Genomic DNA, 57,671 nt, shown 5'->3' with positions numbered 1-57,671 from the left:
AGAAGCGTTCCATCCCCCCCTACTGACACTACAATATCAGGCTGGTTTTCATCATATTCTAAATGAAAATCTAATAAATACGTTTTCATTTTTTGCATAAGCGTATTTGATATTTGGTTGCCTTTTGATGTAATAGCAAATTTTATTTTCTCCACCTAATTCTCTCCCCCTATCCATCCAGTGTACAAAGCTGTTGCTGAGTCATACCTAAGATTCTTCCGCCGATTCTTTTTTTCGTGAGAAAATAGCCTGGGCTTCTTGAATCTCACCTCGTATTTGAGACATTTCTTCATCGAGCTGAGTAGCCGCTTCAGAAGCACGCTGAAGTCGCTTTTTGATATTCTCAGGAAATTTCCCGCTGTACTTATAATTTAAAGAATGCTCAATTGTAGCCCAAAAATTCATAGCCAGTGTACGAATTTGAATTTCCACTAAAATTTTCTTTTCACCTTTAATTGTCTGAACAGGATAACATACGACCACATGATATGAACGATAGCCGCTTTCTTTTTTATGAAGAATATAATCTCTTTCTTCAATCAATTCAAAGTCTGTGCGCTGACGAAGGAGCTCTACGACCGCTTTAATATCGTCCGTAAATTGACACATCATACGGAGTCCTGCAATGTCCTGCATCTCTTCCTCTAAGCGATCGAGAGAAATTCCTTTTCGAGTCGCTTTATCCAAAATACTGGCGATAGGCTTTACTCGTCCCGTCACGAATTCAATAGGTGAATGCGTAGACTTCATATCATACTGTGAACGAATTCCTTTTAATTTCACCTTAAGTTCTTCAACGGCTTGTTTATACGGTGCTAAAAATAAATCCCAATGCCTGATCATTAATAACACCCCCCTTTTTTCTCTCTGTTACTTATTTTCTTTATCTAAAAAAACTTCCTCTACTCTTGCTACCATCTCGTCTCCATAATTCACATTTCCTTCGATGTTACTGATGAGATAAGACAGCTCTTCTTTAACGGCTGATAGCTCAATTACTTCCTTATTAATTTCTAAAAATACTTTCATATCTTTATGTAAGACGTGCTTTAAATTCGCCCAAATATTATCACTAAGGCCAACATACATAAATTGATCATTAATATCTACAACATATACAAATGACATGTTATCTGAGTCAACAAGCATTTGTTTTGTATCTTCCAATTGTTCAATTTCCGTCTCAATAGGGTCTGCTTTTAAATGTAATTCATTTGATTTCATCACACAGGTAGTGATGTCAATTCGATTGTGCATAAATAAACTCCTTCCAACTATACAATTCGTTACTATTTTAACACATTCCAGGAACGTTTAATAAAGGTAAAACCTAAACAATCCGTATTTCTTCATTTTCCAAGTTCCCCATATGGATATTCCTGTTAGGAAATGTAGTTTTACTGTCTCAAAAAGTGTGATAAATTAAGATGGAAAGTGCCTTACCAAAAGACCTAAATTAAAAGGATGATTTCATTGAAACAAGAAATTGAAATTGAATTTAAAAATATAGTAACGAAAGAAGAGTTTGATCGTCTCCGCTCACATTTTCAATTAACTGAAAATCAGTTTATTTCTCAAGAAAACCACTATTTTGATACACCTGCTTTCTCATTGAAAGACTGCGGAGCTGCCCTGCGAATTCGAAGCAAAAAAAATAAATTCGTTCTCACGCTAAAACAGCCTCATCAAGAGGGCCTTTTAGAAACACATGAAGCATTAACAAATGAACAAGCTAAAGAATTGCTAGATGGCAGCGCCAAGATTCCGTCAACGATTCAACAGCTTATTACTGATTTACAAGTCGATAGCCATTCGCTAACTTATTTTGGCACTTTGCGTACAAGTCGAGCAGAAATTCCATATAAGAACGGGTTACTTGTACTCGATCATAGCTTTTATCTAGGTGCTGAGGACTATGAACTCGAATACGAAGTAACCGATGCCAATGAAGGGGCAAAATATTTTGAGCAATTGCTTATGGAGCTTGATATTAAAAAGAAACCAACGGAAAACAAAATTCGACGGTTTTACAAGCGAAAGTATACGTTAATGGATGGAGAATAAATTCATGAGCATGAATATTAACCATTACATGTCTTCCGTTCAATTTCCTGGAACTCAGCCATTTTCAGTTAACAACCAGCTGCCAACAGCTAACGTGATGCTTGGTACAACTTTACTCTCTGTATTTGCTCAGCTTTTTCAAGACTACGTCAATCAAGAGCCTCAAATGAGTACCAACCTTTACTTGCAGGCAGCGCAGATGTTTCCAGCTACAGCGGTTCAAACGCAATCCCAGCCATCTGTTTCTTCTTCAGATAAGGCAGCCGCTTCAACTGCTGCCTTATCTGCACAAAAAAACGAAACGGCAAAGGCCAGTTCTCAGGATGTACAAACGATAATTAATGAAGCAGCTGCACGCTACCAGCTGGATCCTAAACTTATTCGTTCTGTTATTAAACAAGAGTCAAATTTTAATCCCTCTGCCAAAAGTTCTGTCGGAGCGGCTGGGCTTATGCAGCTAATGCCAGCAACCGCTAAAGCTCTTGGTGTAGAAGATCCGTATGACTCCAAGCAAAATGTATTTGGAGGAGCCAAATATCTTCGACAAATGTTAGATAAATACGACGGAAACGTGAAATTAGCGTTGGCAGCCTACAATGCTGGACCAGGTAATGTCGATAAATACGGCGGAGTACCTCCTTTTCAAGAAACGCAAAAATATGTAAATAAAATTATGTCTTCTTATCTCGTGTAAAAGAGTCCAATCATTCGCGACTCGACCATGGAATGACTGTAGTTTGTCGAGGTTACACTATATAAATAGAAGGAAACGTTTGTGAAAGGATTCCTTTGTTTCTCATACTAAGTGATTCGCCACAGCATCATAGACTTTTCTTATGTAAAATTCCACTTTATCTCTTTTCCAGTAGAAGAAGTAAGCGGATAGTTTGAGTTAACGAAATGACACTGCTAAAATTAAGGAAAGTAAAAAACACCAAAGAGTTAAGACGTATATTTCTTATAACAAAGGAGTTATCAACATGAGAGAAAAAATCCACTCCCCTTACGAATTATTAGGCGGTGAACATACGATTTCAAAACTTGTTGATGCTTTTTATACACGCGTTGGACAACATCCTGAGCTCGCGCCAATTTTTCCTGATGATTTAACAGAAACAGCACGAAAGCAAAAGCAATTTCTGACACAATATTTAGGAGGGCCTTCGCTATACACTGAAGAGCATGGTCACCCTATGCTGAGAGCTAGGCATCTTCCTTTTGAAATTACACCGTCAAGAGCCAAAGCCTGGCTGACGTGTATGCATGAAGCAATGGACGAAATTAATTTAGAAGGCCCTGAGAGAGATGAACTTTATCATCGTCTTATTTTAACTGCCCAACACATGATTAATTCACCGGAACAGACAGATGAGAAAGGATTTTCACATTGAGTAATCTAAACAGCCAATACCCATCCTTGCATCAGCTTTGTCAAGGTTCAAATAAAAAACCGCTTGAAATCTATGTATTTGTTGACCCTCTTTGTCCAGAGTGCTGGGCACTCGAGCCTATTCTAAAGAAGTTACAAATAGAATATGGTCAGCTGTTATCCCTCAAGCATGTGCTTGGCGGAAACTTACAGCAATTAAATATTGGAGCACAGCAGAGATTTGAACATATTGCAAAATCGTGGGAGAAAACTGGAAGCCGCTCCGGCATGTCATGTGACGGCAACCTGTGGCTTGAAAACCCCATCGATACTCCTTACGCTGCATCAATTGCAATTAAAGCGGCCGGGCTGCAAGGAAAGAAACAGGGCATTCGCTTTTTGAGAAGACTTCAAGAAGTAGTATTTTTAGAAAAACAAAATGTTACAGAAGAATCTGTCTTAATACAATGTGCAAAACATGTGGGGCTAGATGTTAATGAATTTGTAAAAGATTTGCATTCAGATTACGCTGCGAAGGCTTTTCAATGTGATTTAAAAATCACATCGGAAATGGATGTCGATGAGATTCCAACTCTTGTGTTCTTTAACGAAAAAGTTGAAGAAGAAGGCATTAAGATATCAGGATACTATTCGTACGAAACATATGTACACATCATTAAAGAGATGTTAGAAATTGACCCAGATCCAGCTTGTCTTCCGCCTCTTCGTTCATTTTTAAGCTATTTTCAATTTGTTGCTTCAAAAGAAGTTGCAGTTGTGTATGGTTTATCATTAGAAGAGGCTGAAAAAGAATTGAAAAAACTTCAGCTTCAGCAGGTTGTTGAAAGAGTTCCTGTCAAATATGGAACCTTTTGGAGAAGTACTGAAAAGAGCTGTTAATTATTAAATGTTGATGCTTATCCTAAGCATCAACTACACAAAAAAGACTTGGCTTTCGCCAAGTCTTTTCGTTTGTCTTAAGACAACAAGGGGATGGGAGAAATTTTTCACGGTCAAACAAAGGGGTATATGTTTGTTTTGTGATAAACTTCACGATTAATACTATAGCAAATTATGTCGACTTTTGGCAACCCCTTTTTTCAATTTTATTCACTTTTTTATAAAAAAACTTCATAAACAGCCAGATTCACTCATATAGTACAACCAATTATGCTTTTAATAGAGGTGTTAACTATGAAAATTGCTGGAATTACTCTAGGGGTTGTGATTCTTTTGTTTTCTTTTTTATTCTATATTTTATCTCTTATGCAGCTTGTTCCTGTCATTATCGCAGGCCCTCTCTTATTTTTAGCTATTCTTATTATTTTTACATTGCTTAACAATCACAACAAATTTCGGGGATTTAAAAAATGAAGCAGGATACAGCTCCTGCTTCATTTTAATTTTATTGATTTAATAAACGTTCCATTTCCGTTAACTTCTCTTCAAATACGGCTAGCGCTTCTTCGATAGGCTGAGATGTTGTCATGTCCACTCCTGCTTTTTTCAACACTTCAATTGGATAATCAGAGCTTCCTGACTTTAAGAAACCTACATAGCGCTCAACAGCTGCATCTCCTTCTTCAAGGATTTGCTTGCTTAATGCCGCTGCTGCACTGAATCCTGTAGCATATTGATAAACGTAGTAATTGTAGTAGAAATGCGGAATACGAGCCCATTCTAACCCAATCTCTTCGTCAATTACTAAGTTGTCTCCAAAATATTTTTTATTTAAGTCATAATATAATTTTGTTAATAATTCAGGTGTAAGCGGCTCTCCGTTTTGAGCACGCACGTGCACATCGTGCTCAAATTCAGCAAACATCGTTTGACGGAATACCGTACCGCGGAACCCTTCTAAATAATGGTTAAGCAAGTACAAACGCTGCTTTTCATCATCAATCGTTTTTAGTAAATAATCGTTTAGAAGCGCTTCATTACACGTGGAAGCTACTTCTGCCACAAAGATTGAATAATCTCCATAAGGATATGGCTGCGTTTTTCTTGTGTAATAACTGTGTACAGAATGGCCAAATTCATGGGCTAGTGTAAACAAGTTATTTACATTATCCTGCCAGTTCATTAAGATATAAGGATTGGTGCCGTACGTTCCTGAAGAATAAGCACCGCTTCGCTTGCCTTTGTTCTCATGAACATCTACCCAACGATTTTCAAATCCTTCTTTTAACACATTAAGGTAGTCTTCACCTAGTGGTTTCAGACCTTTTAAAATATAATCTTTTGCTTCTTCATACGTTACTTCCATTTTTACGTCTTTTACTAAAGGCGTATAGAGATCATACATATGAAGCTCTTCAATTCCCAATACTTTCTTACGTAAATCAATATATCGATGCAATAAATGCAAATTATCGTTCACTGTTTTAACTAAGTTATCGTATACTTCTTCTGGGATATTATTTGTGCTAAGAGCTGAGTGACGAGCTGAATTATAGTGACGAACGCGGGCGCTAAAATTATCTTTCTTCACCGTGCCGCTTAATGTACTTGCAAACGTATTTTTAAATTTACCGTACGTTTCGTACACTGCTTTAAACGCTTCTTCTCGTACGCGGCGATCGCTGCTTTCTAAAAAACGAATATAGCGTCCGTGCGTAATTTCTACTTCTTCTCCATTTTCGTCTTTAATAGAAGGAAATTCTAAATCCGCGTTGTTTAACATTCCAAACGTGTTGCTTGAAGATCCTAATACTTCAGAAGCCTGAGCGAGAAGCGCTTCTTCGCTTTCTGATAAAATGTGTGGACGCTCGCGAGTAATTTCATCTAATGCATGAGCATATAACTTTAGCTCTTTATGTTCCGCCATGTATTGTTTAATTTTTGATTCTTCAATAGACAAAATTTCTGGTGTTACATAAGATAGTGCACTTGCAATTTGAGTATAAAGTGTTTTGATGCGATCATTTAACCCTTGATAAAAAGAATTAGTGGTATCTTGATCGTAGCGCATATGAGCATATGTATAAAGTTTACTAACGCGCATTGTGAGCTCGTCTTGCTCTTGAAGAGCGTCGTATAAAGTTTGAGCGGACTCTCCAAGTTTCCCTTTGAATTTTTCCATTTTTGGAATAAGAGCTTTTACTTCTTCAAATTCTTTTTCCCATGCGTCATCTGAAGCAAAAATATCTTCTAGTTTCCACGTATCTTCTACTTTTATCTCGCTTCTACTTGGTAACTTTTTTACTTTTGATTGTTCACTCATGGTCATCCCTCCATCTTTTTCTACCTGTCTATAACTGTTCGCTTTTTCTAAGGCGAATCCTTTTTATTTCTTTCGTTATTGTATGTTGTTTTAAAAGAATTAATCAAAAGTCAGTACGCTTTTGAAAAAAGGATTCTTTCTTAAGCGTACTGATTTTCAGTGGTTATGTCACTTCTTTTGCTTGATTTAACCACTTTTTCATCATCTGTCCATCTTCTAAAAAAGCATCGGATGTTTGCTTTGGAATCGTATAAGGCCTTCTGATTTTGTATAACCCAGAAGTTATAGACGTTAGTATTCCTAACCGGCATAATACCTCTATATACTCAAACAAGGGCTGTGCTACAACAACAGGGGCCATCGGCAAAGACCGAAACACAATATGCCTCTGATGAATTCTGTAGAGCCATAGCCTGCATAACTCTTTTTCTGTAACTAAATCCCCTACCTGCTTCTGCTGCATTAAATCAAGAAGCAGCCACGTTTGCCATATAGTAGCAGACGTTTCAATCATGTATAAAGAAGGCAGCGGCATGCCCGCTTCTGCTGGAATATGAGAAGGAGGAATATTGTTTTCATAAAGAGCGTGTAAAAAAGGCTGAAGCTTCTGATTAGGATAGAGGATATAATGCGTTCTCCATGCCTTCTTTTTCTTTACCCATGAAGAGAAAAATTGAGGCTGTGTATGTGTAGAAAAAAGATCATGAAAGGTATGCTCGTGAGGAGAGAGCACGACAAGCTGTGCATAACAAATTTGAGATGAAAAAGGCATAAGATGTTCAAGTTTCAACAGCTGATTAGTAGAAGGTGAAAAATAAAGAAGTGTGGGCGTATAATCGGAAAGAGTGAGAAACTGCCACTCTTGAAAAGAAAGTTGATACATATAAGTGGATAAGCGTTTCATTCTTTTTGCCCCCATAATCCAAAGAGGCATATAATTTCCTTTCTCATAATGAATAGAACGTTTGGTTAGCACTGAGGAAGATAAGGACGCACATTGAAATTCGATTGCATATTTTTGCGAAGGGGTATCTATAAGAAGATCTGGACGCTGCATAATGTCAGGAAGGTAACTTTCTAACTCGACTTCAAGATGAGAACTAAACCAGTGAAACAGCTTTCGCTTTCCGTCAAGATGATAATCTGTTTCACCTTCATGCTGAGCGACGCACGTTTTTTTCAGGTGAGCAAAATGAGGGATTTTTTTTGTACCTACCTTTAACTGTACAGGGGATTGACAAGAGGGACAGTAGAACTGCTTTTCTTTTTTCCACAGCTTAAGCTGTTCAAGCGAAAAGCGCTGAGCTAGTGAAATGAGGCCTTCTTCTGTTCGGGCAACTAACAATCGTACATTTCTCCTTCCTATAGTAGCGAGCTATATCCTTGTATTCGACATCTTTCTACTAAACCCTTTTCTTTCAGAAAAAAACCACATTGCAGCATACGCAATGTGGTTTACAGCGATTATAATAGCGGTGAAAGCAAACGAGCTGTTGATTCAAACAGCCGCTGTATAAATGGCCGCTTTTCAAAGTCTTTAAAGTGAAGCTCACTCGTTTCTTCTAAATCTTGCATATATTCATATACGAGCTTTTGGGTACTAGCTGTGCGATATAAAAAAGCATTTACTTCAAAATTCAGATGAAAGCTTCTCATATCCATGTTAGCTGTTCCAATAGAGGCAATTTCTCTATCAACAATCACAATCTTGCTGTGCATAAATCCTTTTTTATACTCGTAAATTTTCACACCTGCTTCTAGCAGCTCAGGAAAATAAGAGCGTGATGCATGAAAAACAATTTTTTTATCGGGCTTCTGAGGTACAAGAAGCCTTACATCTATACCGCTTAAAGCAGCTACTTTGAGAGAAGTAAAAATATCTTCATCAGGTATGAAGTAAGGAGAAGCAATCCAAATGGACTCTTTCGCAGACGTAATCATCGAAAAAAATAAGTGTTTAATAATTTCCCACTCACGGTCTGGTCCGCCGGCAATCATTTGAACACCGCCGCACTTTTCCATATCAATGTCAATTAAATCCGGCGATAGATACGTTTGAGTAAGCATCGTCTGTCCTGTCATATAATACCAGTCTTGCAAGAAAATAAGCTGTAATGAACGGACTGCCTCACCCTTCACCATCAAATGAGTATCTCTCCAAAAGCCAAAATGCCGACTTTTTCCGAGATATTCATCACCAATGTTCAAACCTCCTACAAATCCAATTGTTCCATCAATGACTACAATTTTACGATGATTACGGAAGTTGATTTTATTATTGAGAAATGGAAGTCTCACCGGCAAAAACGGAATCATTTCTACGCCCGCGTTTCTTAACTCATGAATATAATGCGGTGAAAGCTGAAAACTGCCCACGGCATCATACAAGAAACGTACATAAACTCCTTCTTGTACTTTCTGAATTAAAATATCTTTAATTTGTTCTCCTAAGTGATCATGTCGTACGATGTAATACTCTAAATGGATATGATGCCTTGCATGCTTTAAAGATTCCATAATTTCGTGAAATGTCTCTTTTCCATTCGTCAATGCGCGCGTATCTGAAGAAAAAGAAATGGGACTCTTGCCAAGCCTCACGGCTAGCTTCAGCATTTGCTTCCTACTGGTGCCCAACTGTTCAAAGTGATTTTCTAATATACCAGAATCTCTTTCCATCTTTAAAAGCACCTGTTCATCCAGCTTTGCTTTTTTAGCAAATAAACGCCGTTTTCGCGTATTGCGTCCAAATAACAAATAAAAAAAGAACCCTATTACTGGAAAACCGCCTAATACTACGAGCCACGTTAGCGTTTGGGTTGGATGACGGTTTTCTAATGAAATAACAAGACCGATGAAAACAACACTAATCGTAATTAAGATACTTAGCACGCCAATAAATTTACCGTCCCAATACCCTTTTGTAAAATAAAGCAAGGCAATAATACCAACAACAAAAATTAAAAGCTGTAATCTATTTTTCAACTTGTTTTCACCTATCCTAAAACCAATCTTTCATCATTCATAACAGGTCTCTATACTGTTATTATCCTCAAACTTGGTATTTTAACACTACACTTTCCCGTGTAGGAACCAGCCGCCTGCTTTTTCTACCTATACTGTTCGATATGAGCGGAGAGCTTTTCCAAAAAAGAGGACAAAACAAAGACCGATTTCATATACATGAAATCGGCTGCTATTATCGTAAAGGAAAATACTGTTTTACTTGTTCAAGTGCATTTTCACTGATTAATTCTTTTCCATATTCCATTAAACGATGAACTGTTACATTTGATTCATTTGCATATTCTAAAATGATACTTAAAATGTTATCAATTTCAGCTACAAAGTCTTCATCATCTGTAAACTCAACGTATAAATAATATTTCCCTTCAAACACGTACATGCTGTTGATGATATCATCTAACTCTAAATGGTGACTTAAGGAAATTAAATGTTCTAAGTCTTGAAAGCGTGCGACGAACTGTAGCCCTTCGTCTTCTATAATTTCTTCTTCAAAATCAGCTTTTTTATTTTGATTCGCTTGATGATCAAGCAACGCTTCAATTTTTCCATCTACAGGGATATCGATTTTATCATTTTCACCAACAGGTACTTCGAACTTTTGACCGTCTTTTGAAACTTGTGCTCTTGTTACGATAACCTCTAGCCCCTTCTCAAGCGCATGTACTTGAATCCAAAGAGGACCTTCTGCTACAAACTCTTCTTCTTGATGAATTTCGTCCATCATCTCCCAGAATAGCTCTTCACTGCGCTCACGGCTAAACCAAATTTCATTGCGATCAAATCCACGTTCTTCAATATCTACGTAAGTGACAAAGAATTTTACTGTGTTTTCATTAATGCGTTCGATTTCCATTATCATCTCTCCCTTCGGAAAAATCAGTGAAGGTAATCCGGCCATTTCGAACATTACCCCTAAACGATGAAGGGACTATTTTACCCCCGTGTTAAAGCAATATTACATGTACTTTCTCACTTTGTAAAGCATTCTAACTTGGGATATACAAGCATACACTATTTGAGTGAACCTTGTATATCTATTTTATGACAAAATGCGAAAGAAAGGAAATAAAAAATACTCTGACAACTCATAGCCACCTTACACCTTACTTTGTTATATACATAATCTCTTTACCCTATGAACGCTTTTTGTTAAAAATGAACACAGATAAAGCAATATGAGCTACTTATCCTTACATATTGGGAGGGAAGACTATTGGATTTAGAATTAATAACCTCCATTCTTCTTATTATCGGTATCGATATTGTATTAGGTGGAGACAACGCTATTGTTATTGCCTTAGCAAGCCGCAATTTACCTGAACATCAACGAAATAAAGCTATTTTTTTAGGGACTGGCTTAGCTGTGATCGTTCGCATTGTACTTACTATTTTAGCTGTTTATTTACTAACTATTCCTTACTTGCAGCTCATCGGCGGTTTTTTATTAGTGATCATTGCCTTTAAGCTTCTTGTATCAGAAGGTGACGATGCATCTTCAATTCGTGCAGGTGTGACGTTAGGCGCCGCTGTGAGAACGATTGTATTTGCTGATATTGTAATGGGACTAGATAATGTAATAGCTGTGGCAGGCGCAGCTCATGGAAATATTATCTTAGTTGTCACGGGACTACTCGTATCCGTCCCTATTATTGTTTGGGGAAGCAAGCTCATTTTGTATTTGATGGAACGGTTTCCCCTGCTTGTTTACGGCGGAGCAGCTATTTTAGCTTATACTGCTGGAAATATGATTGGACATGAAAAGAACTTACATTCATTCTTTGCAGACCATACATCTCTAGGAACATTTATTCCGTTTATAACAATTGCTCTTGTGCTGATAAGCGGCATGGCTGTTAATAGCTTTCGTTCAACTAAATGATAAAGAAAAGGCCATACTAAACATTTTTATTTAGTATGGCCTTTTCTTTAGTTTAATGAGCACAGCAGTCTTTTATTCATAAAACACTTTGTACACTTAAAAAATAATCTCTGTGAGTAAAAAAAGAATAGATGGTACGAGTAAGCAACCAAGACCTGTATAAAATGTAGCTGTCATGGCTCCGTAAGGTACAAGTTTTACATCTGTCGCCGCTAAACCAGCTGCTACACCGCTCGTCGTCCCCATAACTCCTCCATAGATCATTGCTGTACGAGGGTTGTTTAATTTGATTTTCTTAGCAAATATCGGTGTCAAAATCATAACTGAAATGGATTTAATTAATCCTACAGCTATACTTAACGCGATAATATCAGAAGAGGCTCCAATCGCAGTTCCAGAAACCGGTCCCACAATATAGGTCACAGCTCCTCCTCCGATTGTAGTCAAAGCAACGGGATCTCTATACCCAAAACAAAGAGCAATAATTACACCTAGTACAAAGGAATAGAAAACCCCAAAAAACAAAGCCGTAATCCCGCTGATTCCCGTTTTTTTGACTTCGCTAAAATTGGCACCGAACGCAGTAGCAATAATGGCAAAATCTCGCAGCATCCCCCCGCCCATTAAACCAATTCCTGAAAATAACTGTATATCAGAAATCCCTTTTTCTCCTCCTGTATTCACTCCACCGATATAAGCAAGGATTAACCCAAACATAATAGCAATAGCAGATCCGTGAACTCTTCCTTTTGTTAATTTATCTGATAAAAAATAAGCAATATACATGACAATCCCAATAATAGCAAATGCCGTAATCAGTCCGTTATTTTCTAATCCTTCTTTAATCATATTCATCATTTTATCTGCTCCTTAGGTAAAATAGAAAGCTCTATTTCTTGTTCATTCACCTTCGCTTTCTCTCCTATTCTGCTGATAAATGGTATGGATAAAAAGCCTACTACGACTACTACCACCCCTGCAAGAATCGCCATGCCTCCTCCATCAAGAGCAGCTACAACATTTTGCTGTGCAGACATCGCTACCACGATAGGAATATAAATTCCTCCCCAAAAAGCAATGCCTTCTTCGGATTTTACTTGGAGCTTATTTTTCTTCTTTAAATAATCCACCGCTAGTACAAGAAGAAGCATGGATACCCCTACTCCCCCAACGTTGGCTTCTACTCCCATCAGCCCTCCTAATGCGTCCCCTACAATTACTCCTATTAACATGCAAATAGACAGCAGCGCTACACCGAAGATTATCATATTACTTCCTCCCCAACCCATTATTGAAAGCGTTTACTTTATGGTTTAAAAATAGTGTAAAGGAAAAAAGTTGAATAACCTATGCATTTTTAGTTATATACTTATATCAAAAATGACATAATGCAGTTTTTCTCTACTGTTCATTTTAGATTTATTCGAAAAAGAAATAAAAACCATGACATTTAGTCATGATTCTTATATGTATTCATGAGGCATATCCGAGGGTAAATGTTTAAAATAATCAATCACAAACTGCCTGAAGATTTGTTGTAAATCCGTCACGTAGCCTCCATTGTTCCAAGTTAAAAAGATTGTACGTTCAAATGTTTCTTCTTCAATTTTTAGCAGTTTTACATCCTTTCCTGTAGAACCTCCCCACGTCACTTCAGGAATAAAACCTATTCCTTGCTTTGCTCTAATCAAGCCTCTCACTGTTGCTGGATCATCGCTTTCAAACGTAATTTGAGGTACAAAATTCTGTTCCTTACAAATCGCATCCGTTATTTTTCTTAGCTCTTTCCCTTTCTTTAGCACAATGAATTTCTCATTTTTAAGTTCATTTAACTTTACACGTGATTGCTTGGCTAAATGATGATCAAGAGGGACTGCAAGCAAAATCGATTCACGAAGTAAAGGAGTATGTTCAATCTGACGGGTTGTTAATGGAAAAGCTGAAATACATAAATCAAAATCAGGCTGTGAATAGCTATTAGTCAAATGCTGCATTAGCCGAAAACGCACCTGAGGATATTGCTCACGAAACCTGCTTAATAGCTCTGGAAGTAAATGTGAACTAGCTAACACAACAAGACGAATTTCTTCACATGGATCGTTCGACATATCCTTTAGCTCATGCTTTGCGTCTTCTAATGTTTTTAAAGCACGTTCTACTTTGGAACAGAACGCTTTACCGTAGCGATTTAATTTAATGTATTTACCGTTTCGATCAAACAAACGAATGCCTAGCTCTTTTTCCAACTGTGAAATCGTTTTGCTGAGCGCAGGCTGAGATACGTATAGCTCTTCAGCCGCTTTGCTGATATGTTCTAGTCTAGCAACTACTTGGAAATATTTTAGCTGTAAAAGCTCCAATCCGTTCACCACCACTTTTATATGTTTAATTACTCTCTTTCTTTATTAATTACATATATACTTCATTTTCCCTGCTATTTCGACAAAAAATAAGCAGCAGAGGCTATTTGGCTCCCTGCTGCTTATTTTTTATATACCAACTTCAAGCAAACGTTACTTGGTTGGTTTCGTATTTAAATCTTAAACAGACAAATATAAAAATTAACCATTCACAAGTCTTTGAGCTTCGCGAAGTTGGAAAGTACGCACTTTACGTGGTAAGAAACGACGGATCTCGTCTTCATTATAACCAACTTGTAGACGTTTTTCATCAATGATAATCGGACGGCGCAGTAAGCCAGGATTTTGCTGAATTAATTCATACAAATCTTGTAAAGGCATAGCGTCTACCTGAACGTCTAGTTTTTGGAAAGTTTTCGAACGTGTTGAAATGATTTCATCTGTTCCATCTTCTGTCATACGTAAAATTTCTTTAATCTCATCGATTGATAACGGCTCTGAAAAGATATTACGCTCTGTATATCCAATATCATTTTCCTCTAACCAAGCTTTCGCTTTACGACAAGATGTACAACTTGGTGATGTATATAATGTAACCATTTACTCCTTCACTCCTTCTATCATAATCGGTCATAACATTCAAAACATGAACTGTAAATCATGTTGTTTTATACAAACTTCAACGAGTGTAAATATTTAATGACTGATAATGAAAATCGATACTACTTTATAATTACTTTTAAAAAATAATATCTATTTGCATTATACTATAAACTTCATCGGAATGATATACTTTTTAAAGTGAACTAGTACATTAGTTCGTTCCTTCACTGTCATTATTTTCATTACCGATTTTCTTCATTATTTATTTACCACACTACTATTACGAATAAACCTGTAGATTAGTTTCATTTTTTTATTATTTTTTTCTTTCACAAATTCCTCGAACTTTTCAGTCACTAAAAAAGCCTTGCAGAAGAAATGACTTTTCTGCAAAGCTTTTGAGATAATCTCTTATTTATTTAATAGCTGATGTGTTTTTTCCTCGTCTCATTAAGATAGGATACAGTAAAAGCCCGATTACAAATAATCCAATACCTAGGAAAAATGTTTTTAAATCAGCTGTCCCTGTCTTAATCACCCATAGCGAATAAATAAGTGCTAACGAAGCAATAATTCCGTCTTTTACTCGCGATCCTTTAATCGTGTCGTACGTCTCACCCGTCACAATAAGCTTTAATTGATAAACTGTCGTCACGAAATAAGGAACTAAATAGGCAAGAGTAGCTACAACGATAGCGAAATTATAGGCTTGCGAAACTGTGCCTGAAATAGTCGCAAACAAAAACAACTGTGTTAAGCCATTTGTTAATGTTAGTGAGCGGGCTGGACTATTGTTCTGATTCGTTTTAGCAAACCACTGTGGAAACAACCCTGATTTTGCTGCTTGATAAGGAACTTCTGCACTAACAACAATCCATCCAACAGTAGAACCTAATAAAGATATAAGTGCTAAAATGGCCATTACGTAAGCACCTTTATGTCCAATAACCATTTCTAACGTATCTACCAAAGGCTTTTGAGACTGCTGAAGCTGAGCTGTCGAAAGAATCCCCATAGCTAGAAGCGTAATCCCCACATAGATAACCATTGAGATTAATAATCCAAGCAGCGTTGCTTTCTTTACTACTTTTTGTGATTTTGCACGATTAGATAACAGTACAGCTGATTCAATTCCGATAAATGCCCACAGCGTAGCAATGGCTGCTCCATTGACCTGACTTCCTAATCCTACATTTATACCCTTTGAATTAACAAATTCTGTACTAACGAGGTTGGATGCGCTAAATAGCGATAGCGCCACAACAATAAATAAACCGAATCCAATAATTTTAGCTGCCGTTGTGATAAAGTTAATATTACCGGCGCTATTGATATCTCGCTGCAAAATAGCTTGAATTCCCCATAATACAACAGAACATACTAAAAACGTAATAAATTTCCCAGCTTCTAATTGAAAATCTCCGACTGAAAATAAAATATCCTTACTCTCCATTACTGGAAAGAACGTTGTTAAATATCCCGCAAACGATATGATGACAGATGCTGTTGCAGCCCAGTTTGCTGCCCAATAACCCCAAGCCATGCTATACCCAGCTACTTTACCTGCTTTAGGCGATGAAAAAAGGTTCGCTGCATAACTTTGAGGCCCTCCTTTTAATTCAGGCTTTCTCATAACTAAGTTCCCGAACACAAGAGCAATCATGAACACGCCAAGACCTGTTGCAATCCAAGCAAGTGTTGAACCAATTGGACTTGATACGTTTGCTAAATTAGAAGGAAGCATAAATACTCCGCCGCCTACCATATTACCAACTACAAAGGCTGTTAAAAACCAAAGTCCCCATTTTTTGTCTTTCATTTGCTGTGTCTCCTTTTGCTTTCTAAAAGCTTAAACTTTTGACATAGAAAGCTCGATGCTAATCTATTAAAACATAGAAATTATTTATTTCTTCATTTGTTTAACAATATAATATATTAGCACACTAAAGCAAAAAGTGAAATAATAAATCCTTCATTTTCTTTTGGAAAAAAATGCGGCTGAGACATAACTCCATTCATCTATAGATGAACAGACGGGATATATGAGCTCGTGTGGATTGCGCTTGTGACACCGCTGTTCATTTCCATGCAAGACTTCACTTTCCGCGGGCGGGCGGTGAGCCTGTCTCGCTTTTCCCGCAGAAGTCTTCGCCTTGTCCTCCAATCAACAGCTAGAAGCCCCTACATACAGTAAACCTACGTTCACCCTACAAACAAAAAAATCCGAACGCGTTAGATTCTTAATCAAGAATTCAACGCGTTCGGATTTCCCTTCAACAAAAATAGGTTTGTCTCAGCCTTATTTTTTATCTTTTATGAAAACCTTTTGAATAGTAAATAATAACCAACAAAATAAACCATATCGGACCTACAATAAGGGCTATTCTTGTATCAGAGGAGAAACCCATCACCACTACTACCCCCGCTAAGAAAGCAAGAGCGAGATACGACGTATAAGGGAAGAACGGAAGCTTATATTTTAAATCACTTACCTGCTGATCACTTAATCCTCTGCGGAAGCGAATTTGAGAAAGTAAAATAATTCCCCATGTCCAAATCGCTCCAATAGTAGCGATACTTGTCACCCACGTGAACACCTTATCAGGAACAACATAGTTTAAGCCAACTCCGAGTAGCAGTACAACAGCTGAAGCAATAACTGCTGCACCAGGCACGCCGCCTTTTGTTAAATTGGCATAGCGTTTTGGTGCTTCCCCGTGCTGAGCTAAATTAAATAACATACGGCCTGTACTAAAAATCCCACTGTTACAAGAAGATAAAGCCGCTGTTAACACTACAAAGTTTATAATCCCTGCTGCAGCGGGAATTCCAGCTTTATCAAATGTTAAAACAAATGGGCTTCCTTGTGTTCCGATCTCTGGCCAAGGATAAATAGACATAATAACAAACAAAGCTCCGATGTAAAAAATCAAAATTCTCCACAGTACATTATCAATTGCTTTTGTTAACGTCTTTTCCGGATTTTTCACCTCTCCTGCTGTTACCCCAATCATTTCAATACCGAGGTAAGCAAACATAACCATTTGAAGTGATAGAAGAACACCTTTCATACCATTCGGGAAAAAGCCACCGTGATTCCATAAATTACTGATTCCTGTTGCAATGCCGCCATTTCCAATTCCAAAGATAATCATGCCTAGACCAAGCACAATCATAAGGATAATCGTTACTACTTTAATAAGAGAAAACCAAAACTCTAGTTCACCATATGCTTTTACAGCTAAAAAGTTAACGCCTGTCATGATAACGAGCGCTGCAAGTGCCCATATCCACTGGGGCACACCCGGGAACCAAAAATCCATATATACTCCAACGGCTGTAATTTCAGCCATACATGTAATAATCCACATAAACCAGTAGTTCCAGCCTGTTAAATAACCAGCGAGTGGTCCCAAATAATCGTTAGCATACTTACTAAAAGAACCGGCTACTGGATTTTGTACTGCCATTTCACCTAACGCTCTCATAATAAAAAACATAATAAGACCACTGATTCCATACATGATAAGAATACCAGGACCTGCTAACCGAATAGCGGATGCAGAACCTAAAAACAGTCCAACTCCGATAGCTGCGCCTAAAGACATTAAGCTAATATGTCTTTCCTCAAGTCCACGGCTTAATTCTTTTTCTTGCGTGTTCCCTTGCATAATTCTCTCTCCTAACATGTCCATTTCATTTAATAGCGGCTAATTAACTTATTTTTCAAACAAATAATTCTAGGCAGTGTATGTACTAAAAATCTGATATTGCAAGTTCCACACCTGCATTTTTACCGCTATCACATCTATAAAATACAATATTAAAAAAACTTCACTTTGTTCATTTTATCAAAAACCACAAAAAATGCGATAGTTTTTTGTGGTTTTCACAAATAAACTTACAATAAAAATATAATAAAAACCATTTTTTACATTATATGTTCTTATTCCGCTATAATTTTCTAACTATTAAGAATAATAAATCTATTATTTTTCCTTATTTTCAATTATAGATGCTTACTTTTCCCTAAAAAGGGTAAAGATAAGATAACTGTTTAAACACTATTATGAACATCATCATGAAAAGATCAGTAGGAGGGTGCTATGAATTGGTATGAAAAACTAAGTCAATATTTTCCCATTGAAGAAATGAAATCAAAGAAGCATATCGAAACGCTTTTACAAGAACGCAGCGATATTTATCATAAAAATGAAGGACCTCATCACGTATTAATGTACGTGGAAACAGACCAATTTATCTTTATTGATTACCTCTTTGTTTCAAAAGACGCTAGAGGTCAAGGGCTTGGCGGTAAATTAATTGATGAGTTAAAACAACATAACAAACCAATTATCCTAGAAGTAGAGCCTATAGACTATAAAGATTCAGACTCAGCAAAAAGACTGCATTTTTATAAACGTGCAGACTTTAAGCATGCTCAAACAATCGGCTATAACCGCCGCTCATTAGCTACAAATGAAGTTAATCAGATGGAAATTCTATACTGGTCTCCTACCTCTGAAACAGAGGAAAGCATTTTAAATAAAATGAAAAAAACGTACGAGTTAATTCATACTTACAAAGACAAAGAAATATATGGTGCGTCTTATCAGCCGGCAGATCAAGTATTAAAAATTGACAAAAATCGTAAAGACGGCGATATCTTAGCAGATTTATAAAAAGAAGGTAGGCATACGTCTACCTTCTTTTATATTTATGAATTATTATTCAATACACAACATTATTAATCACTTATATTCCTTTAGTTATAAGGTTTTAACATAGATATTTTGTCTTAAATATAAAATTCTGAAAATTTTTAATAGTATTTTCTAATCCTGTATTGTATAATACCTGTAAAGCGCTAATGTCACTTGTTCTTACATGTTTTTTCCAATTTAAAGTTTAGCGTTCTTTGATAACTAAATAAAAAACGACCTCGTTGTGAGATCGTTTTTGTTAGGTTGTATATGCGGCAAACTCTGCTTGAGAACAAGACACGTAGTGACCTGGAGATACTTCTCTAAGCTCCGGTTCTTCACCGTTATAATCATGGATACTTGGATCATAAATTTTGCGCTGACGCGTTTTTTCACTGTCAGGATCGGGAAGCGGAATAGCTGAAAGCAACGCTTTTGTATATGGATGAACAGGGTTTCGATAAAGTTCATCACTTGGTGCAAGCTCTACAATCTTACCTCTGTACATCACGCCGATGCGGTCACTAATGTATTTTACCATTGACAAATCATGGGCGATAAATAAATAGGTTAGTCCACGTTCACGCTGTAACTTCTTCATTAAGTTAACAACTTGAGCTTGTATAGATACATCCAAAGCTGAGATTGGTTCATCTGCGATGATAAAATCAGGTTCTACTGCCAGTGCTCTTGCGATACCGATACGCTGACGCTGGCCGCCACTAAACTCATGTGGATAGCGATTTGCATGTTCTTTGTTGAGCCCCACTGTTTCAAGAAGCTCGTGAACCTTTGCCATACGCTCTTTTCTCGTCTTAGCTAAACCGTGGATGTCAATGCCTTCTGCTATGATATCTGCTACCGTCATACGAGGGTTAAGTGACGCATATGGATCTTGGAAAATCATTTGCATTTTACGATTGAATTTTTTAAGCTCCGAGCGAGATTTGCGACCATGTACATTTTCGCCATTAAATAGCACCTCACCGCTAGTAGCGTCATATAAACGAATAATCGTTCTGCCTGTCGTTGACTTTCCGCAACCAGATTCACCTACAAGACCTAACGTCTCTCCGCGGAAGATGTCAAACGTCAGACCATCAACCGCTTTAATTGTTCCTTTACTTGTGAAAAAATGTTGCTTTAAGCCTTTAATCTCTAATAATTTATCTGTCATGTTATTCACCATCCTTCGCTACGAGTACAGGTGTACTGTATACATTATCAACTTTACGCATGCGGCGCTGAACTGAAGCAGGCGGCTCTACTTTTGGTGCATCGGGATGTAAGAGCCATGTTTTTGCATAGTGCGTATCCGATACTTTGAACATTGGAGGTTCTTGCTCAAAATCAATTTTCATTGCGTACGGATTTCGCGCTGCAAATGCATCTCCCTTTGGAGGATTCGTTAAATCTGGCGGCGTTCCAGGAATAGCAGCCAGCTCTTCTTCCGCCTCGTTATCTAAGCTTGGCATAGAAGCTAAAAGTCCCCACGTATACGGATGTTTTGGGTCGTAAAACACTTCATCCACTGTGCCCGTTTCAACAATTTGACCAGCGTACATAACGGCTACTCGATCTGCTACATTTGCTACTACACCAAGATCATGGGTGATAAAGATAATAGATGTATCCGTTTTTTTCTGAATGTCTTTCATCAACTCTAAAATTTGAGCTTGAATTGTTACATCAAGCGCCGTTGTTGGTTCATCAGCAATCAGTAATTTCGGATTAGAAGCAAGAGCCATCGCAATGACAACACGCTGTCTCATCCCTCCGCTGAATTCATGCGGATATTGATTCACACGCTGTTCTGGAAAAGGAATGCCTACAAGCGTTAATAACTCGACTGCACGTTTTTTCGCTTCCGCTTTAGATACTTTGGAATGCTTGATTACGACTTCACCAATTTGAGCTCCAACCTTCATTGTTGGATTTAAAGAAGTCATCGGATCTTGGAAAATCATACCGATATCCTTACCGCGAATAGCTTCCATTTCTTTATCCGTTTTCTTTGCTAAATCAATGCCGTCAAACAGCATTTCACCGCTTTTAATTCGGCCAGGAGGCATCGGGATAAGGCGCATGATTGTTTGTGAAGTTACACTTTTACCAGATCCTGACTCACCAACAATTGCTAGCGTTTCACCTTTATTTAAGTGGAAGTTAACGCCGCGAACAGCTTGAACTTCTCCGCCATATGTTTTAAATGATACAGCTAAATTTTTTACTTCTAATAAACGTGACATATGAGTTCACTTCCTTACTTACGTAGTTTTGGATCTAACGCATCTCGTAATCCATCACCAATTACGTTGAACGCTAAGATTGTTAAACAGATAAACAAACCTGGGAAAAATAAGCGCCAAGGATAGTATTCCAAAGCAGGTAAGCCTTCTGAAGCCATTGTCCCCCAGCTTGCAAGCGGTGCCGGAACGCCTAGTCCCAAGTAGCTTAAAAATGCTTCTGTAAAGATTGCTGAAGGAATCGTTAGTGTCATTGTTACTAAAATTGGACCTGTTGCATTCGGAATAAGATGTTTAAATAAAATACGCTTTGTTGTTGCTCCTAATGTTTGTGAAGCCATTACGTACTCTTGGTTTTTCAACTGCAATACTTGTCCACGTACAATACGGGCCATGTTAATCCAGCCGGTAATGGTCATCGCCAAGATCATCGTACCTAACCCTTGGCCAAGCATAACCATTAAAATAATAACCAGTAAAAGGTAAGGAACACCATATAAGATATCCGCAACACGCATCATTGTTTCATCCGTACGGCCGCCGCGGTATCCAGAGATGCTTCCCCAAACTACGCCGATGAATAAATCAATTAAAGCTGCTGCTAACCCGATAAATAATGAAATACGAGCGCCTTCCCACGTACGAGCAAAAACATCACGCCCTAATTCATCTGTACCAAACCAGTGCTCAGAAGATGGAGCCTGATTAGCATTCAGCAAATCATTGGTTGCATAATCATATTTCACCATCAATGGACCAAATATAGCCATAAAAACAAGGAGAACCATTAGTACTACACCAAACATAGCAAGCTTATTTTTGCGAAAACGAATAAAAACATCTTGCCAGAATGAAAGACTCGGTTTTTCAATCTTTTCTGCCTGAGCGTGGTCAATCCCTGCTGTTTCAAACATTTCTTTAGGAATTTTCGGAAGTTGCTGCATAGTTACTCTCCTTTCTTAGCACCTGTAAGTTTAATTCGAGGGTCAATGAAGCCGTATGCAATATCTACAAGCAAGATACAAAAAAGTAGTAAAATACTGTAGAACACCGTTACGCCCATAATCGTTGTATAATCTCGGTTTGAGATACTGAGTACAAAGTGTGAACCTAATCCCGGGATACCAAATATTTTTTCAATAACAAAGCTACCCGTTAAAATCCCTGCTACTAAAGGTCCCATATAGGATACGACTGGAAGCATCGCATTTCGCATGGCGTGCTTAACTGTAATAACGCCTCTGCTTAAACCTTTTGCTTTCGCTGTACGAATATAATCATTGCTTAATACTTCAAGCATACTCGACCGAGTTAATCGTGCGATAAACGCCATAGGGGTTGAAGCAAGCGCGAGAGCTGGTAACACCGTGTGTGCCCAAGATTCCCAGCGTGCAACCGGAAAAATTTGTAGTTTCATAGCCAGAACGTATTGTAATACCGCTGCCATGATAAAACTTGGAACTGAGATTCCTAGAACTGCAATAACCATCGCCGTGTAATCTTGCCACTTATTATGTTTTAAAGCAGCAATAACACCTAGTACTACGCCAATAGCAATCGCTATTAAAATAGCTTCCATCCCTAGCATGAATGAAACAGGGAATCCGCCGTTAATCAAATCATTTACCGTTTGGCCTTTATATTTGAAAGATGGACCAAAATCCCACTTTAAAATTGATGTTAAGTAATCAAAGTACTGATGGTACCAAGGCTGATCTAAACCGTAATACTGATTTAGATTTTTTTGAATTTCAGGGGGAAGCTGCTTTTCTGATGTGAATGGACCTCCTGGAACAGCACGCATTAAGAAAAAGGTCGCTGTTACGATCAGCCATAATGATAGAAACATATAAATAAGTCGTTTTCCTATATATTTGAACACCCTGACACACCTCCATATTTTTACAAAATTCGCGCACAAGAAAGAAAAGTATATGGAGCACCAGGCCCCATATACCCTTTGTCATAATTGATGTTACTTACTCAAAATGAGCCCACTTAATCTGAATGTCTCCAAGACCAGACATCACAACATCTTTCAGCTGCTTGTCTTGTACCCAAGCATTTGTGTAGAAGTAGATTGGTGCCACTGGCATTTCATCCATGAAGATACCTTCTGCTTTTTTCAACATTGCCTGACGTTTTTTAGGATCTGTTTCTTTTTGAGAGTCAATTAATAACTTTTTATATTCTGGATTTTCCCAGTTTGTATCATTGTTTCCGCCTTTTTTGTCACGGAATAACTCTAGGAAGTTGATTGGATCGTTAAAGTCTCCTAACCAGCCCATACGCCCAACTTGATAATCTCCTTGGTGTAACTTTTCAATGTAAACAGCCCACTCAGAGTTGTCTAACTGTACTTTAATACCAAGGTTTTTCTTCCACATATCTTGAACAGCTTGTGCAATTTTTGCATGTTTTTCATCCGTGTTGTATGAAACCTTAATTGCTGGTAGTTCTGAAGCATCTTTAAGGCCCATTTCTTTCAAGCCTTTTTCTAAATATTCTTTTGCTTTTTTCACATCATTGTCTTTGAAGTAGCCTTTTTTGTTATCTTCAAACATTGTTGGTGGTACAGCCGCCATCGCTGGAACTGAACCGTCTTTTGTAATTTGTTCTGTAATACCTTTACGATCAATTGCATAAGCTAATGCTTTACGAATGTTCACATTGTCTAAAGGTTTTTGTTCTGTATTAAACTTGTACCAGTAAGTACCTGCAATCTCTTGAATGTTTAATGAACCGTCTTTCTTTAATTCAGGAAGTGCATCAGCTGGTAATTGACCGGTAGGCATACCCGCCCAGTCTAATTCACCGTTTTTGAACATTGAAAGTTCAGTGTTGTTATCATTGATCATGTACATTTCAACTTTTTTAAGTTTTACAGCATCTTTATCCCAATAGTTTTCATTAGGAACTAACTCAATTTTGTCGTTATGTTTCCAAGTTTTAAGCTTGAAAGGACCGTTTGACGTATAGTTTTCGCCTGCATTTGTGTACCATTTTTCATTTGATTCAGCAATTTTCGTATTCACTGGGAAGTACGTATAGAAAGCTGTTAATTCTAAGAAATATGGCGTTGGGTTTTCTAATGTTACCTCAAGCGTTTTATCATCTGTTGCTTTAACGGCAACATCATCTAATGAACCTTTTCCTTCATTAGCAGCCTGTGCATTTTTAACATAGTATAATTGATATGCATATTGAGATTCGTTTTTAGGATCTAACGCCCATTTCCATGCATATTCGAAATCTTTTGCTGTTACAGGGTCACCATTTGACCATTTTGCATCGTCGCGAATCGTAAACGTATATTTAGTTTGATCATCGCTGACCTTTACATCTTTCGCCATGGCATTTTCAGGTTTTCCATCTTTACCAATACGAGTTAAACCTTCAAATGTTTGTAATAATACGTTTGATGACGTTGAATCATTAGCTAAGCCTGGGTTCAGTGAGAAAGGCTCAGTTTTAATGTTTACGCGAAGCTCTTGCTCTTTTTTCTTGTCGCCGCCATCACTGCTAGCATTTTCACTGCCACCAGATTCTTTGTTAAATCCACATGCAGCTAAAAACAAGCTCATTACAAGCAGCAAACTGAAAAGAATTGACAACCTTTTCTTCATTGCGTGTTACCCCCTATTAAATTTTGTTTGTGTGGCAACCATATTTTTTTGATATGCACTAATTTCTTAATCCTCTTTCAATACAAAATAATCAGTTATTTTTTCACGTAGTAGAGTGCTAAAGACCTCACTGCAAAATTATTCTTCTACCCTATGAAACTGTCATCAATTGTTTACATGCTGTAAATCCAATGTATGCGCTTAATATGTAGAAGACTCATTCATTACAAAATTCGCTAATTGAAACAAAACATTGGCTATTTTGTTTTTTCTGAAAAATTAAGAAATTGTAATACCTTTGTAAAAAATATGTTTGTTACGCCTATTATAAATATTTTAAAAATTTATTGCAATACTATTATTTAATGGTATTTTTTTGTCATGAGGGAAAAAACCTTATCTTATAAGGATTGTGCCTACTTGTCAGACGTCTAAAATCTTTTTTGTAGTATAGGTATTACAATAGTATTACAAAGATATTAGAAATACTAAATAAAAGATTTTTACCAAATCCTCCACCAAATTTTCATCAAGAAGTGCTTTAATTAAAAGGTTCTTGTCTTTTTTTGCCGAAGAAAAATTCCAGTAAATTGTCTTATAAAACTTTTTAGCGATAAGATGTTTAAATTCCTGCTTTTTCGCGTTATAATAACGAATAACTATATAATTAAAGCTGTGAAAAAGAGTAGTATGCAGAATTTTCATTTTTAGAGAGTTTGTGGCTGGTGAAAACAAACATTGAAACCTGCAGAATGGACTTTGGAGCTTTCAAGTGCAAAGCTTGAACGTTGATCTCAACGTTACATGAATAAAGATAGTTCACAATAATGTGTGCTAATTAGGGTGGCAACGCGGTCCATTCGCCCCTAGCTTATGCTAGGAGCGGATGGGCCTTTTTATGTTGTATACGTAAACTAGCATCATATATGTGCAGATGAAAGGAAGATTTGATGAAAACAATTTTTTCAGGTATTCAACCAAGCGGTACAATCACTTTAGGTAACTACATTGGAGCGATGAAGCAATTTGTTGAACTTCAACATGACTATAACTGTCATTTTTGTATTGTAGATCAGCATGCAATTACAGCGCCTCAAGACCGTTTAGCACTTCGTAAAAACATTCGCAGCCTTGCTGCTCTGTATGTAGCAGTAGGAATTGATCCAGCAAAATCAACTTTATTTATTCAATCAGAAGTGCCCGCCCACACGGAAGCAGGATGGATGTTACAGTGCGTAGCGTATATCGGTGAACTTGAGCGTATGACTCAGTTTAAAGATAAGTCCGCTGGAAAAGAAGCAGTATCAGCAGGATTATTAACTTATCCTCCACTAATGGCAGCTGATATTCTTTTATACAACACCGATTTGGTTCCAGTTGGTGAAGATCAAAAGCAGCATTTAGAATTAACGCGTGACTTAGCTGAGCGCTTTAACAAAAAATACAATGATATCTTCACTATTCCCGAAGTACGTATTCCAAAAGTGGGCGCACGCGTCATGTCTCTTCAAGATCCTACGAAAAAAATGAGCAAGTCCGATCCAAACCAAAAAGCTTTTATTACGCTCTTGGATGACGCTAAAACGATTGAAAAGAAAATCAAAAGTGCCGTAACGGATTCAGAAGGTATTGTTCGCTACGATAAAGAAAATAAGCCAGGTATTTCAAACTTATTAAGCATTTATTCAATCCTAGCAAATAAATCAATCGAAGACATTGAAGCAATGTACGAAGGCAAAGGTTATGGTGACTTTAAAGCTGACACAGCTAAAGTAGTAGGTGAAGCACTTGCTCCAATTCAAGAAAGGTATTATGAATTAGTTGATTCTAGCGAGTTAGATGATATTTTAGATCAAGGTGCCGATAAAGCAAATGCAACGGCTAATAAAATGCTTCGCAAAATGCGAAACGCAATGGGAATTGGCCGTAAACGTTAAAAAAAAAACGACTGCTATGCAGTCGTTTTTTTAATTCACTTTTGGCTCTTGTTCAATTTCCCAAAGTTTTTCAAAGAAAGGTTGTCCTTTTACTAAGCGCTCGCATAATAATTTATGTTTCGGTGACCACCCTGACTTCGTTTCATCGTATAGCTGATTCCATACGTCTTGAAACGGCATCTCTTGAATGTCTTCGTATTTCGTTGGATTCCACTCTGTGTACCAGTAGCGGATTTGAGCTGTATTTTTTGTTGTATGTAGCTGATCAAGTGCCATAAATAACAGCTGTTTTAGCTGACGTTCTTTACGTGTTAGCCCTCTCATCGTTTCAGGAGACGGCGAAAGAATATGATGCTCTTTTTTAGTTAGCTCGTCTTCACTGAACTTATATTCTAGCTCTTCTTGATCCGCAATCATCTCATAAACTAACTGTTCTTGTCTTGGAATTAAGCGGCTTTTTCGAATTGGGATATGATAGCCCATCGTATCAATTGCTAAAATATTCGTTCCATCTGTAACAATAAAACAATATTCAACCTGCGTGCGCTCATGATTTTTCCGAATGTATGCTTTCTGATAGACATCTTGTAGTAGTTGTTGAGGTAGCTCGGAAAGATCATTTTCAATGTAATGAAATAAAAGCGGATTTACTTTTAATAACGGTGCTTGATCGAGCAGTTCTACACAATCGTCTTTTCTCCACTCATGGAAATGACACACATTATAACCGTTTTCTTCGCCTTCAAACCAATTAACCCATACATCATGAAGATATAGCATAATTTACCCCTCACTTACTATCTGTTTGTTATCCATCAGTATAGGCAGAGAAAGGAATTTTTATTCCAAATGATGTTATTTTTCTAAAAATTAATTGTAAAATACCTTCGTTTTTGGTTATTATGCAAATGCACTTATTTCGAAGCTCAGACATAACGCCAGTGCTAATGATTGCTACAGGCTTCATGAACTATATCCACCCCTATAAGCAGAAAAAATCCGAGTTTCTTCTATAGTAATAGGTTTGTCAGGAGGTCTGACAAACCTAAAAAAACCTATCACACTTTTGTGATAGATTTTTAACGAAGAGATTTTGGATTTAAAGCATCTTTTAATCCTTCACCAATGAAGTTGATAGCCAGGATCGTAAATGTAATAGCTAAACCTGGCGGAACCCACATCCAAGGCTTATTCTGCAGCACATCTGATTCCCTTGCTTCTGTCAGCATATTCCCCCAGCTCGGCGTATCAGCCGGCACGCCAAAACCGATAAAGCTAATCGCTGACTCAAACACGATAAGGATGGCCATCTGCAAACTGGCTTGAACCACAATCGTTGAAAACACATTTGGCAGCAAATGTTTGAAGATGATTTTAAACGGGCTGCACCCAATGGAAACAGCTGAAAGCACATATTCATTTTCTTTTTCAGCCAACACTTTGCTTCGCACCAGCCGGGCCGTACTTCCCCAGCTTAGGAAACTAACAACTAGGATGAGCGTCCAAACGCCTGAGATTTTTCCAATTAGAATTGTATTTAACACTACAACAAAAACAATGAGCGGAAAGTTTAAGACAAAGTCTGTAAAACGCATTAAGAATTGGTCCACTTTGCCTCCGTAATAACCCGCAATCGAACCAATAAGAGTTCCGATTAAAATAACGAGTGTTGTACAAGCAACTCCAATCAGTAACGAAGTTCTTCCTCCATACAATGTACGTGCAAATACGTCTCGACCATTTGTATCCGTTCCAAACCAATGCTCACTGGAAGGCGCTGCATTCATCGCCATATAGTCGATACGTGTAATATCTGCTTTTGTAAGCAGCGGTGCAAAAATGGCAAGAAGCGTAATCACAATCATGAAAGCCAAACTTATCATGGCTAGTTTATTTTTCACAAACTTCTTTCGCGCAATCGCCCATGGAGAAAGGTTTTTAGGAGCTTTCATATTCACTTCTGGCTGTACATCTTTTTTCGTTACAATTTCCATACTTTCTCCTCCTAATCCAAACGAATACGCGGATCTGCTACGCCGTATAACAAATCAGCAACCAGATTCCCAACTAGTGTTAAAATTGAAAACAGCATTGTAAGCGACATCATAACTGAGTAGTCACGAGTTGCTACAGAGTCAACAAACAACTTTCCGATTCCTGGATACGTAAAGATTGTCTCTGTAATGATAGAACCGCTAATGATTGTTACAAGATCAAACCCTAAAAACGTAATAAGCGGAATCATTGAGTTGCGTAAGATATGAACATTATAAATTTTAGATTCTTTTGTTCCTTTTGCTCTAGCTGTGCGCACAAAATCTTTGCGACTGTTTTCAATAATATCATTGCGCAAAAATTGGGTATACTGCGCGGTCGACATCAAGCCAAGAATCAGTGCAGGTAATATAACGTGATGAATTCTACTTTGAATAAATTCCCATGATCCCTCTTTTAATCCTACTTCAACAGAACCGCTAAACGGAAACCAGCCTAACTGAAAGGAAAATAAATAAATGCCTACGATCCCTGCGATAAACGATGGAACCGCTAATGCAAAGTAATTATATCCTGCAATAAAGTTATCTGCTAAGGTATACGGTTTTCTTCCTGCATACATACCTAAAATAAATGCAAACACATACGTAATCAAAAGCGAAGTCAAAGCTAAAAAGATCGTATTAGGCATACGCTCTAAAATAATATCTAATGTCGGTAACTTATGAGTTGTTGACTTTCCTAAATCTCCTTGTGCCACTCCCTTTACCCAGTTCCAATATTGAACGTAGATAGGATCGTTATATCCTAGCTTATCACGCATTTCCTCAATGTATTTTGGATCTGTATTACTGGGGTTGATTTCTCCCCCAAAAGGGTCCCCTGGCATCATTTTTGCCAGGGAAAACACAACAAAGGAGATCAGAATCAACATTGGAATCATCCCTAAAATACGTCTTAGTGAGTATTGCAGCATCGTTGACTCTCCTTTACATGTAAAATACTTATTCCGTTACAGACCATTTCTCCGGATCTACAACTACCGTTGATGGATCTAGAGTTACGTTTTTCACACGCTTATTCACAGCATAAATATTGATATTTTCCCATAAAGGAAGTGCTGGCAGCTGCTCGTTAAAGAATTTTTGCCATTTTACATATACATCTTTACGGTGTTTATCATCAAATGATTTTTCACTCAAACCGTCTTTAAGCATTTCATCAGATTCCTTATTTACCCAACGGCCATAGTTCCATTCAGCATTAGAGCTCCATAATCCTGTAGGATCTGGATCTGAACCAGTGTCCCAAGAACCGAAGAACGCTTCTAACGCCTTATCGTCGTTATCTTTCATTTCATTGTACAAGTTAAATTCAACAAGTGAACCCGTTGCTAATTTTGTTTTAATACCAATATCATTCCATGCTTGCATAATAGCCTTCGCACGACCCTCGAAGTTGGCTGGACCAGCATAGTGACCAAATGAGATCGTAAATGGTTTTCCGTTTGGATCTTCTACAAAACCGTCATTATTCTTATCTTTATAACCAGCTTCAGCTAACAATTTTTTAGCTTTTTCTGGACTATACTTGTACTTTGTTAAATCTTTTTGGTCAGCAGCAATCCAGAATACAGACGGAATAACTGTGTTAGAAACAACCGCTTTGTCGTTCATAAATGCTTTTACCATTGCTTTTCTATCTATTGCGTAAAGCAATGCTTGACGAAGTTTTAGATCTTTGAACTTATCATAATCATCTACGTTTTTACCAGCGTTTTTATCACGATGTCCAAATCGTAGACCAATATACGAATAACTAGTTGATTTCCCTTCCAAAAAGTCTAAGTTTTCTGCTTTTTCAACTTGCCCTAAATCAGCTGGGCGAACATCCATAATGTCGACATCGCCTTTTTTCAATGCTCCGGCGGAAACAGATGGATCCAGTACTTTTACAACAACGCCATCAAGATGAGGCTTACCTTTCCAATAGTCATCATTGCGTTCCATCTGAACATATTCACTTGCTACCACTTTTTTCACTTTAAATGGTCCAACACCAATAGGCTCTTTACGAACTTGTTTGGACTCTGCAAGATCTTTTACAGCAATTCCTTCATAGTACTTTTTCGGCATTGGATACGGCCATAGATTGTCTAAGTTATTTACACGAACTTCTTTAAACGTTACTTTAAATGTTTGCGGATCTACCACTTCAACTCCGGAAATAGAATCCGCTTTGCCGTCATGATATTCTTGAGCGCCTTTAATATGCTCAACGTTTACATAGCGTGGACCTGTATAGTCTTTATCAGCAATCGTTTCATACGTATATTTAAAATCATCTGCAGTTAATGGATCTCCGTTATGCCACTTAATCCCCTTTTTTAATTTAAACGTGTAAGTTAGTTTATCACCACTCACGTCCCAAGTAGCTAAGTCAGATTTAATTTTTAATTTCTTATCATAAGTAAAAAGACCTTCATTGATAAATTCTAAGATTTGGCTATCATACGCACTACCATACAATGCGTACTCAAAAAGCCCTTCCGGCGCTCCATCAATCCCATACGTAATCGTTCCGCCATCTTTTGGCTTGTCTGTTTTTGCACCTTCAGTTTTTGCTTCTCCGCCTTCTTTATTACTAGAAGATGAAGAACTGCTTCCACCGCTACATGCCGCTAGAAAAAGCGATAGCACAAGCAAAATGGAAACAAGTGATAAAAACGATTTCTTTTTCATCATGACGTTCCCCCTATTTAACTAATAATCTGTTCGTATGTAGCTTTTACGAGTTATATAAATGGCAAGCTACTTGATGGCCAGGTCTCACCTCCTTTAAGGCAGGTTTCATTTGGCTACACTCTGCCATGGCATGTATACAGCGAGGATGAAACGCACAGCCTTTTGGCGGATCAATTGGACTTGGCACATCTCCCTGTAAAATAATACGCTGTTTTTTCTTTCGTGGATCTGGTTCAGGTATAGCCGATACAAGCGCTTGCGTATAAGGGTGCAACGGCTCTGCGTATAGACTTTTCTTATCAGCAATTTCCACTAAACCGCCTAGGTACATAACACCGATACGGTCACTCATATGTTTAACAACACTCAAATCATGGGCAATAAATAAAAAGGTTAGGTCGAATTCTTGTTGAAGTTCTTTAAGAAGGTTTAAAACTTGTGATTGGACAGAAACGTCAAGTGCCGACACCGGTTCATCAGCAATAATAAGTTTTGGACGAAGTGCAAGTGCACGTGCAATTCCAATACGCTGACGCTGTCCACCGGAAAATTCGTGAGGATATTTATAGTATGCATCTTCCGGTAACCCTACTTTTGTAAGTAGATTCATAACTTCTGATTTTAATTGATTGGTTGATTTTCCTGTAAAATTCCGAATTGGTTCAGAAATAACATCTCCAACCATTTGCATTGGATTGAGGGAAGCATAGGGATCTTGAAAAACCATTTGGAAATCTTGTCTAATTTTACGGAGAGAAGTTCCTCTTGCTTCTGTGATATCTTTACCATCGAAAATAATTTTTCCGCTAGTTGGTTCCAACAGTCTTAGAATCGTCCTTCCTGCCGTGGATTTTCCACAGCCAGATTCTCCTACCAGACCGAGCGTTTCTCCTTTTCGAATCGCAAAGGAAATACCGTCAACTGCTTTTACATCACCAATTTTCTTTCGAAAAAATCCCCCGTGAATAGGATAGTAGGTTTTTAAATGCTGAACTTCTAGCAATACATCTTTCACTGCTTTAGTCATTAGCTTGTCTTCACTCCTTTTGACGGATAGCTGTTTTCATACAGCAGACATGCGACGTCATGCCCCTGTGAATCCTCGCGAAGAACAGGCGTAACGGAACTGCAGTCTTCCATTGCATGAGGACATCGGTTAACGAAACGACAGCCTGTCCTCGGCATGTTTACAAGAGAAGGCACAATTCCTTTGATCGTATTTAATACTTCTACATCATCTTCCATGCGTGGAATTGAGTGAAGAAGAGCTTTCGTGTACGGATGTTTTGGGGCATAAAATAACGTATCAACATCTGTATGCTCAACAATTTTCCCGCCATACATGACAATCACTTCATCACACATCTCAGCAACGACTCCTAAATCATGAGTAATCATAATAATAGACATATCATTGCTTTCTTGAATTTCTTTTAACAATTCTAAAATTTGAGCTTGAACCGTAACATCCAGGGCGGTTGTCGGCTCATCCGCAATTAAAAGTTTAGGCTGACAAGCTACCGCCATGGCAATCATGACGCGCTGTCTCATTCCTCCCGACAGCTGATGCGGATATTCATCGATGAGCTTTTCGGATCTCGAAATACCAACGCTTTTTAAAAGCGCAATGCTTTTTTCACGCGCTTCCGCTTTCGATATATTCATATGGTTAAACAATACTTCCTGCAGCTGATACCCAATGGTTAAAACAGGATTGAGAGATGTCATCGGTTCTTGGAAAATCATTGAGATGTCTTTTCCCCGAACATCATTCATCTCATCCTCTGATAAGTGCGTAAGATTCTTTCCGTTAAATACAACGCTTCCGCTTCTAATTTGACTATTTACTTTAGGTAATAGCCCAATAACGGATAAAGACAATACGCTTTTTCCACAGCCAGATTCTCCTACAACTCCTACAATTCGCTTTCGTCCGACTTGAAACGACACGTCGTCCACAGCATTATGCCAGGAATCATTAATGGAAAAAGCAGTTTGTAAATTTTTCACTTCTAGTAAAGGTGTTGATTCGACGGGCTTTTTATCCATTTATAGTGCACACCTCATTTTTCTAAAAATTGTTATATTTGAATAAGATATTATTACAATTTCATTACAAAATCAATATATTTTGAAAATTAATTATATTTTTTATTTTTAAAATAATGATTTTTGAATATCTCTTCAGCACTTTAACGCATAAACCTCCTAATTTTTTGTTGAAAACAGGATAAAATTTACTATTTTTTATTTTGGGTATATAGAACTTATTTTTTTACAGTTGGAACGCAGATTTTTTTAAGATAGTATTGGTACTAAGAGGAAGCAGCTGGGTAGTAGTTAAAGTGTGAGGCTTCATACATGAAGTAACAAGATGATAACCGATATTGTAGCCCATCATTTCTGGATACCAATTTTGGCCGAATAACAGTTGATCATATTTTTTTTCGTCAGCGCGCAGATTGTAATAAGGTTTAACATGCTTTTCCCACATTTTTTTAGCTTCTTCAATGGTATAATAATTTGTCCAAGGGGCTAAATATTTTTTACCACAATATTCCTCCACTGCTCTTTCAGCTAACCCTTCCATCATCATAGCGTCTAACAAAGTAATCGTTTCATCAGATTTGTTAATGGCTTTTAGCCTGCAAACGTGATGATATTCATGGGTAAGCACCGCTAACATTTCTTCATCGGATGTATGACTTGTCATAAACACAAATAATTTATCGGTAAAAGCGACACCTGCTCTTCCGTTAAATTCACGCTGCATTTTTCGATTTCGAGGATTGCTTGGAAGCACTAGCACCGCTACATCCGGCCCATTCCATGCTTTTTTAAGCTTTTCATAATGTGCTTTTACTTTCTTCCAAACCTGCCTTTTCTTCATTTCTTCTAATTCTTTTATAAACATTAAAGAAGGCGGACACATTCCATAGTTAAAAAGTAATTCCATATATTCTTTTTCTTTTAATTTCTTAAAATAGCGCGCAAGATAACGGCTTATTTCTTTCGGCTCCGTCCAAGTAGAAGTTGAAACAATCGGCATGTTTTCCCCTCTCTTTCTTCATCCTTTTGTTTCATGATATGTTCACAGCTACTCTTTTGGTTATTAAAAATAAAAAAAATTCTAGGCGTCAGCCTAGAATTTTTCATTATGCTTCGTACTTTTTAAAGATGATTGTTGCATTGTGACCACCGAATCCAAGTGAGTTGCTTAGCACCGCTTTTACTTCTTGCTTACGCGCTTTGTTTGGAATGTAGTCTAAATCGCACTCTTCATCGGGTGTTTGATAGTTAATTGTTGGAGGAAGAATACCGTCTTGAATTGCTTTCACACTAAAAATAGCTTCTACTCCACCAGCAGCTCCTAGCAAGTGGCCAGTCATTGACTTTGTTGAACTAATTGCTACTTTTTGAGCGTGGTCACCAAATACTTCTTTAATAGCCATCGTTTCAAATTTATCGTTGTACCCTGTACTTGTACCGTGAGCATTGATGTAATCAATATCACTTGGCTGTAGACCTGCATCTTCAATCGCATGACGCATTGCACGAACGCCGCCTTCTCCTCCTGGAGCTGGCGCTGTGATATGATGAGCATCTCCTGTTGAACCATAACCCACAATTTCAGCATAAATACGTGCGCCGCGTGCTAATGCATGTTCAAGCTCTTCAAGCACAATAACACCCGCACCTTCTCCCATAACGAAGCCGTCGCGGTCTTTATCAAACGGACGAGATGCTGTTGCAGGATCTGGATTTGTAGAAAGTGCTTTATTCGCACAGAAACCAGCAATAGATAAACGCGTGATTGGTGCTTCCGTACCGCCCGTCACCATCACGTCTGCATCTCCGCGTTGAATGACTTTAAATGCATCACCAATAGAGTTTGTACCTGTTGCACACGCCGTTACCGTACAAGAGTTCACGCCTTTCGCCCCTAAAGCAATAGAAACTTGTCCTGTTGCCATATCAGGAATCATCATCGGAATAAAGAATGGACTTACACGGCGGGCACCTTTTTCTAATAACGTTGAATATTGATTTTCAAACGTTTCCATACCGCCAATTCCAGAACCAATCCAAACCCCGACGTTTGGAGCAATCTCTTCCGTAATAGTCAAATTCGAATCTTTAACAGCCGCCAATGCAGCTACCATCGCATATTGAGTAAAGCGATCCATCTTACGAGCCTCTTTGCGGTCAATAAAATCTTCCACGTTAAAATCTTTTACTTCAGCCGCTACTTTAGCAGGAAATTCATCTGCATCTAGTCTTGTTAAAGGACCAACGCCAGACACGCCTGCTACTGCGTTTTTCCAAGCTGTTTCTACGTCATTTCCAATTGGTGTAAGCCCACCAAGTCCTGTTACAACTACACGTTTTTTATTCATCGTACATTCATCTCCTTCAGTTGCTTTAAAAATGTAGTGTTATTTTCCCCATCTAATGGCAATAGCTCCCCATGTTAAGCCGCCTCCGAAGCCAACCATTACAATTAAATCATCGTCTTGAATTTTCCCTGCTTCAAGCTCATGAACAATTGAAATTGGAATCGATGCTGCTGATGTATTGCCGTAGTATTGGATTGTTTTAGACATTTTTTCTTCAGGCAAGTCTAATCGCTGTCTTGCAGCTTCCATAATACGAATATTCGCTTGATGAGGTACAAGAAAATCAACATCCTCTTTTGTTAAACCTGCTTTTTCAATTACATTAACAGCAGATTCCCCCATTTGTCGAACAGCAAACTTAAATACTTCACGTCCGTTCATGACAATATGATCAAGCTCGTTTTGATACAAGTGCTTGCCTCCCGTACCGTCGGATCCTAGTTCAAAGGATAAAATACCTCGTCCTTCTGACACAGGTCCCATTACAACTGCACCTGCTCCGTCTCCGAATAAAACAGCCGTGTTACGGTCGTCCCAATCTGTAATCTTAGAAAGCTTTTCTACACCGACCACTAATATATGCTTGTAAGCATTAGTTTCAATAAATTGCTTAGCTGTAATCATGCCGTACATAAATCCTGCACATGCTGCACTCACATCGTAAGAAGCTGCTTTTTTTGCTCCCAATTTTTCTTGTAGCATACATGATACTGTAGGAAACGGTTGATCTGGCGTTACCGTAGCAACAATGATCATGTCAATATCTTCTGCCTCGACGTTAGCTTTATGTAAAGCTTCAACTGCTGCTTTATAAGCTAAATCAGATGTGTCCTCGTTATCGGCTGCAATTCGGCGCTCTTGAATACCTGTGCGCGTACGAATCCACTCATCTGATGTATCCATTACTTTTTCAAGATCTAAATTTGTTACAACTTTCTCTGGTACATAACGTCCAATTCCTAGAACACCAGCGTTCATATCAACCTCTCCTTTAAATAAAAGGCTTATATTCCTATAAAACCTATATCTGTCATTTCATTTACCGATTATATAATCAATTATTATGAGTTGGTACTAATTTTACTTCATTTTTTATTTTTTGTCTATATGGGTGTTCGTCCTACTCAGGTATCTATCATGCTACATATAGTAATCATACGGGTCCCTCTTACTCTAGTATGGGACATTAGGTAAGAACTTACCCACCATTAAGATAGTGAAAGGAATGAGTATCATGGCAAGAAGACAAAGAAATGAAGCTTTTTCTGATTTTATGTTTGGAGCTGGGCGCAGAAAATCAAGAGAAGAAAGAGAGCGAGAGGAGTGGGAAAGATTATTCAAACAAATCGATGAAATTGTACTCGCCGTCGAAGAACTAGCTCCTCTTCTTAAACAGTTTGCCCCTTTAGTCGATTTATTTTACAAACAAAAATAACAGCTCGGATTCTACCGAGCTGTTTTCTTTAGTTGTTTTCATTTTCAGCTAATGCATCTTGCTTGCCAAGCTCATAGGCGTCGTTCATTACTTTTGTCAGTAATGTCAATACCGGCTGTACGTGTTCCATTGATAACTCAACGCCTGTTTCATCTAAAATCTGCTTTGCTTCTGGCAAGTACTTCATTGCAATTTGCATGAATTGCATATTTTGCTCTTCCATAGTGAAATCTCCTTTATTAAAAACATTTATTCCTCCTTATATTAGCGAATCTATTCTATAAGTACAACTTTCTCCTTTTAATGAAGAGGTAAAAAGAATGTTCTCATATGTTTTTTTTGCAGGTAAATGCCTTCTTTAGCCGTTACTTTGGAAGAAAAATGCAGCAGTTCTTTCGCTTTCCTGCTAATTTCATATTTTTCTTGAGCCGCTTCTTCCTTCACCTCCATATGAGTAATGTTTGCTCCTGCGCTCCAAGGCTGTAATTTTTCTTCAACTAAATGAACCACTTCATATGAATATGCACCAGTTTTACAGCGTCTGAGTGCACTGACGGCGTCTTCAATATAAATAATAAAATCCGTGCCTTCCATAATGGTAAAAGCTTCCTCGTACCCGGCAATATTTTTAGAATAGCACATTGACAAAGGCTGCCAAGGTCCATAAAGAGTGGGCGTTCTGACAATCATAATGGGCCATCCATCATCTTTATATTTTTCTATCATTCGCTCAAAATGAACGTATAGCCTTCCTTCACTACTGTCCGGTTCTGGAATCGTTGTTTCTTCAATCTTTCGCTGCTGGTCTCCAAATACGCGCATGGTAGAAACAAACACAAATCGAATGTTGAATTGACGGCATTTATTAAGTGCTTGAATGAGTACTTGCTGCGCTTTTTGCATTTCTTGTCTTAAAAAATCAGGATGATAAAAATCTCCTCCATCGAAATACGTGAAGTAGACAATATCCGTTTCTGATGTAATCATATCTAATGAATCGCCTACTTCAGTCGATACATAATTAGCGTTTCGCCCTAAGAAAAATTTCATCTCTTCCTGCAAATCATCTTCTTCTTTATGAGCAGAATGTGTATATCCTTTTACTTCTGTACCTTCGTCTAAAAAAGTCATACATAAATGAAAACCAATAAAGCGGTTTGCCCCTATTACTACTACATTTCCCATATCGCTTCCTCCAATTCTTCATTCATCATTTATTAAACAAAAGCTTAAAGCCCTATAGTTATAGAGAGTACTCATTCCTTATTTCAAAGTAGTTCATCCCTAAAAACATCATGAACTCTCTTTTTCCTTTTATCTCTTATACAAAAAGCCCCTATGATATGTATAATCATAGAAGCTTTGCTTATAACACTTTTTCATGCTGTTTATAAAATTGGAGAAGGGACCGTTCAAATAAATAGTTTTTTTCAGGCAAATAAAGTGAAAGCATAATCGGAGAGTGAAGTTCTTCACGATGTAGTTCATATTTTTTACTGTGTGCAATTGGATAATGAGTAGAGGCATTAGGCGCGGTCCATATCTTCACGGGCAGCGTTGATTTTAATTCCGTAACGGAAGGGTACTCCTTAATTAGCTTTGATACTTGCTTCCGCTCCACTTTATAAGCTTGAGTCAAGTCCTTCGTGAATTGTTTATAAAAGAATTTATTGTTTTTTTCATGTTCTGCATGCGTATGAAGATCAATACACGGATTTAGTAAACCAGCTGATCGAATGAACGTATTCCCGTCATTTTCCATTAGCTGCAGCGCTAACAGAGCCCCCATTCCTTCAGCTAAAATATGAATTCGTTTATTTAAAATTTCTTGTTTCATTACTAAATGATAAAGTTGTTTTGCAAGGTGATATGCTTCAGGAGACCCCCAATGCCGGCCATATAAATTGGAATAAAATACTGTGTATCCTTCATCTTGTAAACATTGCAACAGCTGTGACCTTCCGCCGTGCTGAATCCATAAGCTAGTTGAACTTTCAACAAAATGATCTTTATCACCCAATACTAACACACCGAAACCATTCGGTCGTTCAGGGACATGTACGACATTCCATTGCGTATCTAAGCTAAAAAAGCGTCGATGTATCATAGCTCTTCCTCCGTAACTTACTAGTTGTTCCATACAGTGTATGATAGAACCATAAAAAAGCGCACTAGAATAATGCCTATTTCTGACTTATTGCTCTTTTGTTTCTGCATGGGAGCACGCCCCTTATTTATTCATAAAAAATTCAATTTCTTATTTGACTGCTATATGCTAAAATGAAATCAAACTGTACTGTAAACGAGGTGAATAGAATGCGTGTCGTAATGGCTTTTGTTTGGGGCTTTTTACTAATGAATATGGCAGTGTACGTAATCTCTGCAATGACGGGCGGTACTTACAGTTTCGCAACCGCTTCCATCCTTGGAGTAGTTTTCACGCTAGTTGTAATTTTGATTGGAGAACTGGGTGTACCGAATAAACCAGCAAATAATCAACACTAAAAAGTGTTGGCTGTAAAGCCAGCGCTTTTTTTATTTTTCGGCATAGGTTCTTCTCAGTACTTTCTTTCCTTACCTCGTATTCAAGACATAGGACTGAGAGTGCTTTTCTCTATCTATATATAGTCGGAATCATTGATTATCCCAAACTTTAACTATATAATTTTAGAATAATCAAACTATTAACTTTAGGAGTGAATACTGCTGTGACTAAAGAAAAAATTGGTTTTATCGGAACAGGCGTTATGGGTCAAAGCATGGCCGGGCATTTAATTGACGCAGGATATGAAGTCCTTGTTTATACACGAACAAAAACTCGTGCTCAAGCACTACTTGAAAAAGGGGCCAAATGGAAAGAAACCGTTCAAGAAGTGGCCGAACAATCTGATGTTATTATCACCATGGTAGGCTATCCTCACGATGTAAAAGAGATTTATTTAGGAAAAGACGGCATTATACATAATGCAAAGAAAGGCTGCTATACAATTGATATGACGACATCAAGCCCTATACTTGCTCGTGAGATTTATCAAGCAGCAAAAGAGAAGCACATTCATGCGCTTGACGCTCCTGTTTCAGGAGGAGATATTGGGGCTCAGAAAGCAACCTTAGCGATTATGGTAGGAGGCGATTCTGAAGCATTCTCTGCCGTTACGCCTATTCTTGAAAAAATGGGGACAAATATCGTTCTTCAAGGAAGCGCCGGTGCTGGTCAACATACAAAAATGTGCAATCAAATTGCTATTGCCTCTAATATGATGGGTGTCTGCGAAGCGATACTTTATGCTGAAAAAGCCGGATTAGATCCGAATACCGTTCTAAAAAGTATTGAAACAGGCGCAGCGGGAAGCTGGTCGTTAAGCAATTTAGCTCCTCGCATGATTAAAGGAGACTTCGAACCAGGCTTTTATATTAAACACTTCATTAAAGATATGAAGATTGCCATTGAATCAGCTGAAGAAATGGAGCTGTATACACCCGGGCTAAAATTAGCAAAATCGCTTTATGAACAGCTCGAAAAACAAGGCCAGGATAATAAAGGAACACAGGCTCTGTATACCCTTTTAAAACAGCATGCCCTAACTGTATAAAGACAGGCAGCTCATTACGAGCTGCCTGTTTTTATTAATGATTTACGCTTCATTTAACGAATTCATAAAACGACTGAATGCGAGCTGCCCTTCAGCAGTTTGTTTAAACACACCTGCATGCTCTAAAATAGTCGCAAAGATCAAACCGAGCTCTTGTTGAAGAATGCTTTGGACATTTTCCACTTCAATATGCGGATATTTTTTCTTGATGTGTTCAGCCCACTTCACGTGTTTTTTCACTTGATCATGCCTGCTGGCTACTTCACTCAGGTTATTCTGAACTAACCCTTTGGCCACTAGACTCATTTCGTCTTTCAAACGACCGGGTAAAACCGCAAGCCCCATTACTTCAATTAAACCTATGTTCTCTTTTTTGATATGATGAACTTCTGCATGCGGATGATAAATGCCATCTGGATGCTTGCTGTTTGTTCGATTGTTTCGCAGTACTAAATCTAATTCGTACAAATCCCCTCTTTTCCTAGCAATAGGCGTGACCGTATTGTGAGGAGTTTGATCTGTAAAAGCTAAAATACCAGCACTTTGATCACTATATGATTTCCATTTCTTCAAAATGAAATCCGCTGCTTCCACTAATGGTGCAAGGTGCGAACTTTGAAGACGAACGACCGACATTGGCCAATGAACAATTCCAGCTTTCACGTTTGGATGCGCTTCAAGAGAGAACAATTTATTTATTCTTGCTTTAGCCATAGGAAACTCATGATAGCCTCCTTGAAAGTGATCATGCGTTAAAATAGATCCTCCTACGATGGGTAAATCTGCATTTGACCCTAAAAAATAATGTGGGAATTGTTCAACGAAGGCAAGCAGCCGCTTAAACGTTTGCTTTGAAATATGCATAGGTGTATGCTCACTCGCGAAAACAATGGCATGTTCATTATAATAAACGTAAGGTGAAAACTGCATGTACCACAGCTCTTCCTGCAATTCCACAGGGATAATCCGGTGATTTTGGCGAGCTGGGTGGTTAATGCGGCCTGCATAGCCAGCATTTTCTTTACAGAGCAGGCATAGCGGGTAGTTGCTTTCTTTCAGTGATTTGCTTGCTGCAATTGCTTTTGGATCTTTTTCCGGCTTAGATAAGTTGATAGTAATTTCAAGTTCTCCAAAGTCAGTGTTTGTTACCCATCTTTCGTTTTTAGCAATTCGATCTCTGCGAATATAGTGAATGTCTTTTGACAGCTTATAATAATAGCTTGTGGCTTTTTGAGGGTTTTGCTGATAGTGATCGTAAAAGGTTCGATTAACCTCTGAAGGCATGCTTGCAAAGCATCCCATTATTTTGGTATCGAATAAATCTCTATATGTGATAGAATTATCGGCGATTCGATTGTTTTCGGCAGCCCAATCAAGCATGTTATCTAAAATAGCAGCTGGATGTTCCAAACGTTCTTCTTTAACTTCTACCGTAATACATTCGTCGAGTTCTAACACTTCCAGCAGTTTATTTCTCACCACATCTATATCCCATTTTGTTACTAGATTCTTTTGTAAACCATATTGAATAAGTCGGGTGATTTCTTCATGAATGTTGACTGACATACACTCGTTCCTTTCTCTATCTGTTTTCTCTTATACTGCTTCTAATGTGAGTTCACGCGCTCCTTCTCCAACCGTAACCACATAAAATTCAGCTTCTAAACTCGTTTGCTTATAATAAGCGTCTTTTACTTCCTCAATAAATCTATCAACCTGTGCTTTTTTTACGATACTGATTGTACAGCCTCCAAAGCCTGCACCTGTCATGCGTGATCCAATCACACCTTCTTGCAACCAGGCTGCTTCTACAAGAGCATCTAATTCTTTTCCACTTACTTCATAGTCATCTCGCAGCGAACAGTGCGACTCATTCATCAATTGACCAAATCCTTTTAAATCGCCGTTTTGCAATTTAGCAACCGCTTCTTTTGTGCGTTCATTTTCATATACCGCATGTTTAGCGCGCTTACAATCTACTTCGTTTTGTATTAAAGATTTGTGCTTTTCAAATTGTTCTTTTGTTAAATCACCAAGCGAATCAATGGAAAGTGAAGTTTGCAAATCTGATAGTGCTCTTTCACACTCCATACGGCGCTCATTATATTTTGAATCTGCCAGCCCTCTTCGCTTATTTGTGTTAGAAATAACGAGCACAGCATCTGTTAACTGCAGCGGGCTATACTGGTATTCAAGAGTCTGGCAGTTTAACAATACGGCTTGATTTTCTTTTCCCATTCCAATTGCAAACTGATCCATAATCCCGCAGCTTACGCCGATAAATTCATTTTCAGCTTGCTGCGCCATTTTTACAAGGTCCATCATATCAATATTCAATTCAAGAATTTTATTTAAAAGTACGCATGTGACTAACTCAATTGATGCCGACGATGAAAGCCCTGCTCCGTTAGGAATGTTGCCGAAAAACAAGATATCAAAACCAAAAGGAAGATCATATCCGTGCTTTTTAAAGGTGTCCATTACTCCTTTTGGATAATTAGCCCAATCATCCTCGGTTTTGTACGTTAATTGCTCTAAAGAGGATTCAATAACGCCTGCTTCAGAGAAGTTTTTAGAGTACATACGTATTTTTCGATCATGACGTTTTTGTACTACCGCATACGTTCCTATACTCAATGAACAAGGAAAAACATGCCCTCCATTATAATCAGTATGTTCTCCAATTAAATTGACACGCCCTGGTGCAAAAAAGCAGCGAATAGCTTCTGACGAATGAAATATTTGTTTGAACTCTTCGATTAATTTTTCCAGCATTTATTATCACCTATTTTAAGTAGTTTTTTGGAAACGGATTCATATGTACATTGTAAAGTCCAATTTTCCTTGCCTCAATGGTAAAATTCCTATCGATAATCGGTACTTTTTTGCTTATCACTTTAAAAATGATTCTTTTAAATTGATGATGAACTGCTCTTGCGCCAAAAAGGTGTTATCTTCATGGGAGCCTTGACTTGCAAATTATAAGAAAATAATAGATTTAGAGACATTCACCAAAAATAATCATGATATTTTCAAAAAATTATAGAAAAATGAAAGCGATTACGTTAAAGTAAGAATTAAGTACTACTTTATTTCAAAAAGAAGGTGAAAATTTGCTCTCACATTTCCAAGCTCAAGAATATTCAACGTACGCATACAGGTTTTTAGAATCCCGCACAAACGAAGTTGCGCAGCTCTGGTCGGTTGGATGGGATGAAGTTTTCTCGCCCCTTTATAACTGGAGCGGAAATCAGCGAAAAGATGTAGGAAAATATATTTTTCAATACACGGTTTCTGGGTACGGGATGATTGAAATAGATGGACAAGAATATAAAGTGGATGCTGGAAAAGCATTCATCGTCAATATACCTGGAAATTATCGCTATTACTTACCAAAGGAAAGTGAAAACTGGGAGTTTATTTTTCTTACATTATACGGAGATGAAGTACAAAAATGCTGGGATTATATTCAGTCAACCCACTCCCCTGTAATTCGATTTCACCCTGAATCAGCACCTGTTCAGCTGCTTGCTCAGATATATAAGAGGGCAAGTGAAAAACATATAGCAGATCCATTTCATGCCTCAAGCTTATCTTACCGCTTTGTAATGGAGCTGTATCAATATATTAAAAGCATGGACAGTTTTACAGAGGATTGGCCTGAAAGTATCATTAGCTCTATTTTATTTGCCCGCAATCATTATCATGAAGAAATCGGTCCGGATGAAATGGCAGATGCAGCTCATTTATCTCGCTATCATTTTAGCCGGTTATTCAAACAAACAACAGGGATTACGCCGATTCAATATTTAACGAAGCTTCGCATTCAAAAAGCGGCCGAGCTATTGCATCAAACCAAGTATTCAATCGAAGAAATTGCTGAAAACGTCGGCTATGCAAATGCCAATTATTTAACAAAAGTATTTCGTAAAACAACCAATATGACACCCGGGCAGTATCGAAAAAGTGATGCATCCATTGATGAACACTTTGCATTACCAAAATAAAAACGACTTCCATAAAAGGAAGTCGTTTTTATTTTTTATCGGGAATTTCTACTACCACAGAACCTTTTTCGTAAATAAAAGTCAATTTTTTACCCGGGATAATCATATTTTCTAAAATATCTCGTGCAGCTTGAAGTGCAAACTCTGTCCGTTCTGCCTTTTCCTGCACTTCTTCATTTTCAGCTTGAAGATCATTTTTATCCAGCGCTCTTATTTTAGTTAATGCCTGATCTATAAAATCGTATGCTTCGTCATATATAAGCTCTATACGGTCCTTCATGTGCTCATTCATGCTCCTTTGCCCATTTTGTATTATCATAAATGAATTAGATATATTCTACAACCTAAAACTGAATAAGTTTTTACGCTTAGCTCTCACGTATTTTTTTTATTTATTTTAAAAGGGATGCTGCTCTTAATAGCAAAAAAAGACCATTCAAATTATCATGAATGGCCTTTTGAGAAAACTTATACGCTGACAACAAACTCATCATCTTTTACATCAACTGTCACTTGACTATAATCTTCAATTTGCCCTGCAATTAATTCTCTGGCAATTTTTGTTTCAATATATTTTTGAATAAACCTTTTTAAAGGGCGCGCTCCATATACCGGATCAAACCCGGAGGCCGCAATATGATTTTTTGCTTCTTCTGTTAACATTAACGAAATATGACGATCGGATAAACGCTTTTCAAGCTGAAGCAATAGCTTATCAATAATTCCCTTTACTTCATGAACAGTTAGCGGTTTGAATAAAATCGTGTCGTCTACTCGATTTAAAAATTCTGGGCGAAAATGCTGTCTTAATTGAGCCATCACTTGCTCTCTGGCTTTTTCAGTAATCTCGCCTTCACTTGTTAAACCATCTAATAAAAATTGAGAACCAATATTTGACGTCATAATAATGACTGTATTTTTAAAATCAATGACTTTTCCTTTTGAATCTGTTGCTCTTCCATCATCTAGTATTTGAAGGAGCACGTTAAATACTTCAGGATGAGCTTTTTCAATTTCATCTAACAAAACGACTGAATAAGGCTTGCGTCTCACCGCTTCCGTTAGCTGTCCGCCTTCTTCATACCCTACATAGCCAGGAGGCGCTCCTATAAGCCTAGAGACCGCATGCTTTTCCATGTATTCAGACATATCAATACGAACCATTTGTTCTTCACTGTCAAATAACGAATGTGCCAACGTTTTGGCTAGCTCCGTTTTTCCTACTCCGGTAGGTCCTAGGAAAATAAATGATCCAATTGGGCGGTTCGGGTCTTTAATGCCTGCCCTTGCGCGAATCACAGCATCTGTAACTAAGGATACGGCTTCGTCCTGTCCAATCACACGCTGCTGTAAAATTGACTCAAGCTTCAACAGCTTTTCTCTTTCTCCTTCAACTAGTTTCGACACCGGAATTCCCGTCCATCTTCCTACAATTTCAGCAATTTCTTCTTCCGTTACTTCTTCTCTTAACAAACGGTTTTCTTGTGCTTTTTCAGCAGCTGTTTCTTCCAGCTGTTTTAGTTCTTTTTCAAGAGCTGGAATGCGTCCGTGGCGAAGTTCGGCTGCTTTATTTAAATCATATTTCCCTTCAGCTTCTTCTAGGTCTCGCTTCGCTTTTTCAAGCTGCTCCCGGACATCTTGCACCGTTTGAATCGACTGCTTTTCTTTTTCCCACTGCAGCTTCATTGTATCTGCACGTTCTTTTAAATCAGAGACTTCTTTTCGAATTGCCTCTAACCTTGTGATGCTTGCTTGATCTGTTTCTTTACTTAATGCCGCTTCTTCAATTTCAAGCTGCATGACACGTCGCGTTACTTCATCTAATTCTGATGGCATCGAATCAATTTCTGTTCGAATAGTTGCGCATGCTTCATCAATTAAATCAATTGCTTTATCAGGTAAAAAGCGATCTGAGATATAACGATCCGACATAACCGCTGCTGAAACAATCGCCCGGTCATGAATATTTACACCGTGATGAATTTCAAATCGTTCTTTTAAACCACGTAAGATAGAGATTGTATCTTCTACTGAAGGTTCTTCAACCAGCACCTGTTGAAAGCGTCTTTCAAGAGCTGGATCTTTTTCAATATACTGACGATACTCATCAAGAGTTGTAGCTCCTATACAGTGAAGTTCTCCTCTAGCAAGCATTGGTTTTAAAATATTCCCTGCATCCATCGCTCCGTCCGTACGACCTGCTCCAACGATTGTATGAAGTTCGTCAATAAATAAAAGAATTTGACCGTTGCTTTTCTTAACTTCTTGAAGAACAGCTTTTAAACGCTCTTCAAATTCGCCTCTGAACTTCGCTCCTGCTACTAAAGCTCCCATATCTAATGAGAAGATGGTTTTATCTTTTAATCCCTCAGGCACATCTCTACGAACAATACGCTGTGCTAGACCTTCAACAATCGCTGTTTTACCAACGCCAGGTTCTCCAATCAAAACTGGATTGTTTTTTGTTTTTCGCGATAAAATGCGGATAACGCGGCGAATTTCTCCGTCTCGTCCAATGACTGGATCAATGTTCCCTGCTCGTACTTCTGCCACTAAGTCTCTTCCATATTTAGCTAACGCTTCATATGTAACTTCCGGATTTTGACTTGTAATTCGCTGATTTCCTCGAAGGCTAGTAAGCACATCTTGCAAAGCTTTTTTTGTTATACCGTGACTTGAAAATAACTTGCCATATTCACTAGAAGACGGTTCCTGTGCTAAGGCTAAAAAGATGTGCTCAACTGAAACATAATCATCTTGCAGACGAGATGCTTCTTCTTGAGCTTTGACAAACAGCTGCTGGAGTTTATTTGTAATATAAACTTTCCCTGCTTCAGCTCCACTTCCTGTAACGGCAGGTTTTTTCGCAAGCAGTTGATTTACCTGCTGCTGAAAAGATTGATGATCTATATGTAAATGATCTAATATGCGAGGAGCAATACCATCTTGCTGATGAATAAGCGTATAAAGCAAATGAGCAATATCCACTTCCTGCTGATTTCGTTTAATAGCTTCGGACTGCGCTTCCATCACGCCTTCTTGCAATTTTTGGGTCATTTTATTTATGTCCATTGAACATCCTCCTTCGATACATTTGACCTTTATTGACCTTTATTTCATTATACCCAGCAATGGGAAAACAAGTAAAGCCATTCAATTTAGAATGGCTTCTTTATTTTTTTACTATTTAAGGCTTGCGAATGTATGTCCAGTGGCGATCATCGTTTGCCGTCTCTGGAAAACGCTCTCCTGCTTTTAATTTAACCTTTTGAGGATTATTTACGTTGCTTCCTGTTTCACCAATTTCAATATACACTCCGTTATTAGGAGCTTTTTGACCCGGTGTGAAATGACGATTTTGTCCCATTGTCCTGCCTCCTCATTCCTGAAATGAAATGTTCTCCTATACTATTCCCTTAAAATTTCCGTTTCATAATGGAGATGTTTTCATATTAGGAACAGAACAGAAAAGAGCAGACCTTTAGATCTGCCCTTTTGTATCAATGAGTAAATTTAATAGCTTGTTCAATTTCAGTTTCTCCGGCTAACATTTCAAACGTTTTTCCTATCGTAGCTTCTTCGTTTAGGCATTCTACAAGCACGCTTGCTACATCTGCTCGAGGAATCGTCTGAGATTTATCTTCAATATCATTATTGATATCAATTTTTCCAGTAGCTGAATCATTCGATAAAGTTCCTGGTCGTACAATTGTATATTGCAGATTAGACTGCTTTAAGTATTCATCCGCTATCGCTTTAGCACGCAGGTAAAGTTGTAAGCCTTCTGGTCCTTGTTCAGGTGCATCTGTTCCCATTGAACTTAACATAACAAAGCGCTTCACACCTTGATTTTTTGCTTCATCAATGATATTTTTAGCACCGTTTTGATCCACAGCGATTGTTTTTTCGTCTCCCGTATGTCCTCCAGAACCTGCTGCAAATATGACAGCATCCATACCTCTTAAAGCATCTGAAACATCTTGCTCCAAGTCACCAAGTACAACGTTAGCGCCCAGCTTTTTTAAAGCGTCTGCTTGTTTTTCGTCGCGAATCATCGCATAAGCTTCATGCTGCTTGCTGTTTGCGACTTTTTCTACCACTTGTTTTCCCGTTGTTCCGTTTGCTCCAACAACTAATACTTTCATCATAAATCACCTTTCGTTCTGTTTAGTATACAACTGGTGTTCCCACAATTAATTCCCTTTAAACAAAAAAACCTTTCTGATATTCTCAGAAAGGTTTTTTTCTTAGCCTAAAATTGCTTGAAGCAAGGCCTTTTGTACATGCATACGATTTCCAGCCTGCTGGAAAACAACCGAATTTGGTCCGTCAATAATGCTTGCTGTCACTTCTTCTTCACGATGCGCAGGCAAGCAGTGGAGAAATAAATAGTCTGACTTCGCATGGGCAGCTAGCTCTTCATTGACTTGATAAGGAGCAAATATTTTCAAGCGCTGCTGTGCTTCTTCTTCCTGTCCCATACTTGTCCACACGTCTGCATAAATAGCATCGGCATTTTTTACAGCCTCTACAGGATCTTTTGTAATCGTAACCTTCGCACCCGTTTTAGCAGCTACTTCATTAACATAAGCTGTTACAAAGTCTTTTGGCTCATATCCGTCAGGGCATCCAATTGAAATATCTATTCCCATTTTTGCACATGCAATCATTAAGGAATGCGCTACATTATTTCCGTCTCCAACATAAGCTACTTTTAGCCCATCAAATGATTTCTTGTGCTCGTAAATCGTTAATAAATCAGCTAGAGCCTGACAAGGATGATAATCATCTGTCAAACCATTAATAACGGGAATGGATGCGTAATCTGCAAGCTCTTCGATCTTGCTATGTTCAAACGTACGAATCATGATAGCATCGATGAATTCAGATAGTACGCGTGCTGTATCAGCAATCGTTTCTCCGCGTCCAATTTGTAAATCCTGGCTGCTTAAAAAGAGGGCGTTTCCTCCAAGCTGCATCATTCCCGCTTCAAATGAGACTCTTGTTCTTGTTGAAGATTTTTCAAAAATGAGCCCCAGCGTTTTTCCTTTTAACGATGTGACGATTTCACCATTTTTATGCTTTTCTTTCAGCTCAATGGCGCTTTCTAAAAGTGACATAATATCGTCTGATGATAAATCTTTAAGCGTAAGCAAATCTTTTCCCTTTAAATTCGTATTTACCGATACTGTACTCATGATACTGTCACTTCCTTTTTAGTTTTTTGAAACCATTCTTGTAGTGATGAAACGTGATATTCATCGACTTGGAACGATTGGAAAAATAGCGAAGCCGTTTCTGCCTCCGTCATAACCATTAAACCGTGTTTTAATGCTGACATACGGCTTTCTTTATCTTCAGGCTGTAAACTTACATATAATAAAGCTTCTTTCGTTTTTACCCATTCACTAACTTCTTTATCTTTAACAAGAGTTAATCCCGCGCTTTGCGCAAGTTCTTCAAGGCCCTGTGCTTCTCCGTTAATATACACTTCTGCAGCACCTTTTTTACTTAACACATACTGATGGAATACTTTTTTTGCTGCTTCTTCAATCGTTGAAGAAATCGCAATTCCTTCACCAGTTGACTTCATTTCTGGTCCAACAAGCGGATCAACTCCTGATAATTTACTTGTCGAAAACACTGGAAACTTAATAGTTGTATAAGCCGGATCCGGCAATAAACCTAGCTTCTCGCTAATTTCCGACAATGATTTCCCAAGCAATATTTGAGTTGATAGCGAAACAAGCGGCGTGTTGCACACTTTGCTTACTACAGGCACTGTACGGCTGGCACGCGGATTAACTTCCAGCATGTAGACTTCATCGTTGTAAATAACATATTGGATATTCATAATCCCTTTATATTGAAGTTTGTTTACAATTTTTTGAGCGTAGCTCACCATTTTTTCTTTATGTGCTGCTTCTACTGTTTTTGCTGGTAAAAGCGCATAGCTGTCTCCTGAATGAACGCCGGCTTTTTCAATATGTTCAACGATTGTCGGAATCAACACATCTTTTCCGTCTGCTACAACATCAATTTCTGCTTCTTTTCCAGGGAAGTAAGCATCAATAAGCATTGGGAAATGAGACGCTTTAATAGCTGGTAAACAAGCCTGCAGCTCCGTTTCATTTTGAATTGTCAGCATTCCTTTTCCGCCAATGACGTAAGAAGGACGAATAAGTAATGGGAATCCCATAGCTTTTGCTTTTTGTACAAGTTCTTGCTCATCTTTCGCCATTTCACCTGGGATATGCGGAATATCACAGTCGTCTAAGAGCTTATAAAACAGGTCGCGATCTTCAAGTGCATCAATAACATCATTTGTAATCCCTAGTAAATTGACGCCAGCTTCTTCTAGCCCTTTAACAAGCGAAATAGCCGTTTGACCTCCGTATTGAACAATTACATCCGTCACATTTTCAGCATCAAGAACGTTTAGCACATCTTCTACTGTTACAGGTTCAAAATATAAGCGGTCTGCTACTTCAAAATCCGTACTTACCGTTTCTGGATTGTTGTTAATTAAAATTGTTTCGTATCCTTCTTTTTCAAGAGCTAACACACCGTGTACAGAGCTGTAGTCGAATTCTACTCCTTGGCCGATACGAATCGGTCCAGAACCGATAATCGCAACTTTTTTATTCGTTGATGGTTCAATCTCACTCTCGCCATAATAACTAGAGTAGAAATAAGCCGTAGAGGATTCGAACTCCGCTGCACATGTATCTACCATTTTGTAGCTTGGCGTAATATGTAGTGCTTTACGTTTCGCTCTTACGTCAAGCTCTGGCACGTTCCATACGCTTGCTAGATACGCATCTGTAAAACCATGCTCCTTCACTTGCTTGAAGTGTTCAGCTGTAATGGAATCAAAACGTACTTCCTTCAAAGAGGCTTCCATTTTAATCAGCTGCGTAAAGTGTGTTAAATAGAAATAATCAATTTGCGTTACTTCATGGATATACTCAGGCGTTGTACCGCGACGTAAAAGCTCAAGGATAACAAAAATACGCTCATCGCTTTGTTCGCCAAGCTTGCTTTTTAATTCATCCGTTGAAAGTTCTTGCAGTTCTTCTACTTCCAATCCTTGTAAATCAATTTCTAAAGAAGACAGTGCCTTTTGGAAGCTACGTGTAAAGTTACGGTCAATAGCCATTACTTCTCCAGTTGCTTTCATTTGCGTGCCAAGCGTTCTCTCCGCGTAGAAAAACTTGTCAAACGGCCATCTTGGAAATTTCACTACTACATAGTCAAGAGCTGGTTCGAAGCTTGCATATGTGTCTCCTGTTACAGGATTTAATAACTCATGAAGCGTGTAGCCTACTGATAGTTTTGCAGCAATTTTAGCAATCGGATAGCCCGTTGCTTTTGATGCAAGAGCAGACGAACGGCTCACACGCGGATTTACTTCAATTAAATAGTACTGCTTGCTTTTTGGATCAAGCGCAAACTGAATGTTGCAACCTCCAATAATGCCAAGCGATGAAATAATTTTAACTGAAGCCGAACGAAGCATTTGATATTCCACGTCGGTTAACGTTTGAGAAGGAGCAACGACTACCGAATCTCCAGTATGAACACCCACTGGATCAATATTTTCCATGTTACAAATTGTAATGCACGTATTGTTCACGTCACGCATAACCTCGTACTCAACCTCTTTAAATCCAGCGATGCTTTTTTCAATTAAGCATTGAGTAATAGCACTTTCACGTAAACCTGACGCTGAAAGTTTTTCAAGTTCTTCCATAGAATGAGCAATTCCTCCGCCCGTTCCGCCTAACGTATAAGCAGGACGTACAATAACAGGAAAACCAATTTTCTCGGCAAAAGCTAATGCTTCTTCTACTTTTGTGACAACTTCACTTTCCGGCACCGGTTCATTTAGTTCATTCATTAATGCACGGAACTCTTCACGGCTTTCACCCTTTTTGATTGATTCAATCGGTGTTCCTAAAAGTTTCACATCGTATTTTGGCAAAATATTTTGTTCATGAAGCTCAAGGGCTAAGTTTAAACCCGTCTGTCCGCCTAATGTAGCTAACAAACCATCCGGCTTTTCTTTTGCAATAATTTTCTCTACGCAGTCTACTGTTAATGGTTCAAAATAGATTCGATCTGCTACGTGAGTGTCCGTCATAATCGTAGCTGGATTATTATTGATTAAGATAACTTCATAACCTTCTTCTTTTAATGACAAGCATGCCTGGGTTCCTGAATAATCAAATTCTGCTGCTTGCCCAATTACGATTGGTCCTGATCCGATTACTAAAATCTTTTTTAATGTTTGGTCTTTAGGCATATACTTTTCCGCTCCCTACTTGCTGTACTTTCGTCATAAATTCATCAAAGATATACGTACTGTCACTTGGTCCAGGATGTGCTTCTGGATGATATTGAACCGAAATAACAGGAAGGTCTTTATGCATTAAACCTTCAACCGATCCGTCATTCACATTTTTAAATCGAACGCTTAATGGCGTAGACGTAATCGTCTGTTCATCTACGACATAGCTATGGTTTTGAGACGTCATACACACTTTGTTAGTCGTTAAATCAATTACAGGCTGATTAGCTCCTCGGTGACCGAACGCCAGCTTTTTGGTTTCTGCCCCAAAAGCAAGCCCAATTAACTGATGTCCAAAGCAAATTCCCAAAGTTGGATACGCTGAAATAATTTCTTTTAATTCATCCAGCTGACTGCTTACTTGAGTTGGATCTCCAGGTCCGTTTGATAAGACAATGCCATCCGGCTGCAGCTCTTTTACTTTTGAAGAGCTTGTAGAATAAGGAACAACCGTTACTTTGCACTCTCGATTTAGCAGCTCTTGTAAAATTGATTTTTTATAGCCAAAGTCCATTAATACAACGTGTTTTTCACCGTTTCCGTAAGTAACAGGCTCTTTTGTTGACACTTCTTTTACTACATATCCATCGCATTCAGCAGTAAATGCTGGCGGCTCAGCAGATGCCGAAAAGGCAGATTGCATCGTACCTTCTTTTCGAATTCGTTTTACGACCGCTCTCGTATCCACATGTGTAATAAGCGGAATGTTCCATTTCTTTAAATATTGTTTGAAGCTGTACATCGCTTCGTAATGGAACCCTTCATCTGAACATTCGTATACGACAACGCCTGCTACGTGAGGCTTTTTGCTTTCATAATCTTTCTCATTGATACCATAGTTCCCAATCAAAGGGTACGTAAAGACGATAATTTGATCTTTGTAAGATGGATCAGTCACAACTTCTTGATAACCAGTCATTCCAGTAAAGAAAACAATTTCTCCTTCTGCCTGGTGCGTTGCTGTATGTTCGATGTGTCCGGCGAACGAATCGCCGTTTGCTAAGTGTAAATATCCGTTCATTGTGCATCCCTCTTCGAATAATTATTTATAAAACAGAATTTTTATACAAACATATTCAAAAAAATTTGTATTATGAAGTAATTTTTGTTTGGCTAAATGCTTCTTCAATGATATGAATCGCTTGGTCTAACTCTTCTTTTGTTACAGTTAAAGGCGGCAGCAATCGTACTACATGCGGTCCTGCTCCCAGTGCTAGCAATCCTTTTTCACGCATTGCTGCAAGCAATGCCGACTGATGTTCTCCGCATTCAATTCCAATCATAAAACCTTTTCCGCGAACATCTTTTACAAATGAATAATCTGCTACGCTATTTTTCAAAGCGTTGGTAAAATAAAAGCTTTTTTCTATAACCTCTGCTAAAAATGCTTCATTAAAAATAATGTTTAAAGTTGCTTTAGCTGAAGCTAATGCAATTGGATTTCCTCCAAAGGTTGTTCCGTGAGTACCAGGTCCAAATGCTTCTTTGAGATAGCCTTTTCCAATCATCGCACCAACCGGCATTCCGCTTCCTAACCCTTTAGCAGCTGTAATAATATCTGGTGACACATTAAAATGCTGATAGGCAAATGGTTTTCCTGTTCTGCCGATTCCAGTTTGCACTTCATCGACTATAAACAGTGCTTCGTGCTTTTTACACAGCTCTTGAATAGTTAATAAAAATGCTTCGGTTCCTGGAACAACTCCGCCTTCTCCTTGAATGACTTCAACCATAATTGCTGCTACGCTGTCGTCCATTTCCTGTTTTAATGCTTCTTCATCATTGTATGGCACATAAACAAATTCATTAACAAGAGGACCGAAGCCATCATGAATTTTTGCCTGCCCTGTAGCTGTCATGGTAGCAAATGTACGTCCATGAAATGATTTTGTAAAGGTAATGATTTTATGTTTTTGCGTGTACTTGCGCGCTAATTTAATCGCCGCTTCGTTGGCTTCTGCACCGCTGTTACAGAAGAATACTGCATCACCGTTTGAATGTTCCACAAGCTTACCTGCTACATCTTCTTGAATCGATTGATGAAATAAATTTGACACGTGCCACACTTTATTTAACTGCTCTTCGATCGCTTTTTGAACATCAGGATGACGATGGCCTACGTTACAGACAGCGATACCTGAAATAAAATCTAAATACTCATTTCCTTTGTTATCTATTAATTTTGTTCCTTGCGCCTCTTCCACATGGATATCAAACCGTTGATATGTTGGAAACAATGAACTCATCGCTATCTTCTCCACCTTTTCCACTATATTTAATTGCTGTACCAATCAGCTTTCCTTCCTTATCTAAAAATCCATCAGTTCCGCTAATAATATGAACTTCTTCAAGTAAAGGAGATAACGCATTTACCGCTGATGTCACTTTTGGAATCATTCCGCCGTAAATTACTTTTTCTTCAATAAGTGCATCAATCTCTGACTTTGTAAGCTCAGGAAGCAATGCTCCATCCTTTAATACACCTTTTACATCCGTCACAAACATCAGCTTTTCAGCATTTACTGCTTGTGCAACGGCTCCGGCTGCCACGTCAGCATTAATATTATAGCTATTACCTTCTTCATCGGCTCCAATGGAAGAAATAACCGGAATGTACTGACTGTCAGTTAGTTGTTTTAATAATGTATCGTTTACGCCTCTTACTTCTCCAACGTAACCTAGACGTTCAACATCGATAGCCTCTGCTTTAAGCAACGATCCATCAATTCCTGATAGTCCTACTGCTTTTAAGTTCGCTTTTTGTAGTTCTTTTACAAGATGCTTATTAACTTTGCCTGCTAATACCATCGTCACAACTTCTAATGCTTCTTTGGACGTTTTTCGAAGCCCATCTACAAATTCCGTTTCAATGTGAAGCTTGGTAAGCGTATCTTGAATATCAGGCCCGCCTCCGTGCACAACAATGATCTGATATCCACTCGCTTTTAACTGCTGAATACTTTCAAAAAAAGCGCTTGTTAACTGATTGATAATGCTGCCTCCGCATTTTACAACGACGATTTTTTCACTGCTCATTTCACTCTCTCCTTACGTTCGATAACTGGCATTGATTTTCACATAATCGTAAGTCAAATCGCAGCCCCACGCCTTGCCAATTCCATTTCCCTGCTGCAAGTCAACATAGACTTCAACCGTATCATTTTCTAAATAAGCTTTTGCTTCTTCTTCACTAAATGAAACAGGCTGGCTGTTTTTTAGCATTTGGATATCACCTAACGAAACGTTCACTGCTTCTGGATTAAGCGCTACGCCGCTGTAGCCAACTGAACAAATAATTCGTCCCCAATTGGCATCGGCTCCATACATGGCCGTTTTCACTAAGTTCGAGCCTACAATTTGTTTAGCAATCACATTTGCCTCTTCGTTTGTATGAGCACCAGATACGTTTACTTCAATTAGTTTTGTTGCTCCTTCACCGTCGCGTGCAATTTGTTTGGCTAAATCTTCACACGTCAAGCGCAGTGCTTCATAAAATGACGTCCATTCAGGATGATCTGGTGTAAGCGACTGGTGATCAGCTTTTCCATTTGCTAAAACAACAACCATATCATTCGTAGACGTATCACCATCTACTGTAATTTGATTAAAGCTTTTATTTGTAATAGAACCCAGCGCATCTTGTAGTACTGAAGCTTCAACCTTAGCATCCGTTGTGATAAAGCTAAGCATCGTAGCCATATTCGGGTGAATCATACCTGATCCTTTCGCTGTGCCGCCAATCGTAACCGTTTTGCCGTCAATGGCTGTTTGATAGCAAGCTGACTTCATTACGGTATCTGTTGTTAAAATAGCCGTTTGAAATTCTTCTGCTTTTTCTTTGTTCGACGAAGGACTTAATAACCCAATGCCCTTCACGATTTTTTCCATATCTAGAAGCTCTCCAATTACCCCTGTAGAAGCTACCGCTACATGATGAGGTAGAATATTAAGCTTTTCTGCACATGTATTTCGCATTTGGTATGCATCTTTTAATCCTTGTTCTCCAGTACATGCATTTGCACATGCGCTGTTCACAACGATCGCTTGCAGCTTCTGCTCTACTGCTACACTTTCTTTTGTAACAGCTAAAGGCGCTGCTTGGAAAGCATTAAGCGT

55 protein-coding genes and 1 other annotated feature (2 of these 56 cut by a window edge) are annotated in these 57,671 nt (G+C 38.2%); of the genes, 12 read left to right on the top strand and 43 right to left on the bottom strand.

Going from position 1 to position 57,671, the window contains the following annotated elements:
- The 3 genes from MKX72_RS03730 to MKX72_RS03720 form a co-directional block, all read right to left on the bottom strand.
- Nucleotides 1-146, bottom strand: partial view of an NAD kinase gene (locus tag MKX72_RS03730; protein ID WP_025749877.1) — the start only. The gene continues 652 nt to the left of window position 1, outside the view; only the first 146 of its 798 coding nucleotides appear in the window; it begins with the start codon at nucleotides 144-146; the stop codon falls past the left edge of the window.
- A gap of 61 nt (nucleotides 147-207) precedes the next feature.
- Nucleotides 208-843, bottom strand: a complete 636-nt coding sequence (locus MKX72_RS03725) for a GTP pyrophosphokinase (protein ID WP_014461566.1) — start codon at nucleotides 841-843, stop codon at nucleotides 208-210.
- A 27-nt stretch (nucleotides 844-870) separates the two neighbouring features.
- The gene (locus tag MKX72_RS03720; protein ID WP_014461567.1) at nucleotides 871-1,257 is read right to left on the bottom strand and encodes a UPF0738 family protein; all 387 of its coding nucleotides are present in this window, start codon (nucleotides 1,255-1,257) and stop codon (nucleotides 871-873) included.
- A 216-nt stretch (nucleotides 1,258-1,473) separates the two neighbouring features.
- Here MKX72_RS03720 and MKX72_RS03715 point away from each other — a divergent pair, with 216 nt between their 5' ends.
- From MKX72_RS03715 to MKX72_RS03695, 5 genes are all read left to right on the top strand, one after another.
- The gene (locus tag MKX72_RS03715; protein ID WP_033578053.1) at nucleotides 1,474-2,064 is read left to right on the top strand and encodes a CYTH domain-containing protein; all 591 of its coding nucleotides are present in this window, start codon (nucleotides 1,474-1,476) and stop codon (nucleotides 2,062-2,064) included.
- 4 nt (nucleotides 2,065-2,068) lie between these two features.
- Nucleotides 2,069-2,758 (top strand): lytic transglycosylase domain-containing protein, encoded by a 690-nt coding sequence (locus MKX72_RS03710; protein WP_049162940.1) that lies wholly within the window; start codon nucleotides 2,069-2,071, stop codon nucleotides 2,756-2,758.
- Nucleotides 2,759-3,044: 286 nt separating this feature from the next.
- Entirely contained in the window at nucleotides 3,045-3,455 is a 411-nt protein-coding gene (locus tag MKX72_RS03705) for a globin domain-containing protein (protein WP_013055433.1), read from the top strand.
- Nucleotides 3,456-3,481: 26 nt separating this feature from the next.
- Nucleotides 3,482-4,333, top strand: coding sequence for a ClpXP adapter SpxH family protein (locus MKX72_RS03700; protein WP_028412354.1), 852 nt, complete (start codon nucleotides 3,482-3,484; stop codon nucleotides 4,331-4,333).
- 294 nt (nucleotides 4,334-4,627) lie between these two features.
- On the top strand, nucleotides 4,628-4,807 hold the full coding sequence (locus MKX72_RS03695) for a hypothetical protein (RefSeq protein WP_155008531.1): 180 nt from the start codon (nucleotides 4,628-4,630) through the stop codon (nucleotides 4,805-4,807).
- A 31-nt stretch (nucleotides 4,808-4,838) separates the two neighbouring features.
- On the opposite strand, the gene pepF is transcribed toward MKX72_RS03695, so the two are convergent.
- The 4 genes from pepF to mecA all read right to left on the bottom strand — a co-directional run bounded on the left by pepF (nucleotide 4,839) and on the right by mecA (nucleotide 10,533).
- On the bottom strand, nucleotides 4,839-6,656 hold the full coding sequence (pepF, locus tag MKX72_RS03690; RefSeq protein WP_034267646.1) for an oligoendopeptidase F: 1,818 nt from the start codon (nucleotides 6,654-6,656) through the stop codon (nucleotides 4,839-4,841).
- Between the two features lie 163 nt (nucleotides 6,657-6,819).
- A complete protein-coding gene (locus MKX72_RS03685) occupies nucleotides 6,820-8,001 on the bottom strand; it encodes a competence protein CoiA (protein WP_098625760.1) in 1,182 nt (393 codons plus the stop codon).
- 119 nt (nucleotides 8,002-8,120) lie between these two features.
- A complete protein-coding gene (gene cls / locus MKX72_RS03680) occupies nucleotides 8,121-9,638 on the bottom strand; it encodes a cardiolipin synthase (protein WP_025749882.1) in 1,518 nt (505 codons plus the stop codon).
- A gap of 214 nt (nucleotides 9,639-9,852) precedes the next feature.
- Complete coding sequence (gene mecA, locus MKX72_RS03675) at nucleotides 9,853-10,533, bottom strand: adaptor protein MecA (RefSeq protein WP_013055427.1); 681 nt, start codon at nucleotides 10,531-10,533, stop codon at nucleotides 9,853-9,855.
- A gap of 360 nt (nucleotides 10,534-10,893) precedes the next feature.
- Here mecA and MKX72_RS03670 point away from each other — a divergent pair, with 360 nt between their 5' ends.
- A complete protein-coding gene (locus tag MKX72_RS03670; protein ID WP_098625758.1) occupies nucleotides 10,894-11,559 on the top strand; it encodes a TerC family protein in 666 nt (221 codons plus the stop codon).
- A 96-nt stretch (nucleotides 11,560-11,655) separates the two neighbouring features.
- Here the strand turns inward: MKX72_RS03670 and madM are convergent, their stop codons facing one another.
- The 6 genes from madM to MKX72_RS03640 all read right to left on the bottom strand — a co-directional run bounded on the left by madM (nucleotide 11,656) and on the right by MKX72_RS03640 (nucleotide 18,193).
- The gene (gene madM / locus MKX72_RS03665) at nucleotides 11,656-12,417 is read right to left on the bottom strand and encodes a malonate transporter subunit MadM (RefSeq protein WP_033578049.1); all 762 of its coding nucleotides are present in this window, start codon (nucleotides 12,415-12,417) and stop codon (nucleotides 11,656-11,658) included.
- Entirely contained in the window at nucleotides 12,414-12,827 is a 414-nt protein-coding gene (gene madL, locus MKX72_RS03660; RefSeq protein WP_033578048.1) for a malonate transporter subunit MadL, read from the bottom strand. The genes madM and madL overlap by 4 nt, the downstream gene beginning before the upstream one ends.
- A 195-nt stretch (nucleotides 12,828-13,022) precedes the next feature.
- On the bottom strand, nucleotides 13,023-13,919 hold the full coding sequence (locus MKX72_RS03655) for a LysR family transcriptional regulator (RefSeq protein ID WP_033578047.1): 897 nt from the start codon (nucleotides 13,917-13,919) through the stop codon (nucleotides 13,023-13,025).
- A gap of 201 nt (nucleotides 13,920-14,120) precedes the next feature.
- Entirely contained in the window at nucleotides 14,121-14,519 is a 399-nt protein-coding gene (spxA, locus tag MKX72_RS03650; RefSeq protein ID WP_013055422.1) for a transcriptional regulator SpxA, read from the bottom strand.
- 418 nt (nucleotides 14,520-14,937) lie between these two features.
- Complete coding sequence (locus MKX72_RS03645; RefSeq protein WP_034267651.1) at nucleotides 14,938-16,341, bottom strand: amino acid permease; 1,404 nt, start codon at nucleotides 16,339-16,341, stop codon at nucleotides 14,938-14,940.
- Nucleotides 16,342-16,828: 487 nt separating this feature from the next.
- The gene (locus MKX72_RS03640) at nucleotides 16,829-18,193 is read right to left on the bottom strand and encodes an amino acid permease (RefSeq protein ID WP_028412362.1); all 1,365 of its coding nucleotides are present in this window, start codon (nucleotides 18,191-18,193) and stop codon (nucleotides 16,829-16,831) included.
- A 435-nt stretch (nucleotides 18,194-18,628) separates the two neighbouring features.
- Here MKX72_RS03640 and MKX72_RS03635 point away from each other — a divergent pair, with 435 nt between their 5' ends.
- On the top strand, nucleotides 18,629-19,204 hold the full coding sequence (locus MKX72_RS03635) for a GNAT family N-acetyltransferase (protein WP_028412363.1): 576 nt from the start codon (nucleotides 18,629-18,631) through the stop codon (nucleotides 19,202-19,204).
- 280 nt (nucleotides 19,205-19,484) lie between these two features.
- Here MKX72_RS03635 and MKX72_RS03630 read toward each other — a convergent pair whose 3' ends face one another.
- From MKX72_RS03630 to MKX72_RS03610, 5 genes are all read right to left on the bottom strand, one after another.
- A complete protein-coding gene (locus MKX72_RS03630; protein ID WP_028412364.1) occupies nucleotides 19,485-20,402 on the bottom strand; it encodes an ABC transporter ATP-binding protein in 918 nt (305 codons plus the stop codon).
- 1 nt (nucleotide 20,403) lies between these two features.
- The gene (locus MKX72_RS03625; RefSeq protein WP_049162928.1) at nucleotides 20,404-21,474 is read right to left on the bottom strand and encodes an ABC transporter ATP-binding protein; all 1,071 of its coding nucleotides are present in this window, start codon (nucleotides 21,472-21,474) and stop codon (nucleotides 20,404-20,406) included.
- A gap of 14 nt (nucleotides 21,475-21,488) precedes the next feature.
- Nucleotides 21,489-22,415, bottom strand: coding sequence for an ABC transporter permease (locus MKX72_RS03620; RefSeq protein ID WP_014461585.1), 927 nt, complete (start codon nucleotides 22,413-22,415; stop codon nucleotides 21,489-21,491).
- A gap of 2 nt (nucleotides 22,416-22,417) precedes the next feature.
- The gene (locus MKX72_RS03615; protein WP_013055415.1) at nucleotides 22,418-23,353 is read right to left on the bottom strand and encodes an ABC transporter permease; all 936 of its coding nucleotides are present in this window, start codon (nucleotides 23,351-23,353) and stop codon (nucleotides 22,418-22,420) included.
- Between the two features lie 97 nt (nucleotides 23,354-23,450).
- Nucleotides 23,451-25,097, bottom strand: a complete 1,647-nt coding sequence (locus MKX72_RS03610; protein WP_014461587.1) for a peptide ABC transporter substrate-binding protein — start codon at nucleotides 25,095-25,097, stop codon at nucleotides 23,451-23,453.
- 666 nt (nucleotides 25,098-25,763) lie between these two features.
- Nucleotides 25,764-25,968: a binding site (T-box leader), on the top strand.
- Nucleotides 25,969-26,044: 76 nt separating this feature from the next.
- Between MKX72_RS03610 and trpS the strand changes: the two genes are divergently transcribed.
- The gene (gene trpS / locus MKX72_RS03605; protein ID WP_155008532.1) at nucleotides 26,045-27,034 is read left to right on the top strand and encodes a tryptophan--tRNA ligase; all 990 of its coding nucleotides are present in this window, start codon (nucleotides 26,045-26,047) and stop codon (nucleotides 27,032-27,034) included.
- 30 nt (nucleotides 27,035-27,064) lie between these two features.
- Here trpS and MKX72_RS03600 read toward each other — a convergent pair whose 3' ends face one another.
- From MKX72_RS03600 to MKX72_RS03555, 10 genes are all read right to left on the bottom strand, one after another.
- Nucleotides 27,065-27,814, bottom strand: coding sequence for a YjbA family protein (locus MKX72_RS03600; RefSeq protein WP_028412368.1), 750 nt, complete (start codon nucleotides 27,812-27,814; stop codon nucleotides 27,065-27,067).
- A gap of 28 nt (nucleotides 27,815-27,842) precedes the next feature.
- The gene (locus MKX72_RS03595) at nucleotides 27,843-28,001 is read right to left on the bottom strand and encodes a hypothetical protein (protein WP_155017005.1); all 159 of its coding nucleotides are present in this window, start codon (nucleotides 27,999-28,001) and stop codon (nucleotides 27,843-27,845) included.
- Nucleotides 28,002-28,113: 112 nt separating this feature from the next.
- Complete coding sequence (gene opp4C / locus MKX72_RS03590) at nucleotides 28,114-29,028, bottom strand: oligopeptide ABC transporter permease (RefSeq protein WP_013081753.1); 915 nt, start codon at nucleotides 29,026-29,028, stop codon at nucleotides 28,114-28,116.
- 11 nt (nucleotides 29,029-29,039) lie between these two features.
- Complete coding sequence (opp4B, locus tag MKX72_RS03585; RefSeq protein WP_013055410.1) at nucleotides 29,040-30,005, bottom strand: oligopeptide ABC transporter permease; 966 nt, start codon at nucleotides 30,003-30,005, stop codon at nucleotides 29,040-29,042.
- 28 nt (nucleotides 30,006-30,033) lie between these two features.
- Nucleotides 30,034-31,773 (bottom strand): oligopeptide ABC transporter substrate-binding protein, encoded by a 1,740-nt coding sequence (gene opp4A / locus MKX72_RS03580; protein ID WP_034267675.1) that lies wholly within the window; start codon nucleotides 31,771-31,773, stop codon nucleotides 30,034-30,036.
- 43 nt (nucleotides 31,774-31,816) lie between these two features.
- Complete coding sequence (locus MKX72_RS03575) at nucleotides 31,817-32,800, bottom strand: ABC transporter ATP-binding protein (protein ID WP_049162920.1); 984 nt, start codon at nucleotides 32,798-32,800, stop codon at nucleotides 31,817-31,819.
- On the bottom strand, nucleotides 32,800-33,822 hold the full coding sequence (locus MKX72_RS03570; protein WP_028412372.1) for an ABC transporter ATP-binding protein: 1,023 nt from the start codon (nucleotides 33,820-33,822) through the stop codon (nucleotides 32,800-32,802). Before MKX72_RS03570 ends, MKX72_RS03575 begins: the two co-directional genes overlap by 1 nt.
- Nucleotides 33,823-34,048: 226 nt before the next feature.
- Complete coding sequence (locus MKX72_RS03565) at nucleotides 34,049-34,822, bottom strand: DUF2268 domain-containing protein (RefSeq protein ID WP_016763040.1); 774 nt, start codon at nucleotides 34,820-34,822, stop codon at nucleotides 34,049-34,051.
- A 106-nt stretch (nucleotides 34,823-34,928) separates the two neighbouring features.
- Complete coding sequence (fabF, locus tag MKX72_RS03560) at nucleotides 34,929-36,170, bottom strand: beta-ketoacyl-ACP synthase II (protein ID WP_033578043.1); 1,242 nt, start codon at nucleotides 36,168-36,170, stop codon at nucleotides 34,929-34,931.
- Nucleotides 36,171-36,209: 39 nt separating this feature from the next.
- A complete protein-coding gene (locus tag MKX72_RS03555) occupies nucleotides 36,210-37,148 on the bottom strand; it encodes a beta-ketoacyl-ACP synthase III (protein ID WP_013081747.1) in 939 nt (312 codons plus the stop codon).
- Between the two features lie 256 nt (nucleotides 37,149-37,404).
- On the opposite strand from MKX72_RS03555, the gene MKX72_RS03550 reads away from it, so the two are divergent.
- Nucleotides 37,405-37,605: a hypothetical protein gene (locus tag MKX72_RS03550; RefSeq protein WP_028412375.1), complete on the top strand. Its 201-nt coding sequence runs from the start codon at nucleotides 37,405-37,407 to the stop codon at nucleotides 37,603-37,605.
- Nucleotides 37,606-37,633: 28 nt separating this feature from the next.
- Here MKX72_RS03550 and MKX72_RS03545 read toward each other — a convergent pair whose 3' ends face one another.
- The 3 genes from MKX72_RS03545 to MKX72_RS03535 all read right to left on the bottom strand — a co-directional run bounded on the left by MKX72_RS03545 (nucleotide 37,634) and on the right by MKX72_RS03535 (nucleotide 39,712).
- The gene (locus MKX72_RS03545) at nucleotides 37,634-37,828 is read right to left on the bottom strand and encodes a ComZ family protein (RefSeq protein ID WP_013081746.1); all 195 of its coding nucleotides are present in this window, start codon (nucleotides 37,826-37,828) and stop codon (nucleotides 37,634-37,636) included.
- Nucleotides 37,829-37,905: 77 nt separating this feature from the next.
- Nucleotides 37,906-38,790 (bottom strand): NAD-dependent epimerase/dehydratase family protein, encoded by an 885-nt coding sequence (locus MKX72_RS03540; RefSeq protein WP_033578042.1) that lies wholly within the window; start codon nucleotides 38,788-38,790, stop codon nucleotides 37,906-37,908.
- A gap of 181 nt (nucleotides 38,791-38,971) precedes the next feature.
- The gene (locus tag MKX72_RS03535; RefSeq protein ID WP_013055401.1) at nucleotides 38,972-39,712 is read right to left on the bottom strand and encodes a hypothetical protein; all 741 of its coding nucleotides are present in this window, start codon (nucleotides 39,710-39,712) and stop codon (nucleotides 38,972-38,974) included.
- 209 nt (nucleotides 39,713-39,921) lie between these two features.
- On the opposite strand from MKX72_RS03535, the gene MKX72_RS03530 reads away from it, so the two are divergent.
- Together MKX72_RS03530 and MKX72_RS03525 are read left to right on the top strand one after the other, a co-directional pair.
- Nucleotides 39,922-40,110, top strand: coding sequence for a YjzD family protein (locus tag MKX72_RS03530; protein ID WP_028412377.1), 189 nt, complete (start codon nucleotides 39,922-39,924; stop codon nucleotides 40,108-40,110).
- A 203-nt stretch (nucleotides 40,111-40,313) separates the two neighbouring features.
- Nucleotides 40,314-41,198: an NAD(P)-dependent oxidoreductase gene (locus tag MKX72_RS03525; RefSeq protein ID WP_033578041.1), complete on the top strand. Its 885-nt coding sequence runs from the start codon at nucleotides 40,314-40,316 to the stop codon at nucleotides 41,196-41,198.
- Between the two features lie 42 nt (nucleotides 41,199-41,240).
- Here MKX72_RS03525 and galT read toward each other — a convergent pair whose 3' ends face one another.
- Together galT and MKX72_RS03515 are read right to left on the bottom strand one after the other, a co-directional pair.
- A complete protein-coding gene (gene galT / locus MKX72_RS03520; protein WP_033578040.1) occupies nucleotides 41,241-42,764 on the bottom strand; it encodes a UDP-glucose--hexose-1-phosphate uridylyltransferase in 1,524 nt (507 codons plus the stop codon).
- 30 nt (nucleotides 42,765-42,794) lie between these two features.
- Nucleotides 42,795-43,973 carry a galactokinase gene (locus MKX72_RS03515; protein WP_033578039.1) on the bottom strand — a complete coding sequence of 393 codons (1,179 nt, stop codon included), beginning with the start codon at nucleotides 43,971-43,973 and terminating at the stop codon, nucleotides 42,795-42,797.
- A 338-nt stretch (nucleotides 43,974-44,311) separates the two neighbouring features.
- Here MKX72_RS03515 and MKX72_RS03510 point away from each other — a divergent pair, with 338 nt between their 5' ends.
- Complete coding sequence (locus tag MKX72_RS03510) at nucleotides 44,312-45,205, top strand: helix-turn-helix domain-containing protein (protein ID WP_013081740.1); 894 nt, start codon at nucleotides 44,312-44,314, stop codon at nucleotides 45,203-45,205.
- Nucleotides 45,206-45,233: 28 nt separating this feature from the next.
- Here MKX72_RS03510 and MKX72_RS03505 read toward each other — a convergent pair whose 3' ends face one another.
- The 10 genes from MKX72_RS03505 to argJ all read right to left on the bottom strand — a co-directional run.
- Nucleotides 45,234-45,485 (bottom strand): hypothetical protein, encoded by a 252-nt coding sequence (locus MKX72_RS03505; protein WP_014461601.1) that lies wholly within the window; start codon nucleotides 45,483-45,485, stop codon nucleotides 45,234-45,236.
- A gap of 188 nt (nucleotides 45,486-45,673) precedes the next feature.
- Nucleotides 45,674-48,277: an ATP-dependent chaperone ClpB gene (gene clpB, locus MKX72_RS03500; protein WP_098113542.1), complete on the bottom strand. Its 2,604-nt coding sequence runs from the start codon at nucleotides 48,275-48,277 to the stop codon at nucleotides 45,674-45,676.
- Nucleotides 48,278-48,392: 115 nt separating this feature from the next.
- Nucleotides 48,393-48,572 carry a YjzC family protein gene (locus tag MKX72_RS03495; RefSeq protein ID WP_154973593.1) on the bottom strand — a complete coding sequence of 60 codons (180 nt, stop codon included), beginning with the start codon at nucleotides 48,570-48,572 and terminating at the stop codon, nucleotides 48,393-48,395.
- A gap of 133 nt (nucleotides 48,573-48,705) precedes the next feature.
- Entirely contained in the window at nucleotides 48,706-49,350 is a 645-nt protein-coding gene (locus tag MKX72_RS03490; protein ID WP_155008534.1) for an SDR family oxidoreductase, read from the bottom strand.
- A gap of 102 nt (nucleotides 49,351-49,452) precedes the next feature.
- A complete protein-coding gene (gene argF / locus MKX72_RS03485; RefSeq protein WP_028412383.1) occupies nucleotides 49,453-50,403 on the bottom strand; it encodes an ornithine carbamoyltransferase in 951 nt (316 codons plus the stop codon).
- Nucleotides 50,400-53,510 (bottom strand): carbamoyl phosphate synthase large subunit, encoded by a 3,111-nt coding sequence (locus MKX72_RS03480; RefSeq protein WP_154989586.1) that lies wholly within the window; start codon nucleotides 53,508-53,510, stop codon nucleotides 50,400-50,402. Before MKX72_RS03480 ends, argF begins: the two co-directional genes overlap by 4 nt.
- Nucleotides 53,503-54,576 (bottom strand): carbamoyl phosphate synthase small subunit, encoded by a 1,074-nt coding sequence (locus tag MKX72_RS03475; RefSeq protein WP_028412385.1) that lies wholly within the window; start codon nucleotides 54,574-54,576, stop codon nucleotides 53,503-53,505. Before MKX72_RS03475 ends, MKX72_RS03480 begins: the two co-directional genes overlap by 8 nt.
- A 70-nt stretch (nucleotides 54,577-54,646) precedes the next feature.
- Nucleotides 54,647-55,801: an acetylornithine transaminase gene (locus tag MKX72_RS03470; RefSeq protein ID WP_155008535.1), complete on the bottom strand. Its 1,155-nt coding sequence runs from the start codon at nucleotides 55,799-55,801 to the stop codon at nucleotides 54,647-54,649.
- Complete coding sequence (argB, locus tag MKX72_RS03465; protein ID WP_034267696.1) at nucleotides 55,767-56,591, bottom strand: acetylglutamate kinase; 825 nt, start codon at nucleotides 56,589-56,591, stop codon at nucleotides 55,767-55,769. Before argB ends, MKX72_RS03470 begins: the two co-directional genes overlap by 35 nt.
- 12 nt (nucleotides 56,592-56,603) lie before the next feature.
- Nucleotides 56,604-57,671, bottom strand: partial view of a bifunctional ornithine acetyltransferase/N-acetylglutamate synthase gene (argJ, locus tag MKX72_RS03460; RefSeq protein ID WP_033578034.1) — the 3' portion only. It continues 168 nt past the right edge of the window; 1,068 of the gene's 1,236 nt are visible here — the last part of the coding sequence; its start codon lies off the right edge, out of view; it ends in the stop codon at nucleotides 56,604-56,606.

It is taken from the genome of Priestia sp. FSL R5-0597, assembly GCF_038006305.1.
GTDB classification, from domain to species: domain Bacteria; phylum Bacillota; class Bacilli; order Bacillales; family Bacillaceae_H; genus Priestia; species Priestia zanthoxyli.
Note: the sequence above shows the minus strand (reverse complement) of the source record. Positions and strands in the feature narration are given on the sequence as shown.

Bases quoted from the DNA above. Each gene is read 5' to 3' on its own strand.
- MKX72_RS03540 (WP_033578042.1), bottom strand. From the start codon at position 38,790: ATGGGAAATGTAGTAGTAATAGGGGCAAACCGCTTTATTGGTTTTCAT.
- madM (WP_033578049.1), bottom strand. From the start codon at position 12,417: ATGATGAATATGATTAAAGAAGGATTAGAAAATAACGGACTGATTACG.
- MKX72_RS03625 (WP_049162928.1), bottom strand. From the start codon at position 21,474: ATGTCACGTTTATTAGAAGTAAAAAATTTAGCTGTATCATTTAAAACA.
- argF (WP_028412383.1), bottom strand. From the start codon at position 50,403: ATGAGTACAGTATCGGTAAATACGAATTTAAAGGGAAAAGATTTGCTT.
- MKX72_RS03535 (WP_013055401.1), bottom strand. From the start codon at position 39,712: ATGATACATCGACGCTTTTTTAGCTTAGATACGCAATGGAATGTCGTA.
- argB (WP_034267696.1), bottom strand. From the start codon at position 56,591: ATGAGCAGTGAAAAAATCGTCGTTGTAAAATGCGGAGGCAGCATTATC.
- pepF (WP_034267646.1), bottom strand. From the start codon at position 6,656: ATGAGTGAACAATCAAAAGTAAAAAAGTTACCAAGTAGAAGCGAGATA.
- MKX72_RS03555 (WP_013081747.1), bottom strand. From the start codon at position 37,148: ATGAACGCTGGTGTTCTAGGAATTGGACGTTATGTACCAGAGAAAGTT.
- MKX72_RS03595 (WP_155017005.1), bottom strand. From the start codon at position 28,001: ATGAAGCCTGTAGCAATCATTAGCACTGGCGTTATGTCTGAGCTTCGA.
- fabF (WP_033578043.1), bottom strand. From the start codon at position 36,170: ATGAATAAAAAACGTGTAGTTGTAACAGGACTTGGTGGGCTTACACCA.
- MKX72_RS03705 (WP_013055433.1), top strand. From the start codon at position 3,045: ATGAGAGAAAAAATCCACTCCCCTTACGAATTATTAGGCGGTGAACAT.
- MKX72_RS03570 (WP_028412372.1), bottom strand. From the start codon at position 33,822: ATGGATAAAAAGCCCGTCGAATCAACACCTTTACTAGAAGTGAAAAAT.
- opp4C (WP_013081753.1), bottom strand. From the start codon at position 29,028: ATGGAAATTGTAACGAAAAAAGATGTACAGCCAGAAGTGAATATGAAA.
- MKX72_RS03550 (WP_028412375.1), top strand. From the start codon at position 37,405: ATGGCAAGAAGACAAAGAAATGAAGCTTTTTCTGATTTTATGTTTGGA.
- MKX72_RS03495 (WP_154973593.1), bottom strand. From the start codon at position 48,572: ATGGGACAAAATCGTCATTTCACACCGGGTCAAAAAGCTCCTAATAAC.
- opp4B (WP_013055410.1), bottom strand. From the start codon at position 30,005: ATGCTGCAATACTCACTAAGACGTATTTTAGGGATGATTCCAATGTTG.
- MKX72_RS03645 (WP_034267651.1), bottom strand. From the start codon at position 16,341: ATGAAAGACAAAAAATGGGGACTTTGGTTTTTAACAGCCTTTGTAGTT.
- MKX72_RS03565 (WP_016763040.1), bottom strand. From the start codon at position 34,822: ATGCCGATTGTTTCAACTTCTACTTGGACGGAGCCGAAAGAAATAAGC.
- MKX72_RS03490 (WP_155008534.1), bottom strand. From the start codon at position 49,350: ATGAAAGTATTAGTTGTTGGAGCAAACGGAACAACGGGAAAACAAGTG.
- mecA (WP_013055427.1), bottom strand. From the start codon at position 10,533: ATGGAAATCGAACGCATTAATGAAAACACAGTAAAATTCTTTGTCACT.
- MKX72_RS03505 (WP_014461601.1), bottom strand. From the start codon at position 45,485: ATGAAGGACCGTATAGAGCTTATATATGACGAAGCATACGATTTTATA.
- spxA (WP_013055422.1), bottom strand. From the start codon at position 14,519: ATGGTTACATTATATACATCACCAAGTTGTACATCTTGTCGTAAAGCG.
- MKX72_RS03635 (WP_028412363.1), top strand. From the start codon at position 18,629: ATGAATTGGTATGAAAAACTAAGTCAATATTTTCCCATTGAAGAAATG.
- MKX72_RS03470 (WP_155008535.1), bottom strand. From the start codon at position 55,801: ATGAGTTCATTGTTTCCAACATATCAACGGTTTGATATCCATGTGGAA.
- MKX72_RS03710 (WP_049162940.1), top strand. From the start codon at position 2,069: ATGAGCATGAATATTAACCATTACATGTCTTCCGTTCAATTTCCTGGA.
- MKX72_RS03620 (WP_014461585.1), bottom strand. From the start codon at position 22,415: ATGCAGCAACTTCCGAAAATTCCTAAAGAAATGTTTGAAACAGCAGGG.
- MKX72_RS03630 (WP_028412364.1), bottom strand. From the start codon at position 20,402: ATGACAGATAAATTATTAGAGATTAAAGGCTTAAAGCAACATTTTTTC.
- MKX72_RS03720 (WP_014461567.1), bottom strand. From the start codon at position 1,257: ATGCACAATCGAATTGACATCACTACCTGTGTGATGAAATCAAATGAA.
- MKX72_RS03575 (WP_049162920.1), bottom strand. From the start codon at position 32,800: ATGACTAAAGCAGTGAAAGATGTATTGCTAGAAGTTCAGCATTTAAAA.
- opp4A (WP_034267675.1), bottom strand. From the start codon at position 31,773: ATGATGAAAAAGAAATCGTTTTTATCACTTGTTTCCATTTTGCTTGTG.
- clpB (WP_098113542.1), bottom strand. From the start codon at position 48,277: ATGGACATAAATAAAATGACCCAAAAATTGCAAGAAGGCGTGATGGAA.
- MKX72_RS03610 (WP_014461587.1), bottom strand. From the start codon at position 25,097: ATGAAGAAAAGGTTGTCAATTCTTTTCAGTTTGCTGCTTGTAATGAGC.
- MKX72_RS03600 (WP_028412368.1), bottom strand. From the start codon at position 27,814: ATGCTATATCTTCATGATGTATGGGTTAATTGGTTTGAAGGCGAAGAA.
- MKX72_RS03545 (WP_013081746.1), bottom strand. From the start codon at position 37,828: ATGGAAGAGCAAAATATGCAATTCATGCAAATTGCAATGAAGTACTTG.
- MKX72_RS03695 (WP_155008531.1), top strand. From the start codon at position 4,628: ATGAAAATTGCTGGAATTACTCTAGGGGTTGTGATTCTTTTGTTTTCT.
- MKX72_RS03475 (WP_028412385.1), bottom strand. From the start codon at position 54,576: ATGAACGGATATTTACACTTAGCAAACGGCGATTCGTTCGCCGGACAC.
- MKX72_RS03640 (WP_028412362.1), bottom strand. From the start codon at position 18,193: ATGCAAGGGAACACGCAAGAAAAAGAATTAAGCCGTGGACTTGAGGAA.
- MKX72_RS03515 (WP_033578039.1), bottom strand. From the start codon at position 43,973: ATGCTGGAAAAATTAATCGAAGAGTTCAAACAAATATTTCATTCGTCA.
- MKX72_RS03480 (WP_154989586.1), bottom strand. From the start codon at position 53,510: ATGCCTAAAGACCAAACATTAAAAAAGATTTTAGTAATCGGATCAGGA.
- MKX72_RS03725 (WP_014461566.1), bottom strand. From the start codon at position 843: ATGATCAGGCATTGGGATTTATTTTTAGCACCGTATAAACAAGCCGTT.
- galT (WP_033578040.1), bottom strand. From the start codon at position 42,764: ATGTCAGTCAACATTCATGAAGAAATCACCCGACTTATTCAATATGGT.
- madL (WP_033578048.1), bottom strand. From the start codon at position 12,827: ATGATAATCTTCGGTGTAGCGCTGCTGTCTATTTGCATGTTAATAGGA.
- MKX72_RS03530 (WP_028412377.1), top strand. From the start codon at position 39,922: ATGCGTGTCGTAATGGCTTTTGTTTGGGGCTTTTTACTAATGAATATG.